Source organism: Streptomyces sp. NTD91, from assembly GCF_059510455.1.
Genome location: NZ_JCAJZW010000018.1, coordinates 1 through 57,525, shown reverse-complemented (window position 1 = coordinate 57,525; position 57,525 = coordinate 1). Strand labels below are relative to the sequence as shown.

Here is a 57,525-nt window from a genome sequence, read left to right as displayed (position 1 = left end):
GCGATCAGCGAGATCCGCCCGCTCCTGGCGGAGCGCGGATTCGCCGTCGGGCACCTGCCCGGCCTGCGACTGCACGCCCTGGAGGACGCTGTTCGCCTACGCCGCGATCAACCTTGCGTGGACAGAAGAGACGCGGCACCGATTGACCGCGCATTGCCTCCGAGGCATTGCTCGGTATTCCCGCGCGGATGCATGTCTCCACATCCCGCGGACCGGTCCCCGCGGCCGGCTCCCGTCGCAGGGCGGGGGAGGCGGGGCTACTGATCAGGCGGTGTCAGCAACCAGGACAACTGGCCCGCGGCGTCATTGTCGTTCACCCTGACCACGGCCGGGGCCTCTCCGGACGGGAGGTCGAAGAGGATCGGCTTGGTGCTGCAGCGCCCGGTGGTGGCCTTGCCCGCAGGGCCGCCCGGGTGGGGCGGTGCGATCGAGCCGGGCACGGACGAGGACCGTACCGGCCAGGCGGCGGCACCATCGGCCAGGACCAACTGCCAGTTTGTCGGGTCGACCTGTGGTGCCGCCCCGAGGACAGGGCCGCAGACCTGCACGCGCACGAGGGCGAACCAGTCGCTCGTCGCGTTCACCCGCCCTGCTGTGTAGCCGGTCACGGTGACCTGCTCGGCCGGATGGCCGTCGGCTCCGAAGTCCGCGCCGAGGGTCAGGGTGCCGCCGAGTATCGTCCCGGAGCCTGCCGACCGGCCGGGGCCGTTGAACCTCCAGCTGACCCTGGGGCCGGCGGTCGAGGGCGACGGCTGATACTCGACGTCGGCCGGTACACCCGTCTCGGCGGCCGGCACGTCGAACGGGATCGTCCCTCCGACGCAGTCGCCGCTGCTGATCAGACCCCGCTGCAGCCCTGTGGGGTACAGCCCGGCGGTGGCACCCCAGGGCGACCGGGCCGCGAGTGGACCGGCCACTGTGCCGTCGGAGAAGGCGAGGCGCCAGGAGGTCCGCTCGGTGTCGACGTGCGCCGTCCCGTTCCTCGGGACGGCCGCCAGACAGAACTCCGCGCTGACGGTAACGATGCGGTCGCCCGCCGGCACCAGGCCCTTGCTGTCGACGATCGGGAGGAGTACGTAGTCGGCCGCCGCGACACGGACCGTGTAACGACTGGCGGAGATCAACTGGGGCGTACCCGGAATCGCCGGCCCGGGCGGCATGGTGCCCAAGCCCGTACCGGCGGGTCTGGCGGCGGTTCTGGGGCCGACGGGCCCGAGCCACCGCACCATGGCACGTACTTCGACGCCGATGTCCGCGTAGTCGATGGCGGCCGCGGACAGGCTTGCCGGGCTCCGGGTCTGCTCGGCCGTGCGGCAGGCGCTCGCCGCCCTGGCGGCGGCGATGACGACCCTGGCCCAGAGCCGCTGCCCCGCTGCGACGGGGACCGGGAAGTACTGCCGCGCTCGCCGGGCCACGGCGTCGAGCGTGTCGCAGACCGGCGGCACAGACGTCGGCCACAGCGCCAGCGCAGCCAGGCCGGAGGCGTTCTCGGTGGTCCGGAGCAGGCCCTCCAGCGTGCTCGTCGCGTCGGAGATCTGCCGGACCACGGCGCCGCCGCCGAACTGGATCCAGGCGCCGACCTGCATCGCCTGGGTGACGGGCGACGCCGCGCGGGCGCCATGGAGGTAGGCCAGCTCGCTCGCGGTGGACGGACTCCGGCCGAGCCGGGCTGGGCGGACGGCCACGGAGCAGACCAGGGCGACCGCGACGACAGCGGTCAGTACGGCGGTCCGCTGCCCGCCGAGCAGCCGCATCGACCGCACCGGCCGCCGCGACGCCGACGCCGCGCTCGGCTGCCGCCGACGGTCGAGGAGTCGCGCACACGCCCGGCGGACGGCCGGGGCCGGCAGTGCGACCACGAGCGCGAGCAGCAGGCTCGGACCGAGCAGACGGCCGATGACCCAGTCGTCGAACCCCCGCGCCGATCCGCCCGGTCGCCATGAACAACCGTGCCGGATCAGGACGTCGGCCGGCCCGAGACAGCCGTCCGCCGAGGCCTGCAGCCGGCCGAGCACGACGCCGACCAGACCGGCGACCCCGGCGGCGACCGCGGCCCGCAGCAGCGGGAGGCGTCCGGAGCGCAGAGCGACCGCTACCGCGGTCACCGTCATGACGGCGGTGCCCCACACGACCTGCCAGGCCATGGCGGCCAGTTCCTCGGCCATGCGGCTGTGCAGCGGGCGGACCGTGGCCACCCCGGCGGCGGTGGCGAGCAGTCCCGTAGCCGTCAGCAGGCCGCCCAACAGGCCGGCCCGCACGGTCCGGCACAGCTCGGACAGCAGGGCGGCGGACGGCTCGGCGGCCGGTTGCCCGGCCGGGCCTGGTAGAGAACGGGGCGCGCGGGAGGAGTCCGGGACGGCGGTCGCGGGCGGGCTCTCGGGTTCCGCCGGCCTGGCCACCGACGGTCGGCCGGCCTTCCGCCACCGCGGGGTCGGCGCACCCGAACGTACCGGCACGGCCCACAGCAGCAGGGGGGACAGCCAAAGCAGCGCCCATGCCCACCACAGGTCGACGAAACCCGTGTCACGGCCCAGGAGGGCCACGAGGACGGACTGGATCCGCAGCATCGGCGGCGGATGGGCGGTCGTCACGCCCAGCATGCTCAGTACGACCGGCTCGTAGTACTGCCAGCCGTGGACCAGCCCGAGGCGATCCCACCAGTCCAGGAGGAAGGCGAGCACCAGCCAGGGCGGCACGAGGCCGGCGACCGCCGCCCCGCGCAGCGAGCGTTGGCTGGTGGCGGTGATCCGCAGTTCGGCGTACTGCGCCGTCCAGGCCAGGGGTATCGCGGGCGCCGCGATCAGCAGCAGGAAAGCTTCCGGATGTTCGGGCAGCCAGGCGCCGTTGGCCAGTCCGGTGTCGATCAGGTCGGCCACGGCCAGACCTGCGCCCAGCCAGAGGCCGGCCAGGGCGCCGGAGGGCGGCCGCCGGCCGACGGCCACCGCGTGCAGCACCGCGCGCCAGCAGACCACCCCGCCGATCCCCGTGACCAGCCCGGACACCGCCAGCCTCTCGATCGGAATCGTCCAGGTCGGCGCCGGGGACAGCGCCACGGTGAGCGCATAGAGCGTCACACCGGCCGCGAGCCCGGTGGTGAACAGCGGCAGCGCGCGAAGCCGGAACAGCGCCGTCGAGTCAGCCAGCGTGCGGCGGCGCAGTGTCCAGGACGGATGGGTGCGCCACAACTCGGCGAAGCCTGTGGCCATCCTCCTTGGAAGGTCGGGTGGTTGACGTGACGTCAGCTCACTTGGATCCGGGGTGGTTTCGGGCTGCGGCGGAATCAGGACCTGCGGTGACACACCCCAGCGGAGCACCGCGGTGCGGTCGGCGTACAGCTCGCGGATCCGCAGGATGTCAGCCCGGACCAGGTAGACCAGCAGGACGATCAGAGCCTCCTGGCCCAACAGATACGGGTTCTCCGCCGCCAGCTGCCAGCCCTCCGGAGACCTGTCGGTCACCATCCCGTACAGCGCTACGGCCGCCTCGGGAAGCAGCACCGCCCCGATGATGACGCGCCACATCGCCACGGTCGCGTAGGTGACCGCGATGTCGCCGTTGGCGATGTGCGCCAACTCGTGCAGCACCACGCTGCGGAACCGCTCGGGCGCGGTGCGGTACCGGACCAGCAGTCCAGCGTGCAGCCGTACGGTCGCCCGCCGTCGGGTGCCGAAGACCACGGCGCCCGCGGTCATGGCGCCGAGGTCGACGATGAACCGGACAGGGGCGGTGACACCGGTCCGGGCCAGCAGCGCGCCCAGTTCATCGCGCAACCGTCCGTCGGCGTCGACCTCCGCCAACGGCACCGACCCACGCCGTCGCGCCTTCAGCCGGGGCAGCACCGCGTACAGTGCGGCCGTGACAGCCGCCAGGGCCGGGAGCACCGCGTACGGAAGCCAGGACAACTGCGGTGTGTGTTGCGCCCAGCAGGCTTCGATCCCCGCGTAGTTGGGCAGGCCCGCGACGATGCCCCGGGCGAAGCCGGCCGACGGGTCGACGCCACCGGCCAGCGCGCAGCCTATCCAGTTGTCCGGCCCTCCGCCGACGGCCACGACGCTGCCGACGCTCATGCTCATCTCGGCGCCTGCGGCCACGAAGAGCAGCAGGAGCAGCAGGAACCGTGCGGTGGTCGCGGCCCCCAGCCCACGTGCGTCGGTGTCGGCCGAAGCCGGGGCCGGCGGACCGTCGGCCGCCGCAGTGCTCATCCGGCGCCGCCGTCCGGGCCGTTGCCGCCGGCGGCGGCGGCTTCGAGGTTCCGTAACCGCTCCTCCACCCGGTACGCGAGCAGTTCCGCCCGGTCGCGTTCCAGACCGCTCTGCAGCCCGAGTTCCAGCACACGCTGCCGGACCTCCGCCAGTTCCGCCGGCCCGAAGTGCGGCAGCGGCGCGACCGGAGCCGGACGCCCGATCCGCTTGCGCAACGCCTCACGGGCCCGGGTGACCGCACCGTCCGCCGCCGAGGTGGCCATCCGATTGGCGACCTGTTGCACGGCGACCCACACCACCGGAGTCGCCAGCGCGACCACTTCCCCCATGCCAAAACCCAGGGGGTCGTCCCGCTTGTCCCCACGCACGAGGCGTCGACCGATCTCTGCCTCGCCGAACCGGGCAAGTCCGGCCAAGAGCGGCAGCTCCTCCGGCGCCACCTGGGCGACCACATCCCGGACCACATCCAGCAGTCGCACTCCCGATCCAGCGGCCGGCGGGCCGGTGACACGGTCCGCCGCGCCCTGCCGAAGGTCGAAGTCGCATGCCTCGTCGGGGTCCACCCGTCCTCCACGTCGTCGCGAAGCCCACCCGAGTCCTGGACGGCAGCGCCAGGGCGTACAGCGTACGGCAGCGACGGAGACCCGTCATGTGCGGCAGTCGCCGGGCCACGATGAACCGGGCAACCGCAGTGCCCGTCGACGAGCAAGCGCGGCCGGGCCCAGACGTCGGAGATCGCTCTCCTCCGCGGCCGGCTGCGAGACAATCGACACGAGCGACACCGACTCCAGGAGGAAGTCGAGCCGCGGCCATGGCGGCCCAAGCACGCTCCATGCGCCGGCGATTCGATGCGCCCGCGCTCGCCGATCGCCTACGAGCACATCAACTTCCCAGGCCGCAACGCCTTCGCCCGCGCCGGCTCGGGTGCCGGCCTGCGGCCCTCCGACGACCCGACCAAAGAAGCCGACGCTCCCGCCGCCTCAACGGCCGGACACGCGTCATGAAGCGGTGATGGCGCAAGCCCGCACGGCCCGTGGACGCCGGCCCCGACCTCGCTCACATCCGGCACGAGCACCGCGTCACGCCGGCGGCCCGGTGAGTCTGGCGGCCACGGCGTCGAGGACCCACTCCAGGCCGGTCGCGAAGGTTGCCTCGGCGTCCACGTCCGTGCCGTCGTACACGGCCTTGGCCAGCGCCGGGAAGCGGCCCGTGGCCAACATCCTGGTCACATGGGGGCCGTAGGCGCGCTGCCAGTCGGGCTTGGACAGGCCCGTGGTGCGCTCGGCCCGCAGGTTCGCGATCTCGCGCCTGATCGCGCCGGTGAAGTAGGCGCTGACAGTCTCCACGGCGCGCATGACGGTGTCGATGTCGGCGAGGCCGTCGAGGGCGGCGAGCGAGGCCTCGGTGACGGCGAGGCCGTTCGGGCCCAGGGTCGGGCGGCCGCCGAGCAGGTCGGCCAGCCATTCGTGACGGAGCGCGGCCTGCCTGGTCCGGTGGGCGAGGACGCGCAGCGCCTCCCGCCAGTCATCCGGTCGCTTCCCGGGGAGAATCTCGGCCTGGACCTCGTCCACCATGAGGTCGAACAGCTCCTCCTTGGTGGAGATGTATCCGTACAGCCGCATCGGGCCGACGTCCAGCCGGCCGGCGACCTTGCGCAAGGACACCGCATCAAGCCCGCCCTCGTCGGCCAGCGCGACGGCGGCGGCTACGATCCGCTCCCGGTCGAGCGGCGCGGGGCGAGTCGGCGGCTCCGGCCGGTCCCACACAGTCATGGTCACACTGTACTCTTGCGATACACCGTATCGTGCCAATATGGTGTATCGGCATGAGACAACGTATCGCCGTGGTCGGGTGCGGCCCTGCCGGCCTTGCATTCGCCCGTGTGCTGCACCGCCATGGCCACCCCGTCACCGTCCTCGAACGGGATCCCGCCCGCGACGCGCGTCCCCCGGGCGGCACGCTGGACCTGCACGAAGGGCTGGGCCAGCGTGCGCTGGACAAGGCGGGGCTGCTGGCGGAGTTCCAGGCGTTGTCCCGCCCCGAGGGACAGGCCATGCGCATCCTGGACACGGACGGCACCGTCCTGCGTGACTGGCGACCCCGTCCGGATGACCGGGCCAATCCCGAGATCGACCGCGGCCAACTCCGTGACCTGCTGCTCGGCCCTCTCGAGGTCCAGTGGCGGCGGGGCGTGACGCAGGTGGTGCCGGGGACCCGGGACGGCGCACTGGTCCAGTTCGCGGACGGGCGAGAGGAGACGTTCGACCTCGTGGTCGGCGCGGACGGCGCCTGGTCCCGGGTCCGCTCGGCGGTCTCGTCGGTGACGCCGCGCTACACCGGCGTCACCTCGGTCGAGACCTCCCTCGACGACGTCGACACCCGCCACCCTGAACTCGCCCGGCTGATCGGGGACGGTTCCGTGGCCGTGTACGGCGTGAACCGCTCCCTCGTCGCTCAGCGCAACAGCGGCGGTCACGTGAAGGTGTACGCCAAGTTCCGCGCGCCGCTGGACTGGCACAAGGGCCTGGACCTGGCCGACGTCGAGGGCGTGCGATCGAGCCTGCAGGCCCTGTTCGACGGCTGGGCCGCTCCCGTCCTCGACCTGATCCGACACGGCACCGCGTTCGTCCACCGTCCCTTCTACGTCCTGCCCGCTTCCCACACCTGGACCCATGTACCCGGGGTGACGCTACTGGGCGACGCCGCCCACCTGATGCCCCCCTTGGGGGCCGGCGCGAACCTCGCGATGCTGGACGGCGCCGAACTCGCCGAGTCCATCGCCACCGGCCCTGAAGATCTGGACGAGGCCGTTCGCGCCTTCGAGGTACGGATGTGGGCACGGGCCGGTAGATGGGCGAAGATCACGACGGCCGGGCTGGAACGCCTAGTGAGCCCGGATCCCGCCGAAGCCCTCGCCCTCTTCGACCAGGTCCAGCCATCCTGACCGCCGAGCCGCGAGAGCGCCGGCACCACCAGCTCGCCACGGCTTCAGGACCAGTACGGCACCGCCGGGGCCCCTCCGGCGCAACCACCGTCGGACGAACACACGGGCGGACGGTCGTACAGCTTGCCAGTGATCCGTCGCCATGACCAGCAAGCCCGATGCTGCACAAGATCTGTCGGTGCAGGCCGCCCGGGTAACGACCGCGTTCGGCCGGAGGGGCCACGGGCGGCCTCGGCCGCGCGGCAGGCCGGGCACAGGACCCGCGCGCCGACCCCATAGCGCTGCGTCAGGCCCTGACAGCGCGGGCAGTAGCCGACCTGATCGGGTGAGCAGCCCAGGACGAGCGCGGCGGTCTCGCGGTCTGTGGTGGGGCCGATGCGTCCGGGCACCTCGGTCATGTGTCCGAATGTACGTCCAGCGCATTGCCGCCGCCGGTCGAGCTGTTCCGTGGTCCGAAGACTTCGGTAAGGGAAAGGGCCTTCATCCCCGTGGTCGGGGGTGAAGGCCCAGGACTCATGAGCGGCGCCAGAACTCAGCGCTTGAACATGTCCTTGATCTTCTCCTTGGCCTGGCGTGCATCGCCCTTGGACTTCTCCGCCTGGCCCTCGGCGACCATCGGGTCGTCGACGACTGCTCGCCCCGTGGCCCTCTTGAGTTTTCCCTTGGCCTGCTCGGCCTTGGCCTTGGCCTTCTCACCAGCCGACATGGCAGACACGCCTCCTGCCGTCCTTGACGATCCGTCCGCGTTTCGGAGTACGGTCCCGGGTGCCCAGCACCGCCCCACACAAACAGGTGACGGGCAGCGCCGCCCGGCCGGCGGACCGCCGGTCCTGCCGGCACGGAGGGAACGACGGGGGCATGGGGAGGGACGTTCGGACCAGGGCACAGCGGGCGCAGAATACTTAGGGTATGAGTGCATATCCGGATATTTGCCCACAAAAGGGTTTTCAGTGGTTGAAGAGCAGGCGTCGAAGGTGCCCGACGCACCAGGAGCAGGACAGGCCGCGGATCTGCCGTATCAGCAGTCCGCGCTCGATGCTGCTCGCGCTGTGGCCCAGGGTGCCGCGCTGCTGGCCGCTGTGCTGGGGGCGTCGGGTCTTTCCGGCTGGATCTTCGACGTCGACCTCCTGAGGAGCGTGCCTACCGGTGCCGCCATGAGTGCGAACACAGCCGTCTCTCTGCTGGCGCTGGGCGTTTCCCTGTTCCTGGTGGCTCGCCTCCATGTCACCCCCTGGGCGGTCACCACCGTTCGCGCGGCCGCGGCGCTCGCCCTGGTCATCGGCGGACTCACCGTCGTGGAGTACGTGACCGGGGTGGGCCTGGGCATCGATGAACTGCTCTTCAAGGACGACGCCCTGCGGGTGGCGTCGGTCGTCCCCGGGCGGATGGCGCCCAACACGGCTGCGGCACTCGTGGTCGGCGCCGTGGCGGCCCTGTGCGCAAGCGCCGCGCGACTGGCCGCCTGGACGAGTCAAGTCCTGGGCCTGGCCGTTCTCACGCTGGGAATGCTGCGGCTGTACGGGTTCGCGTACGCCGTGCCCGAGCTGGAACAGTTCGGCCCGTACAAGGGGATGGCCGTGTACACCGGGGCGGCTCTGGTGCTGTTGGGGATCGCCGCCTTCCTCACCCGGCCGGCCCGGGGTCTGGCCGGACTGCTGATGAACGCGGGCACCACGGGCGCGCTCGGGCGCCGGCTGTTCGCCACCGTCCTGGTGGCACCGCCGCTGCTGGGCGGACTCGTCCTTGCCGGTCAGGACGCGGGACTGTTCGGAACGCGGCTGGGTATCGCGCTGCTGGTGTGCGGGCACGTGGCCGTGTTCACCGCGGTCGTCTTCTCGGCGCTGGCCGTGGGCCGCCGCATCGAGGTGGCGCACGCCCGTGCCGAATGGCAGGTACGGCAGAACGAACTGCTCCAGGCGTTCATCGACCACACGCCTGCGGTGGTGTTCATCAAGGACCTGGAGGGGCGCTTCCTGGCGGTCAACACGACCTTCGAGGAGAGCCTGGGCCTGCCGCGCGAACGCGTGCTGGGCCGACGGGACCGGGATGTCATGCCGGCTGACCTGGGGCGTCGGGCGCGGGCCATCGACCTGGCCGTGCTGGCCGAGGGCGCCCCCGTACAGCGGGAGGAAGTTCTCGACCTGCCGGGAGGTCCACGGGACTTCCTCGCCAGTCTGTTCCCGCTCAGAACCCCGTCCGGCACGCCCTACGCCGTGTGCGGTGTGGTCACGGACATCACCGAACGAGTCGCGGCCCAACGCGAGGTCCGGCGGGCCAACAGGCGCTTCCTCGCGCTGCTGGAATCGGCCCCCGACGCTCTGCTGATCACGGACGGTCAGGGGATGATCGTCATGGCCAACGCGCAGGTACAGAAACTGTTCGGCTACGCACCGTCCGACCTGCTGGGTACCGCGGTCGTCGAACTGGTGCCCGCCGCCCGGCGTGCGAGGCACCGCGCTCTCCTCCGTGCCTACCTGCGGCAGACGGACCCGAAACCGATCGTCCTGGACCGGGGTCTGTACGGGCTGCGCATCGACGGCGGTGAGTTCCCCGTCGAGGTGAGTCTCAGCAGCCTCCGCGCCGACGAGGAGACCAGGGTGTTCCTGACCGTACGGGACATCACCGAACGCAGACAGGCCGAGGCCGAACGCGCCGAGCGCTACGAGGAGCACCGGCGCATCGCCTACACCCTGCAGCACAGCCTCATGGGTGAGCCGGCCCGTCTTTCCTACCTGCCCAGCGCTCACCGCTACCTGGCGTCCGTCCAGGACCCGGGAGTGGGCGGTGACTGGTTCGACATCGTCCCGCTGGACCGGCACCGTACAGGGATCGTCGTGGGCGACGTGATGGGACGGGGGCTGGAGGCGGCGGCCGTCATGGGTCAGATGCGCGCGGCCTCCCACGCGCTGGCCCGCACGGGCGTACCGCCGAGCCGGCTCATGGCCGGGCTGGACGCGTTCGTCGCCGACCTGGCGGACCAGCTCGTCACCTGCGTCTACCTGGTGACGGACCAGAGCGCCCACGAAGTCACCCTGTGCTCCGCCGGGCATCTCCCGGTCATCGTCCTGCCTCCGGATCAGCCGGCCCGTCCGCTGCGGACACCGGTCGGGGTCCCACTGGGCGTCAACGAGCCCTGCGGCGCCGGGGTGCCCTTCCGGCAGACGACCCAGCCGCTGCCGCCGGGCAGCGTTCTCGCGCTGTACACCGACGGACTGGTCGAGAGGCCCGGTACCGACATCGAGGCCCAGATCGACGTTCTCGCCCGCACTCTCGACGTCGAACTCAAGGGCGCTGCCGTGGATCCGCGAAGGCTCGACCAGGCCGCGGACCGTCTGGTCAGGACCCTGATTCCGGACACGGCGGCGCATGACGACGACGTGACGCTGCTCCTCGTCGGGCTGCCCCGGCCGGACGGAAATAGGCTCCAGCGGCTGCCCGCCGGCAAGGGCGCGGACGGCCCTGTCGGCCGATGACGGTAGACATCTGTAAATTTGGTCAAGTAGGTCCTACGGCTGTCCGGCGCGCGACGACCGAGCCCGTGCTCATGAACCTCGCAGGCGAGGCACTATGTCCGACTTGAGTGCGCCGATCGTGGCCACGTTCCTCGTGTACGTGGCCGTCATGATCGGAACAGGCATCTGGGCGTACGGCCGCACTCACACCTTTGCCGACTTCGCCCTGGGCGGCCGCAGGCTCCCCGCTGTCGTCGCCGCGCTGTCCGCCGGGGCCAGCGACATGTCCGGCTGGCTTTTCCTGGCCTTTCCCGGAGCGGTGTACGCGGCCGGTGTGGGGGCCAGCTGGATCGCGGTCGGTCTGGTGGTCGGCACCTATCTCAACTGGCTGTTCGTCGCGCCGAGGCTGCGCACCTACACCGAGCGCGCCGAGAACGCCGTGAGTCTTTCGGCCTACCTGGAGGAGCGGTTCGAGGACCGCACCCGGACGCTCCGGATGGTCTCGGCGGCGGTGACCCTGGTGTTCTTCACCGTCTACGTCGCCAGTGGGCTGGTGGCCGGCGGCCTGTTGTTCGGGCACATCTTCGGTGCAGGGTTCCGGCTCGGAGTGGCCCTGACCGCCCTGCTGATCGTCGTCTACTCGTGCCTGGGCGGCTTCCTGGCCGTGAGCTCGACCCACGTCATGCAGGCCACGTTGATGTTCGTCGCCCTGCTCGTGCTCCCCGTCGTCGGTATCACGGCGCTCGGCGGATTCGGGCCGCTCCGCGACTCCCTCAACAGCAAGACACCCGCCCTGCTGGACATGGGCGCCAAGGTCGACTTCGTCAACGGCCGGTGGTCCGGCGGCGGAGGGTCGCTCGGCGCCGTGGCGATCATCTCGCTTCTTTCCTGGGGCCTCGGCTACTTCGGCCAGCCGCACATCCTGGCCCGCTTCATGGGCATCCGCAGCACCAGGGCCGTTCCGGTAGCCCGGCGTATCGAAACCGGATGGGTCACCGTCGTCCTCGCCGGCGCCACGTTCGTCGGTCTGCTGGGCGTCGCGCGGTCCGGCACGCCGCTCCACGATCCGCAGACGGTGTACATCAACCTGAGCCGCGTATTGTTCAGCCCGTGGGGCGCCGGGGTGATGCTGATCGCCGTCCTCGCCGCGATCATCTCGACCGCCGACAGCCAGCTCCTCGTCTCGTCCGTCGCCCTGACCGAGGACTTCTACCACGCGTTCCTCAACCGGCGAGCCTCGGACAGGACACTGGTCTGGGTGGGCCGTGCCGCCGTCGTCCTGGTGACGCTGGTGGCCTCCTTGATCGCGCTCAGAGGCGGCGGACTGCTGAGCATCGTGGGCTATGCCTGGGCGGGCTTCGGAGCGGCCTTCGGCCCGGTCGTCCTCCTCTCGTTGTACTGGCCGCGCATGACCTGGGCGGGTGCCATGGCCGGGATCGTCGCCGGCGCGGCCACGGTCCTCCTCTGGAAAGAGGTCGGTCCGCTGCTCGGTTCCCCCTGGTCAGGGATCTACGAGATGCTTCCGGGCGTCGTGGTCGCCACGGCCGCCGCGCTGGTCTTCGGCAGATTCGTCGGCCGGCCCCCCAAACGGGCCTTCTGGCGGATGCCGGGGGGCGGGGTGAGCCAGCTGATGCTCACCCCCTTCCTCGCCCATGCGCCGGTCGGTATCGCCGTCCTCGACACGGATCTGCGGTACGTCTGGGTGAACGAACCGCTTGACCACCAGATCCCTCTGAAGCGACGGCTGGGACGGCGGATGGCGGACGTACTGCCGAAAGCCGAGGCGGAGGCCTTCGAGGAGCAGATGCGCCATGTCCTGGAGACCGGCGCTCCGGTGATGGACTGCGAATACCGAGGGGCGGACTATTCGGAGCCCGACCGAAGCCGCGCGATCTCCGCCTCGTTCTTCGCGATGAAGGACCGCCACGACCGGAACGTGGGCGTCTGGTACATGATCATTGACGTCACCGAGCGATGGCGGGCACAGGAACGCCTGGCTCTGCTCAACGACGCCGCCGCCCGCATCGGCAGCACCCTCGACGTGACACGGACCGCGCAGGAACTGGCCGACGGCGCGGTGCCGGCCGTTGCCGACTTCGTCGCCGTCGACCTGCTGGACACGGTGATGAGGGGGGAGGAACCGGCACCCGGGCCCGTCGGGATGGCGCCCGTCATCCGACGTGCGGCACAGCAGTCGGTACGCGAGGGCTGCCCCGAGGCGTCCCTGGCCCTGGGGGAGGCGGTCCGGCGCGCCCCCGAGTCGCCCGTGACCCGCTGTCTGCTGGAGAGCAAAACCCTGGTCGAACGGGTCTTGGACCGCACTGACAGTCCATGGGTGACCGTGGACGAGACGCTGGGCGCCTCGCTCCTCGACTACGACTTCCGCTCGGTGATGGTGGTCCCCGTACGGGCACGGGGCGTCACCCTGGGCGTCGCGACATTCGCCCGTTCCGGGCGACTGGGGCCCTTCGAAGAGGACGACGCACGCCTGGCCGAGGAACTCGTCTCCCGTGCGGCGGTGTGCATCGACAACGCCCGCCGTTTCACCCGCGAACGCACCGCGGCCCGATCCATGCAGCGCTACCTGCTGCCGCAGGACCTCACGGGCGGATCCGCTCTGGAGGCGGCCTCGTGGTACCTCCCGGCGGACGTGCCCAGCGGTGTGGGCGGCGACTGGTTCGACGTGATCCCGCTCTCCGGCGCACGGGTCGCCCTGGTCGTCGGGGACGTGGCCGGGCACGGCATCAACGCCGCTGCGACCATGGGCCGCCTGCGTACCGCCGTGCGCACGCTCGCCAACCTCGATCTCTCCCCGGACGAGCTGCTGGCCCATCTGGACGACCTGGTCATCGGCCTCATGGGAGCGCACACCGATGCCCCGACGACGGCCGAGGGCGAGGCGACGGACACCGCGTTCCTGGGCGCCACCTGCCTGTATGCCGTCTACGACCCGGTCAGCGGGCGGTGCGCGATGGCCCGGGCCGGTCACCTCCCCCCGGTGGTCGTCGCACCCGGCGGCGGCGCGGATGTCCTGGACATGCCCGCCGGACCACCACTGGGCCTCGGCTACCTCCCCTTCCAGGCCATCGAGACCGAGTTGGCCGAAGGCAGCCTCATCGCCCTCTACACGGACGGCCTCATCGAGTCCGTCGACCGGGACATCGACATCGGGCTCTCCCGGCTGAGCGATGCCCTCGCGGCGCCCCGGCCGACCCTGGAGGAGACCGGCCGCAGGGTGATCGACACTCTCCTGACCGGTCCACCGCCGGACGACGCGGCCCTGCTCCTCGCCCGGACCCGCGTCCTGGCCCCGGACCAGGTCGCCTCCTGGGACCTGCCCAGTGATCCGGCCGCCGTCGCGCACGCCCGCGCCCTCGCCACCCGGCAGCTGACCGAATGGGGCATCCCAGATCTGACATTCACCACGGAACTCATCGTCAGCGAACTGGTCACCAACGCCATCCGTCATGCGACCGGACCAGTCGGTCTGCGCCTGATCAGGGATCAGGGCCTGATCTGCGAGGTCTCCGACGCCAGCAGCACCTCGCCACGCCTGCGTCATGCGCGGACCACCGACGAGGGCGGGCGGGGCCTGCTCATCGTCGCCCAGCTCGCCCACCGATGGGGGACCCGTTACACCACGACCGGCAAGATCATCTGGACGGAACAGGCCATCCCGGCCCACTCGATCGCCTAGCTAGGGCGTGTTTCGAAAGTAGCGTCGTCCGCCCGGAGGGCGGGGTCCGCGGCGTCTGGTGCGGTGCATCGCAACGTCCTCGTACCGGGCGTACGTGGACGATCCCGACAACGCGGCGAGGTGCCGTGCCAGGCGTCTCGGACCAGACGGGACTTTCGAAACACGCCCTGGTGCCGCGGCAGGCAACGTTTGCCCGTCAAGGAGCGGCGTCCGGTGCGTGCTCTCGGCGTGCCGGGTGCAAGCCCTCGTACTGGATGTACTCGGGTTCGTGCCCGGTGCGGCGAGTGGGGGCACCTCCCACGCCCTTGAGGCAGTGGGGGAGCGTCCCGGGCGTCGCGACGGGGCGAACGTTGCCTCTTGCGGCACTAGCCACGTCGACGTCGATGCCGGCGAAGGGAGGTCGAAGCACGGCTCCGCTCTTGTCGATCGACGCGGATTTCGCGACCCTTGCAGGAGGGGCAACGGGGAGACTGCCTACCGTCGAGGTGGTAGACGGGTGCCATCTGGTCATGCGCGTCCACCACCATGTCGATGTCGTACGTGCCGTCCCAGCCGTGTCCGCAGTCGAGGCAGAGAAACGAGCAAGGGATGCAACGGGCGTGCTCTGCATCCATGGCCGACCTCCTCGAGGCGGTCCGTCTGCTGAGGTTCCGCACCTGGTTTGCGCAGTCACTCGTCTGCTGGGCCATGATGCGAGCTGGGGCAGCACCGAAGCGCAGGCCTACATTCTTTCAAGGGGTGATCCCTGGTTAATCACACCCCCATCCGGCATCCGCCAGTCCCATTCTTTGCACTACGCAAAGTCCAGGTCAAGGAGGTCGATAGGTCGGAATTGGTCCTCCTCTTCATCGGCCTGGCGGCCTATTCGTGGCTCTGCCGGCGGCACATGTGCACGGCGCACCGGGTCGGCCGGTAACGCACCACGAATCGAAAATGGTGCTGGATGTGTCGTGGCAGCGCCTACGACTTGTCGTGTGCAGCGAGACGGGCGAGGTAGGCGTTGTAGGCCACGAGTTGGGCATCGTGGTCCCGGTCGGCCTGACGGTCGATCGGTGCGGCGGTGCGGCGGTCGGTGGCAGCCCACTGGGTCAGCAGGGCGAGCAGCACCAGGACGGTGGGAACCTCGCTGAAGGCCCAGGCGATCCCGCCGCCGCTGTTCTGATCGGCCAGCGGACTCAGGTGCCAGGCAGCCGGAGGGTGGGCGAAGAACGTGACGATCAGGCTGCTGGACATCATCACCGCGATGCCGAAGAAGGCGTGGAAGGGCATACCGATGAACAGTTCCAGCATCCTGAGTACGTGCGAAGGACGGCGGGGCGCAGGGTCGACGCCGAGGATGGGCCAGAAAAGCAGCAGGCCCGTGATCAGGAAGTGCGCCAGCATCCACTCGTGCCGAGCCAGCTGCCCATGAAGAAGTCGAACAACGGAGTGAAGTAGAGCCCGTAAAGGCTGGCGATGAACCGCGGCAGTGTGAAGAGCGGAGAGGAGACCACCCGTGCCAGGCGGCTGTGCAGTAGCCGTTTGAGCATTTCTCGGGGGCCGGTGCGGCCTCGCCGTGCTGTGGGCAGCGCCCGCAGGGCGAGGGTGACGGGAGCACCGAGCAGGAGCAGGATCGGCGAGAGCATGGACAGCACCATGTGCTGCACCATGTGGACGCTGAACATCTCCATGCCGTACCCGTTCAGACCTGTGCAGGTGACCAGCGCGATGGTCACCACGCCTGTCGACCACAGGAGGGTCCGAGCCGGCGCCCAGTGGTCACCGCGTCGTCGCAGCCGCCACACGCCCAGGCCGTAGACGGCCAGAGCGAGCAGGCAGACGATCGGTTCGACCGGGAGCGGTTGTGGATGCCAGGTGAGCAGTGCCTTCAGCAGATCGCCCAGCCACTGGACGAGGGCTCGGCGCACGAGGCGGCCCGTGTCCAGTGATGGCAGTCGGACGGCGCGCCACACCGCGACCTCGCAGCGCCGCAGCACCCAGCCCGTGATGACGGCAGCGGCGATGTGCGCGGTGACCATGGGCACTGTGAACATCGAGCTCAACATCATGACATGGGTTCCGTGTCCGGACATGCCGGCCGTCCCGGTCATACTCTGTGTGACGTGGCTGACGCGAGGACGGCACGTGTGGGATCGATGTGCGCCTGCCGAAGGAGCCGTGCCGCACTGTCCGGCGTCAGATGCACCGACTCCGCGCCGCACAGGAGATGTCCGGCCACACTCACCACACGGCTCGAGTGGTCGTTCAGAGCGGAGGTCGCCGAGCCCTGCCCCAGTGCGAACACCAGGTGCAGAGCTACCTCCCCGCCCAGGAGAGCAAGCACGATGCCGGGCAGGGAATGCTCACGTCCGGCCAAGAGGCTCACGAGGCACAGCACCGATGTTCCGCCGACTGCCAGCGACCACAGGGGGATCGCGCCACCCGAGGCCAGCAGGTGCCCGCCCGCGGACAGCGCCGCGCACACCGCAGAGAACAAGGCAGCTCTCAGCAGTCTCAGGTCAGCGGCAGCCCGTACCGGGAAGTTCATGGCAGGCGCCATGATTCCAGGTCGGCCGAAACGGGCGAACGCCGGGGCCTTGTCCGCTTTGCGAAGTGAGAGAGCTGAGAGCCTGTTGCGGTGGCAGGAGCGGTCATCGGGGCAGCAGCCGTGGCAGCCGTCAGGTGCGGCTGCGGGTCCGGACGTGGAAGATGAGAAGTCCCACGGCGCTGAACGCGGCGGCCCAGGCGAGCCCGAGTGCGAGGTGCCCCCACAGGGCGGTGTGGTCCAGGGAGCCGCCGACGGCGAACTGCATGGGGCCGAAGGACGGGAACCACTGCAGAACAGGCTTGTTGGCGAGAGGGTTGCCCAGGGGGTTCTGCAGGAAGGTGTCCATCAGCCCGCCCATGATGATCAGGAAGAAGCCTTCCAGATCCCGTTTGACCAGGACGCCGAGGAGGAGGCCGAGGGCGCCGTAGGTGAGGGCGATGACCGTGAATCCGGCCAGCACAGCGAACCACCCGTCCGCGGGGGGCCGCCAGAAGAACAGGATGGCGAGCGCGGTGTAGAGGCCGATCGTCGTGGCGACGGCGGCGATGGCGAGCGTCTTGGCGCCGATGAGGGTGTGCTGCCGGTAGCCGGCGAAGACGAGCCGTCGGTCGAAGACGAGGGCCTTGCGTACGGCGTCGAAGACGACGAACCCGGCGATCATCGTGACGGAGTTGAGTCCCGCGGAGATCAGGGTGAGGTGGGCGCCGTCGACGTGCAGCACCTCGCCGGTCGAGTACAGCTTGAAGTCGAGCGCCTGACCAGAGGCCATGGCGTCCATCACCAGGTACCAGACGGGTACGAAGACGACGAGCAGGATTCCGGCGAGGCGGTTTCGGGTCTGGTCGCGTACCGAGAAGCGCAGTGCGGTGGGGAACTGGCGGTACCGCGGCCGGGTTGGTGAAATGTCAGGCGCCGACATGGTGGCCCTCCCGGGAAGAGGCGCGTGGCGTGAGGCGGCCGTCGGTGAGGTCGGCCAGCACGTCGAACCGGTCCTGCTCGAAGACGAGATGTGTGATGATCACGACCGCCTTGCCCCGGGCGCGAAGGTCTTCGACCAGGTCCCAGAACCGTAGATACGTCTCCCAGTCGAAGCCCTGGTACGGCTCGTCGAGGAGCAGGACGTCCGGGTCGTGGAGGAGGGCGAGTGTCAGGTTGAGCTTCTGACGGGTGCCGCCGGACAGCTGTCCGGCGGACGACTGTGCGTAACGCTCGTAGCCGAGGAGGCGGACCAGCTCATGGCCTCGGTCGGTGTCGGACAGGCGGCGGGCAGCGGCGAAGTAGCGCAGATGCTGTTCGACGGTGAGCGCCCCATTGAGGACCGGGTCCTGAGGGCAGTATCCGAGCGTGCCGGGAAGGATCACCTTGCCGCGGTCGGCAGGCAGAGTGCCGGCCAGGATCTTCAGCAGAGTTGACTTGCCGGCGCCGTTCTCTCCGACGACGGCTACGAGTTGGCCGGGGGTCACCGTCAGATCGGCTCCGCGCAGAACGGAGTGCCTGCTGCCGTAGGACTTGTGGATGTCAGTTGCCTGCAGGACGGGTGAGGGTACGAGTGTCGAGCCGGGCGCCATGCGGCGGCCTCCCTAGGGAGTGTCTCCTTGTGGTTGTGGTGGTTCCGCATTCAGCCCGCCCGCGTAGATGCTGAGCATCTCCGGCGCCCACCGGGTCATGCCGTCGGCCGACAGGGGATCCAGGCCGAGTACTTCGGTCAGGCGGTCGCGCAGCAGGAACAGGGCCAGGTCATTGGCGAGGAGCAGCGCGGCCCGGACTGCCGGGTCCCGCCCGGGAGCAGCCAGTCCGGCTGTGGCCAGGCCGTCCAGCGCGGCCCTGCTCAGGTCGTACAGCTGCCGGAACAGCACCCGCCCGGCGTCGGTGTCCGACAGCAGGAGCCGACGCAGATAGCCAGGCAGGGGGGAGCCGTCGGGGAGGTGCCGGGCGAGCGCCTCGCTCAGCGAACTCGCCCCCGCCGCGGGATCGAGCACCTTCGTGCTGCCCTCGCCCGTCAGTTCGCCGAACATCGCCTCGAAGACGTCCACAACGTGCTGGTCGACTTCCCGGCGCAGCTCCTCCTTCGACCCGAAGTGGTGCAGGACCAGACCGGGCGACACGCCCGCGGCAGACGCGATCTGCCGCACAGTGACCACCTCCGGCCCGTGCTCGGCGAACAGGCGCAGGGCCTCGTCACGGATGACCGCTCGAGCGGTCCGGTCGCCAAAGGCTGAACGCATGTGCAGCATAATAAACAATCGTTCAGTCGGAGTCCAGGGCGGAACGCGACCGGTCGTTCCCGTCTCGTCGTGCAAGGCCCCCGTCGTCCGAACGGGCGTAGGGGTGTGAGTCGCCACGGGAGTAGGTGGCCTGTCTCGGGCCTCTCTTCGTCGTTGTCTCCGCGACCCGCCGAGAAGGGCGATCGCCCGTCACTCCGTCGTGGGCCGTGTCGGTGGACAAGCGGGAGAGAGTCGTCATGATGATGACGGCTGCGGCGACCGTGGCGAGGAAGCGCCCGGGCGTCTGCGCCTCACCTGGCCTTCTGGGTGTCGGCATGCCGGACTTGGCCGTCGAACATCCGGGGCCCGCAACTCACCGACCGCTGCGGGCAGGTCCCGCCGTTGAGCATCCGGAATCCATCGCTGCGCGTGCCTCGCCGGCTCGAACGTCCGACACCTTGCCGCCGGGTCGAGATGGGGGACGAGCCGCGCGCTCAAGCGAGGAGAGTTCTCGCGGTGCGGACGCTCGGAAGGCGTCCTCGGAGTCGCCGAGGAATTGCTGCCACACGGCTTCGGTTACGGCCGAAAGAGCCTCTCCGTTGCCTCCCCTTTTCATCGCGGGATCCAACCCGCGGAGGGATGGGGCGGGCCAGTCGGCGGCCAGTGTTGCCCTGCCGGGATGTAAGGCCTCACTCCATGGCGCCGTGCGACTTCCGACGGCCGACTCGGCCCCCGGTGCAAGTCTTGCATGATGCAAAGGAGGATTCCAGCACGTTGGACAGATCGAGTACGGTTGCAGGCCGTGGGCTGAGGCGGGGTCATGCTGGTGTGGAATCGCCGCCGCCGTCCAGTCGCACGAACGGGATGGCCCTTCCGGCCTCCCTGAACCCGGCCTCACTGCCGTCCGAGGGCAAGCCCAGGAGGAGGCACAGGTGGCGAGCCGTGCGGGGGTGTCGGCGGGCGTAGCGCGCCATGATCTCGGCGCCGTCCTCCGGTGTGAGGAAGTGTGCTGTGACGGCATGGTGGCGGTTGCGCACCTGGATCAGGGTCTTCGGCTGCGCGTGGAGGTTGCGGTACCAGGCCGCCTTCGGCCCGAAGCCCGAAGCGACGGTCCAGCTGCCGTTCGTCCGTTCCACCACTTCGAGGACCACTCGCCGGTCGAGTCCGGTGACGCGGCCTGTGTGGTGCAGCAAGAGCAGCCGCTCGCCGAAGATCCATCCCAGCCCTCCACGGAAGAGGAGAATCGGCAATCGTGCTGTGAACCTCTTCCAGCCCGAGGGGAGTCGGGGTGGCTCGTGCACGGTCTTCCTGCGGAGCATCTTCGCCTTCCAGAGAGTCGGACATGTCGGCTCTCGGCTCTCTTGGGTAAAGGCCGAGGGGGAGGTAGCCCCCGCGAGGCAACCTTTGCATAGTCTAAAGGGGGGAGGGCGTCTGTGCCGAGAGCAATCGGGCGGCTCTCGAGTGCTGTGGGCCTGCTGGAGGACGTCATGATCGTGCACAGACGGGGAATCGGTTCCGTGATGCTGTCCTGGTTGCCAATGGCGGCGATGGCAACGGTGGCCACGGCCGATGTCGTTGCCGGTCCGGGGGTGGGGCTCCTGCCGTTGGTGTCGCTCGGGCCGGCGTTCTCGGGCCTCATCGGTGGATGGCGGCGTACCGCGCTGATCGGTGGGGCAGCCCTTTTGCTCTGTGTGTGCCTCGGCCTGTATGACGGCCTCTTCGAAGAGCGCCGGGGATTCACGGCGATGGCATCCGTGGCGGGGGTCACAGGCGCGGGGATCGTCGCAGCCGTCATGCGCTCGCGCCGTGAGGCGGAGCTGGCCAGCGTGAAGTCGATCGCCGAGGTTGCCCAGCGGGTCCTTCTCCGGCCGGTGCCGCGGACCGCGGGGCAGCTCCAGGCGGCGGTGTCGTACACCTCGGCGGTCGCGGAAGCGCGCATCGGCGGCGATCTGTACGAGGTGGTGGCCTCACCACACGGGATCCGGGTGATCGTGGGGGACGTCCAGGGCAAGGGTCTGGCCGCGGTGGAGACGGCCGCCGTGGTGTTGGGTGCCTTCCGTGAGGCGGCCCATGACGAGCCCGACCTGGTCGGGCTGGGAGAACGGCTGGAGCGGAGCGTGGCCCGGGAACTGGAGGGGGAGAAGTTCGTGACCGCGGTGCTCGCCGAGTTCGGACTGGGGCACGAGGTCGTGTTCCTCAATCACGGACATCCCGCTCCGATGGTCGTCCGTGGGGACGGAGACGTCGACTTCCCGGAGCCGCCTTCCTACGCCCTCCCGTTGGGCCTGGGCGCTCACGGGAGCGAAGGCCCCAAGCCGTACCGCGTGGGTTTCGCGCCCGGCGATCAGCTCCTGCTGTACACGGACGGAGTCACCGAGGCCAGGGACCCGCACGGCTCCTTCTATCCCCTTGGTGATCGGGCGGAGCTGTTGCATCAGCCCGACGCGGACAGAGCCCTGGAGGCTCTGCGAGAGGACCTGGTACGGCATGCGGGCGGGCCCCTCCACGATGACGCCGCGATGCTGCTGCTTCGGTACCACGGTCATGCCGACGGAAATGCGGTTCGCATTGGGTGAGAGCCCGGGTGCGGTGCATATCGCGGCCTGAGGCTGCGTAGTGGTCGGATCGCGTTGCGCCTGCCGGGTGCCCTGTGTATCTGCTGGTCCGCTGTGGTGAAGGAGCGGCGCCCTGGCCGCAATCAGCCGTGAATCCTTCCCTGGTCACAGGTGGCCGATTCTGGCAGGACCATGCCCCCGCAGGACCGCCATCTCGGACATGGCTGACCGACAGTGCCGCCGCGGCAGCGGGCGGCCTGGCGGCAGTGGGGCTGATCACAGAGCTCGGCGGGGGAGATCAGGGCGCTGCAGCCGACCGTGGTTCGGTCCGTGTCGCCCGCTTCCTGGGCAGCAGTTCCGTTCCAGCCACAGTAGTTGCCCCGGCCGTCCTGTGAGCCGATTCCGATCAATTCGATGCGGGGGTGCTGCAAAACAGAATCGCGCCTCCCGGCCTTTCGGCTGGGCACTGCGCTCACCGGTGGGCAGGTGTCGCCGGTGCTTCAGTCATCCTTGGCCTACGTAAAGATTGGGTGAGGCCGTCTTGTCCTCTGCGGGACTCCGTATGCCCCGCACCTGCCCTCGGTCCCAGTGCAACGGAGACCGAGGGCGCGGATCGACGAGGTCACCTTTCGTGCAGTCGTGCCGCTGCCACCCGCCCCGGTCGCATGATGCGTATATTGCGACCCTCGCAGGCGGGGCAGCGGGGTGCCTGTAGCGGTGAAGCCACCAGCCTGCCGTCGAGGTGGTAGGTGGCGACGAGCTGCCCGTTGCCGTCCACAGTGACGTCGATGTCGTATGTGCTCTCCCAGCCGTGTCCGCAGTTGAGACACGCGAACGAGTAGGCCCGCTGGACGTGCTCCGTGCCCACAGGTTCACCTCCCTGGAACGGTTCGTCCTTCGAGAGTCCTCTACCCATTCTTGCATCACGCAACATGGTTTGGGCGGGCCTGACCTGTGATGTCTGCGGAGGCTATGCGGATGAGTGCACGGCGCGCAGTGCACTCTGGTGGCTGAGCCAGCCCACGGGCTTGCCCTGTTCGCCGTCGAGGACGGGGACTCCGGTGCCGGCGGCCGACAGCAGGGTGTGCAGAGCCTGTGCGAGTGGCTGATCGGTCGTGACCGGAGCCGGTGGCTCGGCGAGCTGTTCCACTGTCGACGGCGCGGCGTCCGGTTGTTCCGCGAGGGCTTCGGCCACTGCCTGGGCCGTGACGACACCGACGTACTCGCCGGTGTCGTCGACGACCGGGAGCGCTCCGTGGCCGGAGAGGCTCAGCAGGTCGGCGGCATCCGCCAGGGCTGTGGTCGAGGACAGGGGAGAGGGCAGCGGTTCCATGACTGCGCCGACGTGCTGGGTGCCGATCCGCGCGCCCGGTGCCGGGCCCTCCAGGTCGATACCGCGGCGCCGCAGCTTGAGCGTGTAGATGGTGTCCCGCGACAGCAGGTGGCTCACCGCGGTGGCCAGGACGATGGCCAGCATCAGCGGCAGGATGATCGAGTATTCGCCGGTCAGCTCGAAGAGGATCACCACGGCGGTGATCGGTGCCCGCGCGCCGCCGGCGAAGGTGGCACCCATGCCGATCAGGGCGTACGCGCCGACCGCGCCGGCGGTGCCGGGCATCAGGTGATGGACGCCGATGCCGTATCCGGAGCCGAGCATCGCGCCGATGAAGAGGCTGGGCGCGAAGACGCCGCCCGAGCCGCCGATGCCAATGGTCAGGCTGGTCGCCAGCATCTTGCCGACCAGCAGAAGGAGCAGGAATCCGATCGCGTAGCGGCCTTCGGTCGCCTTCTGCAGGACCGGGTAGCCGACTCCGTACATTTCCGGGAGGGCCAGGAGCACCAGGCCGAGGGCGAGTCCGCCGACGGCCGGGCGCAGCCACTCCGGGCCGCGCCAGACCCAGTCGCAGGCGTCCTCGATCAGGTAGAGAACGTGGGTGAAGCCCATGCCGACCACGGCGGCGATGACGCCGAGCAGTGCGAACAGGCCGTACTGCGCCAGATTGTCGACGTGGAAGTCCGGCAGGTTGAGGAAAGGCGTGTTGCCGAAGGCGGCTCGCCCTATGACGCTGGCGGTGACGCTGGCCAGCACGGTCGCGCCGAACGCCTCGGCCGAGAAGGTGCCCAGGATCAGTTCCATGGCGAAGAAGACGCCGGCCAGGGGCGCGTTGAAGGTGGCGGCGATGCCGCCCGCTGCCCCGCACGCGACCAGAAGCTTCATCCGTCCCTCGGTCACCTTGGTGAGGCGGCCGAGGGTGGAGCCGAGCGCGGAGCCGATCTGGACGATCGGGCCCTCGCGGCCCACCGAACCGCCCGCGCCGATGCACAGGGCGGAGGCGAGCGTCTTGACGACGGCCACCTTGGGGCTGATCCGGCCGCCGCGCTGGGCGACCGCCAGCATCACCTCGGGCACGCCGTGCCCGCGGGCCTCCTTGGCGAACCGGTTGACCAGCGGGCCGTACAGCAGGCCGCCGATCACCGGGACGAGCAGCACGAAGTACGGGCCCAGCCAGGGCACGTGTGGATTGCTCGCGCCGGGAGAGGCCGCATAGTCGGCATGGCCGGACAGCAGACGGGTGAAGGTCTTGATGCACCAGCGGAAGACGACCGAGCCCGCGCCCGCTCCCGCACCGACCACCACGGCCAGTGCCATGACACCCCACGAGGCGTTGCGCAGACCCGCGAGCCCTCGTGCGGGTGTGGCGCCGCTCGTTGCGGATACGGAACCTTGCTTACTGACCGTCGCTGCCGGAGTGGCACTCATCGATTCCCCTTTCTTACTTTTGCAGTATGCAAAAGAGGGCGAGGAGATGCGAGTGTTGTCCGCCTGCCGGGACGGTGACGTCTGAGACGTGAGATCCAGCGGCTGCATGCTGTAACGAAGCCCTTGCCATCCGTTGCTATGAACTGCAGCTCTGCCAAGAGTGCAAGGCCAACCCATGGCAGGTTCGACTGCTTCCCACCTACCTGGTGTCAGGCGCCAGGGGTCCTCAGGGTGAGCATCATGCCGCCTCGGCGCGTGCCCCGATCCGTCAGGGTGGCGTCAGGGGTGCGTCAAAAACCTGTGCCGGGTGGGCGGGGCTGCCGTACGAGCCGGGAAGGTGGGTGTGCGGTGATGAGGGTCGCCGTCCGCGGAGCCGGGATCGCGGGACTCGCCTTGGCCGGCCGCCTGCGCAATGTGCTCGGCTGGGAGGTCCTGGTCCTGGAGAAGGCTTCACAACCTCATATCGATGGGCACGTGATCGATTTTTGCGGGCCGGGACACGACGCGGCCGAGGCCATGAGCACTGCCGTGGCTGGAAGAGCTCAGCCCCCCCGGTCAGTGGTGCTGCTTGGTAGGGCCCTGTACGCCGACTTCGTGCCGGACTTTGTCTTTGCCTGGACTCTGGGCGTGGTCTTCCAGTACTTCACGATCGTGCCGGTGCGCGATGTCGGCCGAGCCGAAGGGATCCGGGCCGCGATCAAGGCCGACACCCTCGCGATCCTCGCCTTCCAGGTGGGCCTCTTTCTCGGCATGTGGGTGTACCAGGACGTCGTCTTCCCTCCTGGCCTGCCGAAGACGTCGGCTGCGTACTGGATGTCGATGCAGGTGTCGATGGTGATCGGCTTCTTCACCGCTTGGCCGGTGAATGTTCGGCTGGTCAGGGCAGGTCTGAAGGACGGATGTGAGCCCATACCGACGCCGCATATCCCGGTTCGCCCACCCAGGCGAAGACTCCGCTCAGCCGTTTGGGGCCGAAGCGCGGGGAGACTTCTGACACTGCACGCACTAGGGCGTGTTTCGAAAGTAGCGTCGTCCGCCCGGACCAGACGGGACTTTCGAAACACGCCCTAGATCCAGCCGCCACTGAGAGCGGTGCGGACCACCGAGGAGTCGGTTCCCATGAAGTCAGTGTTCCGAACCAAGCGGGAGTGTCGGTACGAGTACGTGAAGGGCGGCGCCCAGGAAACGCAGGCCGCTGCGCGATGTAGCAAGGCAACGGCCGCTTGGACGCTCAAAGGGCAGTGCTCCCGACTGCACAGGGGAAGTCCTCTCAGCGTGGTTCGGACGGGTCGCGCCTTTCCCCGCAGGACGCCGGATGCGGGGGGTTCGTCCGGCACAGGCCCCTCCGCTCGCACCAGCCCCGACCTCTTGGCTGCCACTGAAGCGCCGGTCTTCTCTCCAGACGCGTGCGGTGGCGAGACTCGATGAGGAGGCGCAAGAAAAGGAAGGGGGAGGAGCGAGTCCGTCTCGAGCTGTGCGACCTCTGTGCGGCGACCTTCCCCGAAGACGAGTCCGTCCAGGGGTACGTGCCCGACTCCTCGTCCGTGAGTCCTCGGAACGACTGGTTCGACGGCCTGCGGCTCATCACTGCATGCACGCCGCAGCATTTCGCTGTGCTGCGCCAGGCCTACCTGCATCGACCCTTCGCACAGGAGGAACTCTGGGCGGCGAAGATCACGCGCGCCCTGACCGGCGGCACGCCCGTCCTCACCTTCGAGGAGCTGGGATGCCGGACTGGTCTGCACGAGCCGGAGATCAGGCGCGCCATCGCCTGGCACAACGAGCACGGTGGGTGGCGGACAGCGCGATGACGAGGTCCTTCTCACGTGGGCATGGTCCGGTGCCGTCACAGCCCTCCGCGCCGCTACGGCGCAGGCGCTGACCATGGGATTTCTCGAGGGCGCCGACAGCTTCGAGAGACGGCACCGCTGGGTGGGCCTGCCGCTCGCCGTCGCGCAGATTAGGAGGACTTAAGATCGAGCCGGCGGAGCCGGCCCAGGGCGAAGTCGGTCGGTTCCCGGTCGGCCCGGGGCCGGATGAGATCTGCGGGAAACGCCGTGGCGGACGCTTGCCCTGACACATGTGAGAGTCGGGGGGCGTCGCGGACGTTGAGGACCATGCGCCAACCCCCTTCGGCGGCCAGTCGACGGGTGACTGCAGCACCGATCCCGGAGGCGGCGCCGGTGATGAGCGCCGTGCCTCGGAAGGCACTGGCACCACTTGCGGTGTGCGCGTGTTTTTGCGGGGCGGACCCCGCTGTTGTGGTCGGGGCTTCGGCACACAAGGGGCCGTGGGGCTCGGGGGACCTCGCTGCGCTGGCGGACCTTTGAGCGGGGCTGAACCGCGACCGCTCTGAATCCCGGCGGGCTGAGCGTTCAGTGGGATGTCCCGACCATCTGATGTTGAAACGGCCGTCCGGAGGGCCCGACGGTGACGGGCAGAGCCGGCAATGGGTCCTGTGAACGCCCGCAGCTTCTTGTATGGGCCTACTCGAAGGTCGAAGCCGTGTGGACCGTGCAGAGCCCTCCCGAGGCAAAGGCCCCGGCGACTACGAGATCGACGCATGCCGCCGCGCGCCACCGCTCGCTGCACACCGCAAGCCCGGCCATTGTGGCGGTGTGCAGGACATCGGGCAGAACCGCCCATGCGGCCGGCAACACTCCGGCGGCCGTTGCGAGCCCCTGGACGACGTGGCGGACTCCCAGCACGCGTACGACAGCGTCGGCGGTGGCGTCGGCCGGTGTGCGCGGACAGCGGCGCAGTACCGCGTCCGGGGCAGCGGTCAGGACGGTTCCCCAGGCGATACGCGCGACGGCCATGGCGACCACGGGGGACCGCCTCATCGTGGGCTGCCCGAAGGGGAAGCGGGTGGACTGGCCGGCTCGCTCGGAATGGTTGAGTTGCCCGGAACGGTGCTGCTGTGCACGACCTCGGACGTCACGGCGTCGATCTGGTTGATGTACGTCTGTCCCCCCTGGACGGTCGCGATCGTGACCGACCAGACCGTCCGCCCCTGGTAGCCGTTCTCCAGGCTGACGTCGGTGACCTTGCCGAAGTCCGGTTGCTTCACCTTGTCCACCGCGTCCTCCGGTAGGACTTTTGCCGACGCGACGAGCGCGGCGATGCGTGACTTCTGGTCCGGTGACTGACGGGCCGGTACCGAGGCGTTCAGGAAACGTCCGTGGATGGCGTCCACGCGTACATCGTGCACCGTGCCGTTCTTCTCAGCGACCCGGGTCAGCCAGACAGGACCGGGAGTTGAGACGTTGGTGACACGAACTGAAAGCAACGTGGTGCCGGGCACCTCGGACAGCGCGGTGAGCACTGCCCGGTCGTACCGTGTCTCGACCTGTGGCAGGGCCGAGGGCCGGTGTTCCGGTGGCGGGCCTTCGCAGGCAGTGCCGACCACCAGCAACGCCCCTGTCACCAGGAAAGCGGCCATGGTCGACGCAGTCCTGGTGGGGTACCTTCTCGTGCGGGTCATGCGTGCCTCCTGGTCTCGGTCCTCGGCTCGGACTCCGGACGTGAGTGCGTCGGTCCGGGCGGAGGAAGCAGGCAGGGTGGTACGTCAGCCTCCGTCATCCCCGCCCGGCCCCGGGAAGAGGTCGCGGCGGTGAGCAGCGGGGCGATGGCCGGCACGAGGGCGAGTCCGACCATCAGCCCGTACCGGGGCGGTCCGGGCTTGGTGATGCCGGAGGTGATGAGCAGGGCCGTGGCGGCGGCAGGGGCGTGGTGCGTTCCGAGCACGTGGAGCACGAAGAGGGTGAGGCCCACGGCGAGAGCCTGAGCGCCGATCTGCGGAGCGGTGTCGTGGTGCTGCTCGGCGACGGAGGAGTGGCTCCACAGGCCGAAGGCGGCCAGGCACGTCAGACTGATGGCGATCGCCGCGGTATGGCCGGTCACGGCGCTGCGGAGCCGGGCGGTCACCGATTCCGGGTGGGCGAGCAGCAGGTACGCCGTCGGGCCCAGTGTCGTGGTCGGCGCGACCCAGCCGATGAGGTTGCCGATGGCACCGGTCCCTGCGAGCAGCAGGGCGGACAGGACGAACAATCGCAGGCCACCGAGCAGGCGGATCGGCGCGCTGCTCAAGGGACCGGACCGGCGCGCTGCTTGCTCCTGGTACGCGTTCACGCGAACCTGGCCGAGGCGCCGACGAAGATGGCTGGAAGATCTCCGGTGTTCATGTTGGGCCTCCTCTGGATCGGGGTGTCCGGGTATCCGCACGCCGCAGGCGTCAAGCAGGGGACGGCTGCTGAGCAGCCGAGCCGGCCGCGTCCGCGATGGTCATTCCGCGGCGCAGCCGCCAGTCCACTGCCTGGGCGATAGGCGGCAGCAGTGTGCTCGCGGGTTGCCGGCTGTCGGGGCCGGCGGCAGGAGTAGGGGGATGACCACCCGGTCACTTCTCGCGGCCGGACAGCAACTCGGCGAGCTGCGTCAAGGAGTTGCGCACGCTTTCCGGCAGGGGTACCTCACCCAGTGCGGCCAGGGCAGCGGCGTGCTGGCGGTCCGCCTCTTCGTGTGCTCGTGCACGGCCGCCGGCCTCCTGGATCAGCGCTGCCTGCAGCCCGAGATCCTGCTCGTCGTACTGTTCCCTACCGTCCGAGGCAGGCGCCCGGAGTCCCGCAGCGCCCGCGAGTGCGGCGTCGGCGGAAAGCATCGCGGCGAGCCGGTTCGACGCCGCCCGCCGGCGCTGAGGGCCGCCACCACGGGCAGCGTCTTCTTGCGCCGCCACAGGTCGGACCACCTCGGCTTGCCGGTGATCCGAGGATCGCCCCAGATGCCGAGAAGGTCATCCACGGCTTGGAAGGCAAGACCCAGATGGTGGCCGTACCGCCCGAGCGCATCGGCTTGGCATCGGAAGCGCCGCCCAGGACGGCGCCGACAGACGCGGCGCAGGAGAGCAAGGCGCCGGTCCTGTCACCGGTCATGGCCAGCTATTCACCCAGTGTCACCTTCTGGCGACGCTCGAAGGCGAGATCAACGGTCTGCCCGTCAACCAGTCTGCGGACCGCGATCGCCAGCCGTTGGGCGGCACATGCGGCCTCGTCGTTCCCGATCTCCAGCAGGATCTCGTCGGCCAGCGCCAGAAGTGCGTCTTCGGCAAGCACCGCCTGGGCGGTGCCGAACACCTTCCACACGGTCGGCCGGTGCCGACGCCGCTCGTCACCGTCCATGACGTCGTCGTGGACGAGCGAGAAGTTGTGGACCAACTCCACGGCGGCCGCACCGGGCAGCCAGACCTGTACGGGGGCCTCGAAAGCCTCTCCCGAGAGCATGGCCAGGGCCGGGCGCAGGCCTTTGCCCGCGTCCTGGTCGGCCCGGCGCCCCCTCGGCTCTGGGTCCTGCGTCGTCTGATCGCCGTAGCGGAGAGTTGACGCTGGAAGTCCATAACGGTCTCTCCCGTCCGGCGATACGACGGCTCGCACGCACCCGGGGTCTCGCAGTACCCCTGCTCGGCGCGCTGACGCCCTGCGCCGGTAGGCTCGCCGTCAGATCCCCGCGTCCCACTCGCTCGTGGGCTGAAGGACTGCCTCCACCAGCGCACGGGTGCGCAGTTCGGTGACCGTCCGGTACTCCGGGTCGGCGACCATGCGGCTGAACGCCGTACGGCTCGGGTAACGGACCAGAACCACTGCGTCCCATGCTTGACCGGCCTCGGCGACCAGCGCGGTTCCGCCCGTGCCGGCGTAGAGAACCTCCGCTCCGTAGCGGGGCAGGAACGTCTCCTGCAGGCGTCGTGCGTACTCCTGGTACAGAGCCCTGCCGCCCGGCGCGAACCGCAGCAGATTCATCATGACCACGGGCCCACCGGGGTCTTCGGCCAGCATCGCCTTCAGATCGCCGCCAGCGGGATCGATCGCCACGGAAGTCTCCTTCACGGATGCGCGGATGGCGGTACTCCGGCCATTGGGCCGACGGGCTCAGCATACCGGCTGGTATGTCCCGGCCGGCAAGTCCTTCCGCCACTGGACTCGACGATGCTGCCGGCGTGCAGGCTTCAAAAGCCGCGCGCCGGGGCACTCCCGCACGCCGTACCGGCTGAGCGGAGGGAAGCGACGTATGAACCAACGGCATGTCTTCGGCGATGTCTTCACCCTGGAGACGGCTATCGCATCCTTCGTCTTCGTGGCGGTCCTCGCACTGCTGACCATCGCCGTCATCCGGCGCCGGGCCGGAACCGGCAGGAAGCCGTCTCAGACAGCGGAACACAACCGATTGGAGACCTCCTACCTCGGCATGCTTGCCGCCGTCGCCGTCTTCCTCGTCGTCTACACCGCCCTGGCCAACCACCGAGAGCTCCAGACGCAGGCGGGCCAGCCGACCGCCCGCGTCGACGTGACCGGGTTCCAGTGGTGCTGGAAGTTCAGCTATCCGGGCGCCGCCGCACAGCGCACCGTCTCCGTACAGGGGAACTGCCGAAACAAGCAGTTCCCCACCCTCGTCGTGCCCACCGGTACAACCATCAAGATCCGGGTCACCTCGAGGGACGTCATCCACTCGATGTGGATCCCGGCCCTGCGCTACAAGATGGACGCCTTTCCGAACCACCAGAACACGTTCACCCTGACGTTCGACCGGGCCGGGCGATGGCGCGGCAGGTGCGCGGAGTTCTGCGGCCAGCGCCACAAGTCGATGGACTTCTGGGTGAAGGCCGTGTCACCCGACGAGTACCGCAAGTGGCTCAGCACGCAGGCGGCCGGTACCGCTCCCGGGGCCGCCGCATGACCACCGATCAGCAGGCCACCGCCCAAGCCCCCGGCCATACCCGAGCCGGCAGTCGCCTGACGTCCCTGACCTCGACCGATCACAAGCGCATCGGGCTGCTGACCATCGCGACTTCCCTCGTCCTCATGTCGCTGGTCGGAGTAATCGCCCTGTTGATGCGCAGCCAGCTCGCCCTGCCCGACGAGACGTTCCTGGACGCGCACGTCTACAACCAGCTCTTCACCATCCACGGCTCGGGCATGATCTACATGGTCATGACGCCATTCGCTCTTGGTCTCGGCGTCTACCTGGTGCCGCTGCAGATCGGCGCGCCGGGCATCGCCATGCCGCGCACCACGCTGATGGGTTACTGGCTCTACGTGTGCGGCGCCGTGACGATGCTGTCCGGCTTCGCGGCCTCCGAGGGAGCCGCCTCCAGTGGCTGGTTCTCCTACCCGCCCCTGGCCGACAGCCAGCACTCGCCCTCCGTCGGCACGGATCTGTGGATCGTCGGCGTGTTCCTCGCGGTCACCGGCACCATCCTCATCGGCTGGACCGTGCTCTGGACGGTGCTGCGCAAACGGGCGCCGGGCATGACGATGATGCGGATGCCCGTCTTCTCCTGGTCCATGGTGGCCACCTGCCTGATGGTCGTCGGCTCCTTTCCGGCACTGCTCGCCGCCCTGGTGATGCTCGCGGTGGGCCGGGTCGATCCCGCGGTCTTCGCGTCCAACGTGTGGAACATCGGCTACCAGCACATCTTCTGGTTCTACGGCCATCCGGTCGTCTACGTGATGTTCTTCCCCTACCTGGCCGCGGTGGGCGAAGTACTCGCCGTCTTCTCCGGCCGCCGCTTCTTTGGCTACAAGGGGACCGTTCTGGCGCTGCTGACCTTCGCCGCGCTGTCGATGAGCGTCTGGGGCCACCACATGTTCGCCACCGGTCAGGCTGCGAACGACTACTACTCCCTGACCTCGATCTGCCTGCTCATCCCGGCCGGGATCGAGTACTTCTCGCTGATCGGCACCATCCTGGGCGGGCGGCTGGTCTTCCGTGCTCCGATGCTCTTCGCCCTGGCGTTCATCCCGCAGTTTCTGATCGGCGGCCTCACCGGGATCATGGTCGGTACACCGGTGATCGACTACCACGTCACCGACAGCTACTTCGTCGTGGCCCACCTGCACTACGTCCTGTTCGCCGGCAGCGCCTTCGGCCTGTTCGCGGCGGTCTACTACTGGTTCCCCAAGGCCACCGGCGTCTTCCTCCGGGAGGGCCTGGGCAAGCTGCACTTCTGGCTGCTCGTCGTGGGTACGAACCTGACCTTCCTGCCCATGTTCGGGCTGGGCTACCTCGGCATGCCGCGCAGGGTCTACACCTACGACGCGGTGGACGGGTTCGGGTGGCTGAACCTGCTGTCCAGCTGCGGTGCCGGTGTGCTGGCGATAGGGATGCTGGTATTCATGTTCAACGTCCTGGAGTCGCTGCGCAGCAAGCGGCCCGCCGGCGACGACCCGTGGGGCGGTCAGACCCTGGAATGGGCCACATCGTCGCCTCCACCGGAGGTCAACTTCACCCCCGGGCACCCGCTGCCCCCGATCACCAGCTACGCCCCGCTGCTCGACCTGAAGAAACAGAGGCGGGGGGGCGCCGAGGACACCTCCGCAGCCGGCGAGGGATGCCACCCATGATCAAGAAATATCCGGGTTGGGCCGTGATGGCGGCCTGGGGACTCTTCAACGGCATTCTTGCGGCTGTCCTCGCCGTCTACCACGGCCACATCATCCCCCTCATGCTGTACGTCGGCGCGGTCGTCCTGCTCGAGCTCGCCGCCGTGCCGGTCCTGGTCTCCGCTCGACGCAATCCCCAGGGACAGGTGCACCAGACTCTCGGGGTGCGGGGCGCCGTAGCGCTCCCGCTCATGGCCGTCGGCCTCACTCTGGCCCTGCTCACCCTCGCGTACGGACCCTGGATGCTGTCCCTGGCGGTTCCGCTGCTCCTGGTGGCGTTCGCCGTGGGGGTGCACCGCGGGGCCTGGCGGAAGGGAGGTTCGTCATGACCGGTATGGGCGTCCTGAACCCGGTGACCCTCACCATGACCTCTTCAGGGCTGCTCGTGGCAGCCGGGGCCCCCACCCTGATCCACTTCACGCGCGCATGGGCCGGGTGGCGGACCATCTCCCTGCCTGCCGCGGTGGCCCTGCCCCTGTTCGTCGTCCTGCACGCGGCTGTCGTCCTGACCGAGCCGTTCGTGCCCTCAGGGCTGGCCCGGCTCGCCGTCGAGGCGCTCTTGCTGTGCGCATCGACGCTGTACTGGCTGCCCGTCCTCGGCACACGACACCGGCTCAGCGATCCGGCGCGTTCCGTGTACCTCTACCTGTCGATGCCGCTGCTGGACCTGCCCGCAGTGGTGATGGTTGCGCTGGGCCACACAGCAGGAGGACTGGCCATGGTCGCGGCCATGCTGCCGATCGGCCTGGCGGCTCTCGGTATCACCTGGCGCTGGATCACCCAGGAGGAACGCCTGGCGGAAGCCGGCGCCGAGTGACCGACCGCATCTACTCGCCCGACTCCTCCTCGGCCTTCTGCGCCTCGGCGGGATCGGCCGTCACGGCGGCGACCTGACGACGTGCCTCCTCCGTGAGCGGCATCTCGACACGTTCGGCGTAGTACCAACGACTGAGGCCTCGCCTGAGGTACCGCCCGATGGGCATGTACCAACGGCCGGGTTTCTGCAGTGGCAGGGGAGTGTCCCGGACGACCAGGGCGATGCGTTCGTCCTTCGACAGGGGTTCATGAGCCCTCGCGTACGTGCCGTCGCCAGACAGCCGTACCTCCGAGGTGGGCTCTCCCTTCACAAGGCGCGCTCGGTCCTTGGCCTGCAGGCCGAGGCACAGTCGCTTGGTGAGCACGAATCCGAGGACCGGCAGGACGAAGAGGCTGACTCGCAACGTCCAGGTGTAGACCTCGAACGGGACACTGAAGACCCTCTCCAGCACGTCCTGGCTGCCGTCCAGCAGCAGCACGCCGAAAAAGGTGATGCCGGCAACTCCCAGGCCGGTACGGGTGGGCTGGTTCCGGGGCCGGTCGCAGAGGTGGTACTCCTTGCCGCTGCCGGTGACCCACCGTTCGAAGAAGGGATACACGTACAGCATCCCGAACAGGAGCATCGGGAGCAGTACGGCGGGGATGAGGACGTCCCAGACGACGGTGTGTCCAAGGAAGTTGGTCTCCCACCTCGGCATCAGGCGCAGAGAACCCTCGAGCCAGCCCAGGTACCAGTCCGGCTGGGCGTCGATGGACGCCTGGTCGGCGCGGTAGGGGCCGAAGTCCCAGATGGGGTTGATCTGCATCAGGGCGGACATGACGGCGAGAACCCCGAACAGGATGAAGAAGAGCCCCACCGACTTCGTCGTGTACTGCGGGTAGAGCGGTTTTCCGATCACGTTCTGGTTGGTGCGCTCCGTTCCGGCCCACTGGGTGTGCTTGAGATAGATGACCAGCCCAAGGTGGACCGCGATCAGCGCGATCATCAGCCCTGGGATGAGCAGGATGTGCGCCGCGTACATCCGGGGAATGATCTCGTGGCCCGGGTACTGGCCGCCGAAGATGAAGAACTGCAGGTAGGTGCCCACGATCGGAATGGAGAGCACGATGCCTTCCGCGGTACGCAGTCCCGTGCCGGAGAGCAGGTCGTCGGGGAGGGAGTAGCCGCAGAAGCCTTCCAGGATGGCCATCCAGAAGAGGGTCACGCCGATCGTCCAGTTGACCTCGCGCGGCCTGCGGAACGCCCCGGTGAAGAAGATCCGCAGCATGTGCACGCCGATCGAGGCGACGAAGATCAGTGCCGCCCAGTGGTGCATCTGCCGCATCAGGAGTCCGCCGCGGACGTCGAAGCTGATGTGCAAGGCGGAGGTGTAAGCCCCGGAGGCCATTTGCCCCAGCAGAGGTTCGTAGGAACCGTTGTAGGGGCGCTCTTTCATGCTGGGGTGGAAGAAGAACGTGAGGAACGTTCCGGTGAGCACCAGTACCACGAAGCTGTAGAGCGCGATCTCGCCGAGGAGGAAGGACCAGTGGTCGGGAAAGGCCTTGCGCAGGAATTTCTTCCCCGCCTCGGACAGGGGCACACGCCGGTCCACTGCGGTCACGAGCCGCTCGCCCCGGGTGGGCTGCGGTTCCGGGTGCAGTAGCTTCCGCAGGAGTGACAAGAAGAGTTCACCTCCGGTGGCCTGCGAGCGGGCCGGACCCGCCGAGAAAAGGCCGGGACGAGCGGCTCCCGGCCGCGGACGAGGGTCCCCTGGCCCGGCGGCCTTGAAACCGCCCCTGTGGTGCGTCACAGGCGGGCCGCCTGCCGCAGACAGGCCCGGTCCGGTCGCTCACCTGCCGATCACTGCTCAGTGCTGGTATCCGTCGCAGGACCGGGGGAGGAGCTTGAGCGAGTTGCCCGCTTGGAGTGCACGTAGAGCTGACGCCGGTCGCCGACGTCCAGTCGACGCGGCAGGGGGAGTTCGTAGTGCACGGGCCGGTTGTGGTCGGCCAGCTGCCGCTTCGGGTTGTAGACCTGATTGAACTTCCACAGCATGCGGGCGAAGTTCGTCTGCCCGTGCAGGAGGTTGCGTCCGAGGACCTGCGCGGCGCCCAGGGCGGTGCGCCAGCCCAGGTGCTTGCGATTGATCACGGCCTGGGTGCGGACCAGTTCCCAGTAGAACTCGTCCAGGGGCAGTGTGGTCGGTACGACGGCGTGCTGAATGTCGAACAGGCGGTAGTCCCGCGTCGTCAGCCGGCGCGACTCGGTATGCCAGATTTCGGTGCCCGGATAGGGGGTCATCACCGTGAGGTGCACGATCTCCGGCACGGAGAGGGCGAACTCGCGGACGACGCGGAAGCGCTCGGCGTCCCAGGCCGGATCCACGATCAGGTTGATGGCGACGTTGATCCCCAGCTTGCGGGCCGTCTCCAGTGCGCGGAAGTTCTCGTCGGGGCTGACCCGCTTGCGGAACAGGTCCAGCCCCTCGGCGTCGATCGCTTCCATACCGAGGAACATGTACTGCAGGCCCAGGCGCGTCCAGCGTTCGAAGACGTCGGTATTGCGCAGCAGCACGTCGCTTCGGGTCTCAAGGTAGTACTGCTTGCGGACGCGCCGTCGTTCCACCTCGGCGGCGATGGCGTCCCCGTGCTCCGGGCGGATGAAGGCGACGTCATCGACGATGAAGACGTTCGGCTCCCTGATGCTCGCCAACTCTTCGGCGGCGGCCTCGGGGGACGCCTTGCGGTAGCTGCGGCCGTAGAAGGTCCACGCGGAGCAAAAGGAGCAGTCCCAGGGGCAGCCGCGGGTGAACTCGATGGATGCGCACGGGTCCAGCTCGCCGATGAAGTAGCGGTTGCGGTGGCTCATCAGGTCCCGCGCCGGACGGGGGCTGTCGATCGAGTGCAGCATGCTCGGGGTCGGCCCGCGCCCGCTCGTGGTGACGACGCCGGGTGCGCAGTCCACACCACCGTCACGTACGGCTTCCAGAAGCGGTGCGATGGCCGTCTCACCCTCGCCGCGCACCACCGCGTCCACCGCTCCCTCCGCCTGCTCAAGGACGTCCTCGGCGACGAAGGAGACGCTGTGGCCGCCGAAGAAGACGAAACAGCTCGGAACCATCCTTTTGATGGCACGCGCCAGATCGATGGCCTCCGGGATGTTCGCCAGGTAGTTGAGCGAGAACCCCACCGCCTCGGGCCGAAAGGAGGCGACAGTCCTGCGAAGGTCACCGTGCTTGCGCACCTGGAGGTCCACGGCCCGCACGTCGTGCCCCGCGTCGCGGGCGGCGGCGGCCACGCGTTCCAGGCCGAGCGGTTCCAGCTTCAGGAAGATCTCCGAGTACATCAGGGCACTGGGGTGTACGAGCAGCAGACGCATGGGTCACCTCGGGCGCGGTGGGGAGCCCCTGAGTCACCTGGCCTTGGAGACGCGAAACAACGGTCCGCCACTCGGGCGAGCAGCAACAGAAAATTCACGGCCGACCGGGTGAAGTTTGCATAGGCCAAAGGAGCGGGGAAACCCAGCCGATGCCCAGGAAGCCAGTCCAACGCAGAGGCTCACATGACTCTCCTCACCATCCTTCGTCCTGCGGTCGAGACCGAGGCGGGCGGCGCACTCACGTCCGAGCAGATCGATGAGCTCGTGGGCCGTGTCAGCCGGCAGGCGTCGGGTCCTGCGCGGCGGGCCGTCCGTGAGGAGGCCGTCCGCGCTCTGATTCCCTTGGCACGCCGGATCGCGGCCAAGTACCGCAACGTCTGGGCCGAGGACCCGGACGACCTCTTCCAGGTGGCGTGTGTGGGCCTGGTCAAGGCCGTCGACGGCTACGATCCGGCCCAGGGCCACGCCTTCCTGTCCTACGCTGTGCCGACGATCACCGGGGAGGTGAAGCGCCACCTCAGGGACCGAGTGGGCCTCGTGCGATTGCCGCGTACAGTGCAGGAGGCCAGGCAGCACGTCCGGCGGGTAAGCCACGATCTCGAACAGGCCTCCGGTGGGCGTCCTCCTGCCGTCGCGGAGATCGCCGAGGCCTGCGGTCTCTCCGAGGGCGTGGTGGTGGAGGCCATCCGCTCGCAAGGAGCGCTACAGCCCCGGTCACTTGACGCACCTCTGGACGGCGCGGAGGGGGCGCTGCCCGCGTACGCCGAGATGATGGGCGATCGTGACCCCGGCATCGAAGCCGTCGCCGAACGAGCAGACATCATCCGGGCCCTGCTCGAGTTCCCCGAGCGGGAACGCCGCATCTTGCTGCTGCGCTTCTTCCACGACCAGACCCAGCAGCAGATCGCGGCCACCGTGGGTGTCTCACAGATGCATGTGTCCCGGCTGCTCACTCGATGCCTGGCACGCCTGCGGGAGGTGCTCGGGCACTTGGCACCTCAAACTCCGGCGCAGCGACAACCGGGTCCCGAAGCCATTGAGACCCCCCACCTCGGCACAGCACCGGACGACCCTGCCGCGTCTCTTGCCGGGAACAGCACCATGGCCGTGCCTGGGTCTCCTGCGCAGGGAGAGGAGCCCGGCCGACAAGGCAGCGGTGCCGAACGGGAGGCCGTCCAGCGCCTGGGCCGTCGGCCGGGCGGCCGAGGCGCACCCCCCTGTCCCTTCCGACGGCGCCCGGCCGACCCGAGGCCACGAAGTCCTCGCACCTGCCGAAGGGACGGCAATCGACCGACCCACGCCTCTGTGTGGCGGTTACGAAGGAGCCGCTCCTGGTGCGGTCCGCACCTCAAGTGCTTCGGCATGGACCCGACATCACCGGTGTGCTGGAGGTGTCCGGCCTGGCGGCGGCCCATCACCTGGACCTGTCCGCCCACTGCGCGCCTTCGGTCTCGGCGCACGCGTTCTGCGCCGTGCGCCGACTGCGGCACCTGGAGTACTTCCACGACCACGTGCGGCTCGAGCGTCTGCTGTTCGACGGCACGCTGTCATCCGACGGCGGTGCCCTGCGCCCGGACACCTCGCGGCCCGGCCTCGGCCTGGAGGTCAAGTGGCCGGACGCCGAGCGCTACCGCGTGTACGGGACAGGAACCACATGACGAGGCTCGTGAAGGAGAGTTGAGACCGATGGCGAAGCCGCCCCGCCGGACGACGGGCGGGGTCCCGGTCAGGACACGCCCCGAGATCCCCGGGAGGCCACGAGCTGCCAAAGCTGCTCCCGCACGACGACTCGGCCTGGCTGACGAAAAACGCTACGCTTTCCAGTCCGCGCATGAACTCGCCGAGGAACTGGTGGTGTGGCCCACGGTCCGCAAACGTTGTGCGGACGGTGAGGAACTCGTCGGCCCGGTCCTCGCCCAAGAGAGCGAACCGAAGTGGGCTTTCAACGAGTTGGAGCACATCTCGCCGGGCAGTCAGAAGTTCACCCGGTGCAGCAACACAGTCGCCGGTCTCAACCGCACGCACCTGAGCTACGAGCAGCACCAGATCTGGCCCCGCCTGCCGGACCGGCTCACGGCACGTGACGTCGCACAGATGGTTCGGCAGTGGGAAAGCGCCTGGAGGATGACGCCGACGCGACCCCACTCGCATCTGCCCACGCACCCGGCGGTACTGCGCGCGGCGGGCATGGCCGCGGCGATGGTGGACCGGGCACGAGACGCTTTGATCCGGCGGTGATGTGGCGTAGCCGGTCGCACACGGCCTCCACCGGTTCCGCTGTGAGAATGTGTCGAAGCCGCCGACATGTCCGGGCCATGGCACGAGACACCTGGACTTGGGACAGCCCGACGGCTTCGGCGATCTCGTGCTGGGTGTAATCCTGGTAGAAGCGCAGGTACAGAATGCGACGCTCGAGTTCGGTGAGCTGTCGGACGGCGGCTACAAGGGCCACCACGTCCACCACGTGGTCGATGTTCCGGTCCGCGAAGCCGGCCTGGCCGGGCGCGGGGAGGTCCTCAGGAATGCCGTCCGAGGCGTCAAGGGAGACAAGGCGGCATTCCTGTACGGCACGCAGAGTCTCCGCGATCAGTACGACGTCCAGGCCGGTGTGCGCCGCGACCTGTTCCACGACGGGCGGCACGCCTCCGTATCGCTGCTCCAACTCTTCGATGGCCTGGAATACCGGACCGCGTGCCTGCTGCAGGGACCTAGGGAGCCTGATCGTCGGAACCCGGTCCCGCAAGTGCCGTTTCATCTCGCCGACGATGGTCGGCAGTGCGTAGGAGAGGAAGGCGTGCCCTCGCGACGGGACGAATCCGTCAACCGCCTTCATGAGGCCGAGTGAGGCGACTTGGACCAGGTCGTCGAAGTCCTCCCCGTGTCCTCGGAAGCGGCGCGCCAAGCGCCGCGCCAGCGGCAGCAGGGCTCGGATCACCCCCTCGCGGAGAGCTTGGCGGCGTGGGCCCGCAGGGCAGTCGGCAAGGTCGCGCATCATGGCGTCGATCCACTCCGAGGAATGATCGCCGGTCGGGACGTGGTCCGGGCGCGCCGGGCGGGCGCCAGGTTGCCTCTGCATGGGCTCTACCGAGTCCTTTGCGGGTGCGCCGACGGGCGATACGACGTGGATCGATCTTGTGAAGGACTGGAACGGCTTTCGGCTGATCCGCTTTCACGATCTCGTTCTAGGTGACCGATTGCGCCGCTGGCGAAACCACCGTCACCCGGCTGGCTGAGGCGGGATGGCGTATGGCACCTCCGTGCGGCTGTTGCACTCGTGCAGCCGCTCTGATGTCCCCAACCTCTCAGGGCAATACACCTAGCGCAGGGTCATGGACCACCCTGTGCCGAGCGCCGCCAGTCCCATCGTGAACCAGAGCGCGTAGTCGCCAACAGTGCCGTCATGCAGGCTCTTCAGCACGCCCACCGGGACGAGCAGGATGCGGCGGAGTCCTCCCGCGAAGCGCTGCCACCACAGGGACGCGGCCGCCAACGCCATCGCTCCCGCGCACGAGACGACGGCCCCGAGCCAGGCTTTGTCACCTGGTCCGGTATGTGCCGGTGCCGGGGAAGCCGGCGGCAGGCGTCCGCCGAGGACGAGGGCGGCGGTGCGGCGTGAATCGGTGAACGAGTGGGCCACGTGGGTGAACCAGGCGGCGACCCCGGGCACCAGGGACAAGGCGTACCCGGCGGCGGCCAGCGCGGCGGGCGGTGCCAGCATGAGGATGCGGTGCATGAGACTGTTCCAGTCCTCATTGGGCTGGGACCCGGGCTCGCCTTCGTCGGGTTCGGTCGGCTCGTGAGTCAGGGCCGGGTCCTGCACCGGGCCCCAACCCAGGAAGATGCGGACGGTCGCCCGCAGGAATACCGCACCCGTTCCCATAGCCCCGCACATGAGGACCACGGTCAACCAGCCCTCACCGGCTGAGCCCGCCACGAGTGCCGTACCCAGAAAAGGGCCGAACGGGGGCAGCAGGGCGAGGCCCAGTCCGCAGCAGGCCAAGAGCAGTCCCGGCACCACGCCGCGGCGTACTCGCCCGCGCCCGTGCAGCAGCAACTCGTCGCTGGCACCGAGCCATCGGATGGCTCCGGCGATCAAGAGGAAAAGGGCCGCCTTCAGCGCACCGTCCGCGGTGAGCAGGACCGTCGCACCGGCCAAACCTTCCGGCGTGAGCAGCGCGATGCCGGCGAGCATCGTGCCCCCGGCCGCCACCGTGGCGAACGCCAGCTGCCTTTTGAGATCGGCCTGCAGGAGGGCCATGGCGGCGCCGATCAGGACGGACGCCACGGCCATGCCGAGCAGAGCGACGCGCACCGCCTGCTGATGAGGTGCCAGCGCTTCCGAGAATCCGTCCCAGTAGATTCGGGCGAGTACATGGAAGGGCAGATCGCTCATGACGCCCGCGAAGAGGGCGCCCACCGGCGCGGGGGCGACGGTGTAGGCGTCCGCCAGCCAGAAGTGGAACGGAACCGTGCCCGCCTTCACCAGCAGGCCGGCGGTGATCAGTGTGAAGCCGACGATCGTCGGCCCGCCGGGCGGCCGCCCGCGCAGCACCTCGGCGATCTGAGCGAGGTTCAGGGCACCTGTGCGGCCGTAGATCAGGGCGATCCCGAGCAGCATGGTGAGCGTGCCGATCGTGTTCAGCACCGCGAAGTTCACGGCGCCCTGCACCACGCCCGGTTTCTCGACCCGGTAGCCGCACAGGGCGTAGGCGGACACGCTCATCAGCTCCAGCCAGACGAAGATATTGAACAGGTCGGCCGAGAGCGAGAAGCCGACCATGCCGGCGAGCAGCGTGAGGACGAGCGCGTGGTAGAGGTGCCCGACCTCCTCGAAATACCGCCATGAGAACACCAGGCTGGCCACGGTGACGAACCCCGCCAGGGCGGCCAGCGTGGCGCTGGACGGCTCGACGACGAACGCGATGCCGATCGCGACGCCCCGGACGGGGTGCCAGCCGCCGAACCAGTAGATGAGCGGTTCGTTCTGCGTGGTGACGAGCAGGACGACGGCCATCACCGTGACGGCGACGGCCGCAAGGATGGCGACCACGTCGGGGCCGCGTCGGGGAACCCAGCGGGCCGTGGCTGCCAGAAGCGCGGCCGTGACCAGCGGCACGGCCACGGTGAGAGGGGCCAGCACGTCCGGGTCAGCCATGGATGCTCGTGAGTTCGTCGGGGTCGAGCGTGCCGCTGTCCCGGTGGCTCTGCTGGGCGAGGGCCAGCATCAGCGCGAGCACGACGACGCTCACCACAACGTCGGTGAGCGTGAGTGCCTGGACGATCGGGTCGGCCATCGGCTTGCCGGGCTGGGCGCCCTGCGCGATGGGCGGCCGGCCGTTGCGTACGAAGCCCAAGGCCACCAGCGTCAGGTAGGTCGCGGACTGCATCACGGTCAGACTCACCGCCGCGTGGATGTAGTTGCGGCTGCTGACGACTCCGTACAGGCCGGCCATGAAAAGCACGCCTGCGACGACGTACGGATAGACGGTCACTCGGCCTCCCGGGTGGAGTGGGGCGGCAGGACGGTGGCGATGTACTCCTCCAGGAACTCGTGAAAGATCAGTACGCCCGCGGCCGCGACCTCGAGCGCCGTGGACCAGTTGAGCAGGGCGATGGTGCCTCCGGAGGCGACGCTTCCCGGGGTTCCCGCAGGGAGGAAGCCGGCCAGGAAGGCCTGTCCGGCCACCAGAGCCGCCAGCCCGACGGCGATGTACGCCGCGGCGCCCGAGCCCTCGGCCGCGTCGACCAGAGTCGTCGGGCTCAGGTCGCGGTGGCTGCGGTAGCTCCCTGCGATCCAGACGAGCAGGGCGGCATAGGCACAGATCATGCCACCCTGGAAACCGCCGCCGGGTGTGACATAGCCGTAAGCGACGGTCCACAGCCCGAGCAGCAGGACGACCGGTACGACAAGCACGCCCGACTGCCGTACGGGCGCACTCTCCATCCGGTCCTCGGGCCGCTCGTCGGGCTCGTCCCGGGTACTGCGCAGGAGCAGCGCGGTGCCCATCACACTGCTGAAGAGGATGAGTTCCTCGCCGAGCGTGTCGAAGCCCCGGTAGTCGAAGACGACGGCCGAGGGGATGTTGGTGACGTGACGCTGTCGTACGGCGTGGTTCAGGATGTATGCGGCGTAGGGTCGCGGGGCGGATCCGAACGCGGGCAGTCCGGTGAGGCCCCGGAGCAGGAATCCGGTCACCAACACAGCAAGGGCGGCGAAGAGCACCAGTCGCAGCTGCCGGTTCATCTGCGATCCTCTCCGCGCCGACCCTGACGACGGGTGCGCTGGATCGTGGTCAGAAGCAGCATCGAGTAGGCGACGGTGGAGACGACGGCGACGGAGATCGCGACGTCGGGGGCCTGGAGCACGACGAACAGCACCACCAGGGCAAGGCCGTACAGGCCGTTCACCACCGTCTGACGCAAAGGATCACGACAGGCCACCACGGCCACACCCAGGATGGCAACGAGCGTCAGCACGACGGCTTGCAGCACAGTCACTCTGTCGCCTCCGGCGCCCCGCCGTCCGATCCGTCCGTGCTTTCGCGACCGCCCGGTGCGGGCGGCCCCGTGTCACCCAGGACCCGTCGGTGTGCCGCCCGGCCGGTCGCATGGGTGAGCACGGGGTTGAGCAGCATGAGGAGAGCGATCGCTGTGAGTGCCTGGACGGTGCCCGATGGCGAGGAGAAGCCGGTGATCGCGACGGACACGCCGATCAGGAGGGGGCCGACCGTCGTCCCCGCGGCGGCGAAGTGGAGCCGGTCGAAGACGTCCCGCATCCACCACGCCCCCAGGCAGCAGGCCAGTTGCGCGACAACACCGGAGGCCAGGGTCACGTCCGCCAGGACGTGGGCGGCGCTCACGGGTTGCGGTCCAGGAAGCGGGCGAAGAGAAGTCCGCCGACCCAGCTCAGCGGAGCGGTGATGAGCGCGACGCCGGTGGCCGCGGAGCTCTGTGTGCCGACGGCCACGCAGACCAGCGCGAGTGTGATCACGGCTCCTGCGAGCTCCAGGGCCACGAGCCCGTCGATCGCCCGCTCCCGCATGGCGACCACCAGCAGCGGCAGCAGACCGACGAGGAGCGCGCTCCCAGCGATCAGGTACTCCTCTTTCACAGCGGCTCCTCAGACGCCTGGAGAGGGCTCAGGTCATGCAGCAGAGCCCGACCGTCGCGCGGGTCGATGTCGACCACGTACGCGTTCGGGGAGTAGGTCGCGATGACGGCGAGGAGCGCCGCTGTTCCTGCCCTGTCGGCCGCCCCGAGAGCGGCGAGGTCCACCTGCTTCCGCACGAACCGGCCGACCGGCCCGCGCCGCCCCCCTGCGATGCCTGCGGCCAGCACCCGCATGACGAGCCCGAAGTCGAACACGGTCTGCCAGGCCGCACGGGGAAGAGCGGTCGCTGCTCGCCACCGCGGACGTCTCATAACCAGTCCGCGAGACACCACCATGTGTGAGGCAGCCGTGGCGACACCAGCCGCGACCGCACCCCAGAGAACTGTTGCCCAGTCGACTTGCCCGCTGAAGGCGAACCACAGCGCATACAAAAGACACCACGCACCCAGGCCCGCGCCTGTCCGTCGTGCGACGGTTGATCGGCGGAGGGCCGGACGCTTCACCGTGCTTCCGAGGACGCCGTCATGTGCCGGTGGGTACCCGAGGGAACACCTTCATACGCGGTCGGTCACCCGTATGGTCGTGGACACGAGGGTCGACACAAGACAGTGGCCGGCACGTGACGGGGGGCACGTGCCGGCCGATCCGCTGCGGATGTCAGGTTCGGCTGCGAGAGGCCATCGCCGTGGTCATCAACCCCAGGATCACCGCAACGGCGCCCGTGATCGTGTTGCTGACGATTGTCCCGGTCGTGGCCGACGCGTGCTGCACGGCCCAAGGACTGATGATCGTCCACGCGCCGATACCGGCCGCGACCCAGCCCATACCGAACGTCCGCTCGTAGACCGAGCCGAAGCCCAGCGCAAGGACCGCCAGGGCGATTCCGGTGACCAGATTGCTGACCGCCAGGGGGTTGCCGTTGAAACCGACCACCCACGGAGAGATAGCCAGATACAGGCCAGTGAGCAGGGTCAGTCCCTCGGCCGCCTGCAGCTGAGGTCGTGCAGACACCTCCGCGTAGTGGGCCCGCATCGCCATGAGATCCGGGTGTTCTTCGATGCGAGTGTGCGTGGCCACGAAGGCCACCTCCTTTCTCGTCGAGTTCGGACGTTTCATCCCCTTCTGTGTATCCGTGCAGGCGCGTGCGATTCACTGGCACAGTGCAAATCTTCTGATTCTTTTCCGACGGTCCCAGAGCGCTGCCCTGACCCTCTGTGGTCGGGAGAGGGAGCCTGGCGCGGTAGAAAGGACGTATGGCGGAGATGGAAACCCCGGTCGGGGACGTGGATGACGTGGACGCGGTCACGCGAGCGGTGCTGACCGCTTCCCGATTGCTGGTGGCTGTCTCCGCTCGCTCGCTCGCCGAGGTCGAAGAGCGGGTCACCCTGCCGCAGTTCCGGATGCTGGTCGTGCTGGCGAGCCGTGGAGCCACGAAGCTGGTCGACCTGGCGGAGCTGCTGCATGTGGCACCGTCGACGGCCATGCGCATGGTGGACCGGTTGATCGCGGCCGGTCTCGCCGAGCGACAGCACAATCCCGCCAATCGTCGGGAGACCATGCTGAAGCTCACGGAGGAGGGGCGGCGAACGGTCGAGACGGCCACCGCCCGCCGTCGGGCCGAGATCGCGGCGATCGTCCAACGCCTGAGGCCGACGCAGCGATTGGCACTCGTCGAAGCGCTCCATGCTTTCAATGAGGCCGGCGGAGAGCCCCCCGCGTCAGCCGGAGGTGGAGAGCAGCACCCGCTCGGCTGGGCGCTGGAGCTGCCAGGAGGACGAGAGGCCTGACCAGGAGTGTGCCGCAGGGCGTGTGATGTACCTCATCTTCCCTCGGGCCGCTTTCTTGCACAGGCCAAACGATGGGGGTGCAACCTTCCGGTCGACCCGTGTCGGGCGTCGGCTCGCTTCTGGAAGGCACCGGTCGCAGGGCTCGGCCATGTTCACGCTCGCGCGACCATCTCGGTAAGGACGGGTGGCTACGGACGAATCGTCACCCGATCTTGCGTAGTGCAACATGCTCCTCGGCTGTGCCAGGGCGGTTGCTCTGGTGTCTCGGTCGCCCGTGTCGGTCATTGCCTGGGCGCAAGCCGCCCCCGGGCCCTACGCTTGCATTGTGCAAAGCGTTGTCTGTAACTGTCACCCGTGCTGCAAGAGCGGCACCGGCGTGCAGAGGGGCGTCGCGCGGGGAGAGGAAGCTCGATGGCTGCCGCCGTCGGCTCCGCCGTGGCGGGCAGGAAGCGGGCGGATCGGATGGACGGGGAAAGCGGAAGAGACGATCAGTCGGCCGGCATGCTGGTCAAAGTCTCCGCTGTCTACGAGGGGAACATGCGTGACATCGCGCGAGCGCGTGAACTGGCTCGGTCGTTCCTCCAGCGGGTGACGTCCGTCCATGGCCTTCCGGTTTCGGACCGAGCGATGGGCATGGTGCAACTGGTCGTGAGCGAGCTAGTGACGAACGCCTTCAAGTACGCCCCCGGGCCATGCCTGCTGGAACTGGAGCTGGGGGAGGGACAGATACGGATCACCGTTTGGGACAGTGAGCAGGTGTTGCCGGTGACCAGGACTCCCGAGCTGGGCCGGGTCGGTCAGCACGGCCTGGAGATTGTCATGGCGGTGAGCCGGAGGTTCGAAGTGCACCGTGAGCCGATCGGGAAGCGCACGGTGGCTACGGTGACCCTCACGGACAGCCCCGGAGAAGCGCCCGCCGGTCATCAGCCGTGACGGTCCCAGAGGTCGGGAAGGCCAGACGCCCGGCTCAGGAGGTTGTGCCGCGGGCCTGTAGACGCACCAGGGCGGCCACGCCACTCGTTCATGCAAGGGGTCGAAGTGATCTACAGCCTGTGCCGAACGGGTGCATCATCGGGCATGCGCCGGCGGAGCCACCTTCGTGGAGACGGGTCCGAGCGGAGCAACGGTCGGAGCGGACCGAGCCAGCCCGTCTGGGATGACATCACCGGACCGCTGTGCGGCACCGTGACCCGGTCCCTTCTGACGACGGGGCGTGCCAGCCGGCAGGCCGGGGAGAGCAGTCAAACGCACGATGTACGACGTCGGCGCCTGGTCTGGCGGTTCATGCCGACCGCTGACCTGGCCCTTGCTGCTGCGTCACGCCGCCGGTCCGCTCCGCGATGATGCCGCCACCTGGTTGGTGACGTCCAAAGATTTTGCTTGATGCAAAAGAACGGGGAACATAGGCCCCGCTGCCGGGATCCGGCAACCGATGCCGCCGCCGCCGCCGTCCGGTCCGGGGAGGGCGGAAGAACCATGCGGATGGCAGCATGGCGGTCCTTGAGGACAAGAAAGGCTGTAGGAGAGTGGTCTCTGTACGTCGAAGGCTCCAGGCCTCATCGCCGGCCGAGCCCCATCTCGCCTCCTATGTGCGTACCGCGGTGTGGGGGCCCGCCGAATTCGTCGGCCTTCCGCCTCGCTGGTTGGTGGGGGAGGGGCTCCTCGTCGGCGTCCTCGGTGCCGCGGCGATCGCCGGTGTTGCCTTCTTCGGAGCCTGGACGGGCAGACCCTTGCTGGCCGACGGTGAGGCGGGCCTGGTGTGCGTGGCAGCTCTGGGCGTCTACCTCACCTGCGTGGGGGCCGGACGCGCCCTGGTCGGCATCACTGCGGTGCTGGCAGCGAGTCTTGCGGTCCAGATCCCACAGACTGCCGCCGGGATGGTGTTGGCGGAACGGGGCCGGGTCGAGTCCGTGGTGGTGTCGTCGGTTCAGGCGGGCCGCGCTGTCGACGGTGGGCGTGGCCGGTACTTCTGCGCGGTGACCGATGCCCATGGCGTCCCGCTCAAGATTCGCATCTGGCGTGGATGCGAGCGGACGACCCAGCCCGGTGACGCTCTTTCCGTCGTCTACGACCCCAGGGGAACAGTGCCCCCGCGAGGCGCGCAGGGAGTGCCTGGGTCACTGCGTGACGTGGCCTCTTGGGCCGCGGCTCTCGTCGGGGTGAGTGTGGTGGCCGTCGTTCGCTCGTTCCGCATGTCCGGCTACGCAGAGCCTTCAGTCCCTCACGGTGCAGGGGGAGGTGACCGCAGTTGTACCAGCCCGTTGTGACGGGTCGGCGCGGTGAAGTCAGAAGGCGGCCAGGGCCTCTGAAGCCGGCGACGGCATGGATCGGCTGGTGTGGAGCTGCCTGGTGACCTCGGTCAGGTCGGCGATGAACATGCCAGCGAGCTCGGTCGTGAATCCGGTGCGTACCACCAGGCGCAGAACGGAGACATCGTCGCAAGGAGCGGGAAAAGTGTAGGCGGGCAGGTGCCAGCCTCGTGCCCGCATGGCCAGTGCCACGTCGAAGACCGTGAACCCTGCTGTTCCGGGCGTCAGGCGGAAAGCAAGAGCGGGGAGGTCGGAACCATCGGTGATCAACTCGTATGGCGGAATGCTCCGGATCCGCGCCGCGAGCGCGCGGGCCGTCGTACGGCTCTGGGCCGCAAGCTCCCTCATCCCCTCGAAGCCGTACCGCAGGAAGCTGTAGTACTGCGCGACGACGTGCGCCCCCGGGCGGGAGAAGTTGAGGGTGTAGCTCGGGGAACGGCCGCCGAGGTAGTCGACCTCGAAGACCAGGTCGTCAGGGAGGGCCTGGGCGTCACGCCACAGAGCCCAGCCCAGGCCGGGGAAGACGTGTCCATATTTGTGACCTGAGGTGTTGATGGAGGCGACGCGTTCCAGCTGGAAGTCCCACATGAGGTCAGGTTCGAGGAAGGGGGCGACCAGGGCGCCCGATGCGCCGTCGACATGCACGGGGATGTCGGTACCCGTGGCGACCTGAAATCCGTCCAGAGCCAGGCAGATGTCCGCGACGGGTTCGTAGGAGCCGTCGAATGTAGACCCGAGGACGGCCACAACGCCGATGGTGTTGTCGTCGCAGTAGGAGGTGAGCGCGTCGGGAGTGAGGTGGTAGCGGCCCGGTTTCAAGGGAACGTAGCGCGGTTCCACCTCGAAGTAGTTGGCGAACTTCTTCCAGCAGACCTGGACGTTGGCACCCATGACGAGATTCGGGCGTCCGGCGTCCTTGCCCTGCGAGCTCTGGCGGTCCTGCCATCGGCGCTTGAGCGCCAGACCACCGAGCATGGCCGCCTCGCTGGAGCCGGTGGTGGAGCAGCCGCGTACCTGCCCCGGGTGCGGCGCGTGCCAGAGTCGGGCGAGCATCCGCACACAGCGCTCTTCCATCGCGGCGATCTGTGGGTACTCGGCGCGGTCGGCAAGGTTCTTCTCCGCGGTGTCCGCCATCAGCTGCCGAGCCTGCGGCTCCATCCACGAGGTCACGAAGGTGGCGAGGTTGAGCCGGGCGTTCCCGTCGAGCATCAACTCGTCGTGTACGCGGCGGTAGACCAGGTCGGGGGAGGACACCGAGTCGGGCAGCTCGTCGATCGGGAGAAGGAGGTCGTCGGCGGGCGGACGGCCGATTCCGGAGGCAACGGCCACGGTGTCGGGGCCTGTTGAGGGCATGACGTCGGTATGTGGCGTGGGCATGAGTGTCTCGATGCCTTTCTGGTCCGTGCGGCCCGTGTGCATCTTCGACGCTAAGTCTCATCGCAGCCCCGCATCTGCGGCGATTACACCGATCCAGCGACCGATTTGCGCACTGATGAACCGGATTTTCCCTTGTGCATACTGCTCGCAGCCTCTGCGTCGCTGACAGTGCGATAACAATCTTTCTGCTGGCTAATAATTAGTCAGTGCAAAGCCCTAGGGTTCATCGCATGAACACGGGTGTAAAGGTCGGCATGGTCAGCACTTGTGCGGCGCTGCTCGTCGCCGGGGGGATCGGCGCCTACAGCATCGTCCATGCCCAGACGTCCAGCGCGGCGCAAGGCGAAGGGACGGCAGGAAGTGGTTTCGACCCGTCAGCGGTGTCGACGTCACCACCGTCGGACGCTAAGGCGGTGAAGCAAACCCAAGCGTTCCTGGACGACTGGTCCGACCAGCGCCTACACACTGCGGCCGGGCGAACGGACGCCCCGGACGCGGCCTCCCGTGCGATGCGGGGATACCGGCAGGGCCTACATCTGAAGAGGCTCACTTTCAGTCATGTGCAGGCGATGGGGTCGTCTGCCGTCACGTCGGGTGCCGCCAAAGTCACCTTCGACGTCACGGCAGAGGTGGCCGGCGGGACTTGGAGATATGCGAGTGCGGTGGCAGTGTTGCAGAGCCGGAACGGCCAGGTGGCGGTGCACTGGAACAACTCGGTTCTCTATCCCGGCCTCGGCGAGCACCAGTCGCTGAGCGCCGGCAAGCTTCCGGTCGACGCCGACGCGGCCAAAGTGGTCGCGAACGACGGCAAGACGGAGCTGTCCCTCTTCCCCTCCCTGCGGGACATCGCAGCCGCCATCCGCCGGAACGCAAAGGCCGCTGGTGGGAGCGGCGGTACGGGCGTCGCGGTTGTCGGCTCCGGTGGCGCTGAGGGCAGGACTCTGCATGTCTTCACCAAGGGCCGGGCCCCGGTCATCAAGACGACGATCGACGCTTCCCTTCAGGCCGTGGCCGAGCAGGCCGTCAAGGACCGCCACCTTCAGGAGAAGCCGGCCGGAGCGGTGGCACTTGACTGGAGGACCGGTCACATCCTCGCCGTGGCGCACACGGGGGCGGACGGAGACATCGCCATCGACGGTATCAAGTCGCCGGGATCCACCATGAAGATCATCACTTCGGCAGCACTGTTCGACCAGGCCGGTCTCACCGCGAACAGCGTCGCCCCCTGTACCGACTCAGTCGTGGCCAACAGTCAGGTGTTCCACAACGACCCCGGTGTGCGGGCGAATCCCGACGCCACGCTCGCCCAAGCCTTCACCGTGTCGTGCAACACCTCCTTCATCAAGGAAGGATTCCGCCACCTCGTCCACGACGGGAACGCCTCCGCCCTGCACGACGAGGCCGCGAACGTCTTCGGCATGGGCAGCTGGTCCATCGGCGGCGGGGTCGCCACCACCGACCCGAGCATCCCGCCCGACGTGCACGGCGGCGATCAGGCAGCCCAGTTCATAGGACAGGGCAAGGTCACCGCCACGCCCTTGTTCATGGCGTCCGTGGCGGCAACGGTGCGCAACGTCGGCTTCAAGCAGCCGATCATCCTTCCAGACCAACATCAGGTGACCGCACCCCGGCAGATCGCCAGACGGACAGCCGGATACCTCCAGACGATGATGCGTGACGTGGCCACCAGCGGCACCGCGGCACCACGCCTCGGCGGACTGACAGGTGTCGGCGCCAAGACCGGTACCGCCGAGGAAGGGGACCACACGAACGGGTGGCTGACCGCGTACAACTCCCGTATCGCCACGGCAGCGCTCGTCGAGGGCGGCCGGTCCGGTGTGGACTCCGCGGGGTACGTCGTCCGGCGGCTGCTGACCCAACACTGACAGCCCGCTACTGTTGACCCCCCGACCGGACTGAGCGACTGGGGGCGGGGCCGCGGACGGGGACCATTGCCGGCAACAGGCGCACGATGCGAGCTGGCCCCCTGATCGCCGGGCATGGCGCCGCCCCTACGAGCGGCCGCGGCGCTTGGCGGCCCACCCGGCTCAGCTATGAAACGAAGACCGACTGATCAGACCCTGACCGCCCACGTGGCAGCCCAGTTCACTCTGCTTCCCGTGAGGGCGGTCGCATCGGCTGGAGAGGAGATCGTGCCGTTCACCACGGGACGCGGCTGCGGGTTCTGCCCGACCTGGTAGGCCGTACGAATAGCGGCGGAGCGTCTGATTGTCAGGACGCGAGGCGATGGCGCACGGCGTCCAGTGCTCGGTCGACGGGACCGAGGACCGGTGCCGCGAGCTTGTTCGTGGCCTCGTTGTTGACCCAGCGGTGCGGCCGGGTTGGCGCGTAGGCTTCGGTGAGCTTGACCTCGGCGCCCAGCATACGCAGCCGTGCGCCGCTGACGGCCTTTCGCAGTGCGGCGAACTCCTCGCGTTCCTCCCGTGCAGCGTGCTCGGAAACCGCACGCCGGACCTCGTTCAGACGTCGCAGATATCCGGGCCCTCCCGGCCCGGTGCGCCAGAGCGCGATCAGAAGTTCTTTGGCCTGCTTCTCCTCGTCTCGACGGCGGGCTGCCAGTTCCCGGCCGTGTTGGAGGGCGCGGCGCGCGGCGGGATGGACGTGCGCCTCCTCAGCGGCCTCGTGTACGGCGAGCAGACGCATCAGGCGGTCGAAGTTTTGGCGGCGCCACGGGCCGGGCAGCGCGGCCCGGAGGAAGCCGAGCTTGATCTGGCGGTGCTGGCGGGTGAGCACGTCGACGACGTTTTCGCCGCCCACAGCCCGCATCATCCGCATTGACCAGGTAGAAGCGGTCGTCGCGGCCTCGGCCGTGGTTTTACCGGCGAGTAGTGACCTGCTCGCCGTCGTGAGCTTGGTCAGGGTTCCCATGGTCCGTCCCTCCTCTCACTCGCATCTCGGTGACCGCGAGTACCCCTGCATCGCCACGCCTACTCGCGCACGGGCCGCCGCCCGACGATGCGGCCCTTCTCCTTGCCCGCGTCGTAGGCCGGTCCCGGGCCGGATTGGACTTTCCCGGCAATCCGGCCGTCGTCCCGCAAGTCCGCACACGCCGCCGAGCAACTGACGGGGTGGGGTGTACCCGACCTGCCGTTCACGACGAGGCTCATCGCCGGCGATCTGGTCACCAATGCCGATCCGCCATGCGACCGGACTGGTCTGTCCTTCCCTGATCCGGGACTGCAGCCACATCTGCGACGTCTCCGACACAAGCCGTACGTCACCGGCGTCTGCGGCATGTCCAGACCACTGACGAGGGAAGGCGGTGCTGCTGATCGTCGCCCGGCGCCCACCAGGGGGCACCTGCTGCAGGACCATCGGCGAGATCATTGGACAGAGCGAGCAGTACCGGCCGACATGGCCGCCTCGCCAATGGCCGGCGCCACCGATGCAGGTCTGTGCTGCTCGGTCGCACAGCTGTCCCCGGAAGCGACGGGTGGCCTAGCTGCACTCGTCGAACCCCCTTCCGTACTTTTGCAGTATGCAAAAATACTCGAGGGGACGCGCGTGTTCTCCGCTTGCTGGAACAGGGAAGCTCGATGGACGGGATCCGGTCACGGCGTCTCCCGCTCGTGCGATGCGTGCCCCACCCCAGCTGTACCAGGGGTGCGAGTGCGGCGGCGGGGTGGTGCCTTCAGCGGCCCGCCTGCACGGATGGTCCGGCGGCAGCCGTCCTTGCATTGCAGGGATCTTCCCGAACGTCCTCGGGCAAGGCTCCGATCCGGGTCTCTTCGCCGACGGGGCTTCCCTGTACGCCGCCGTCCACGCTACGTCAGGCGTCCGCAGGCGCGGCGTTGGCGGTCGTCAAAGCCGCCCGGGCCGTTGGGCCGCAGGCCTTCTTGACGTGTAGCTTTGCATAGCGCAAAAAGGAGAGGGTGCCGGCCATACCGGCCGAGCGAGGGAAGGTGGTGCGCGCCGATGAGGGTCGTCGTCTGCGGAGCCGGGATCGCTGGCCTCGCCCTGGCCGGCCGCCTGCACAACATGCTCGGCTGGGAGGTGATGATCCTGGAGCGGGCGGCACAGCCCCGCACCGAAGGGCACGTGATCGACTTTTTCGGGCCCGGATACGACGCAGCCGAGGCCATGGGCATGCTGCCGTGGCTCGAAGAGCTCAGTCAGCCGGTCACCGGTGCTGCCCTGGTGGACGACCAAGGGCGGTGCCGTGCCGAGCTGAGGTATGACCGCTTCGCCCGTTCCGTGAACGGGCGCGTGCTGACCGTCATGCGGCCGGACCTCGAACTCGTGTTGCGGGAGCGACTGTCGCTGGCGGTCGCTCTGCGCTTCGGGGTGGGCCCCGCCCACATCGAACCCACGGCGGACGGTGTCCGCATCACTCTCACCAACGGCGAGAGCATCGACGCAGACCTCCTCGTCGGTGCGGACGGCATCCACTCGACCGTGCGCGCGCTCGTCTTCGGTGAGGAGGCGCGGTACGTCCACCACCTCGGCCACCACACCGCGGCCTTCACCTTCGACGACCCCGAGACGCACGCGGAAATCGGGGACCGGTACTGCGTCGCCGAGACTCCGGGACGGCGTATGACCCTGCTCGCACTGGGCGACGGCAGGGTCGCCGTGTCTGCCGTGCACCGCGCCCCCGGCGCGGTTCCTCCCGGGGACGCGCGGGCGGCACTGCGTCGTGAGTACGGCGCGTCGGGCTGGCTCGTACCCCGGGTCCTGGCCAACTGCCCGGCCACCGAGCGGATGTACTACGACCAAGTTGCCCAGGTGGACCTGCCGTGTTGGAGCCGCGGACGCGTCGTACTGGTCGGCGACGCCTGTCAGGCGGTGTCCCGGTTCGGTGGGCAGGGGGCTTCCCTGGCCGTCGGTGGCGCCTATGTCCTGGCCGACCGGCTTGCCCGCACCCCCCACGTCGAGGACGCGCTGCACGGCTATGAACGGCTGTGGCGTCCGGTCATCACGCACACGCAGCGTGCCGCTCGGCGTGCCGCCCGCTGGTCCGTACCCGAATCACCACTCGTGCTGCGGATGCGCCGCACCGTCGTGCGGTTTGCCGGTCTGCCCGGCGCCCATCGGTTCGCCTGCATCCCGCTCACAGGGAGGCAGGGGCCGCCCTTGAGCCGTCTCGCCTCGATTCCGTCGTGGGTGACCGAAGCCCGCGGCGTCGCTCTCGGCGGCGCCGGCCGACGGAGGTCATGAAACGTCTCGGGCGTCTCCCACCCCGCAGCTCAGAAAGGTCTTCATGCCGTCCACCACAAGCCCCAGCGCCATCACCGCTCACCTCCGCGATGCCGTCGAATCCGCCGATTGGCAGCCCTTGACCGAGTTCTTCCACCCCGACGTGTCATGGCGGCCTGGCGAAGGGGGCGACGAAGGCTGCCACGGACGCGGCCACGTCCTCGATCGCTGCACGCGTCTGCACGCCGACGGCGAGTGCGTGACGGTCGATGAGAGCTTCGCCTACCCGGCGGCCGTGGTCCTCGGCCTGCGCAACCTGAGCACCGGGCCGACAACTGGTCCGCAGACCACCGTGTACCAGGTCTATGACATCGCCAGCGGCTTGATCACCCGCATCACCGGATACTCCAACCGCTCCGAGGCCCTCGAAGCTGCCTGTGCCCGCACCACCGCTGGACCCTGAGGAAGGCCAACCGCGCTGAACGCCAGCTGCGCGCACCCCCTGAGGCGTCAGCCCCCCTGAGCGGGGGGAGCGTGCAGGGACTGCGCGATCCGGCTGGTGGATTCCTGAGCGGTGGCCAGATCACGGGGGTAGCTGCGCATCGCCACCAGCCCGAGCAGCCCGGCGCCGACCAGTGCGACGAGGAAGAACAGCAGCGTGTGCTCCAGGCCTGCGCCGCTGTCGCCGCCGTGTCCGGCGAAGACGGTGGTGGAGAAGTAGCCGAACAGGGTCGGGGCGACGGCTTCGCACAGGGTCCGCAGCATGGTCCGTACGCCTTCGCCCGTCCCCCAGAGGAACGGGGGCAGGATGTCGAGCCGAGCGGCGTCCAGGGGTGGGTTCGCCGCCCCGATCAACAGCGTGCCGGCGATCAGCAGGGGCAGGGCCACCCCGAGGAAGGTGACGTAGAGGGCCGGCGCGAGGACGAAGGGGACGGTCAGCATGCAGACGGTCGGCACCAGGGCTCGGGCATTCACCCTGCCTCCGCGTAGCAGCCGGTCGGCGACGCGCCCGCCGGTCAGAACCCCGGCCAGCGCTCCGATGCCCACGACGAGGACGAGGGACGTGGCCACGGAGGTGCTGAGGCCGAAGTGGTGGGTGGTGTAGAGGGTGGCGAACGAGCGCAGCCCGGTGAAGTAGAAGTAGCCGAGCGAGGACGCCAGGATCAGGACCAGGTTGGTGCGCACGCGCAGGACGTAGCGGATCGACCACCACTTGGACGCTGTGCGTGGGTCCGAGACCAGGACGAGGGCTTCGTGCGGTTCGACCTGTGCGCGCCGCACGGCATCGGCGGCCATGTCGTCGTCCCGGCGGCGGGACCCGGTCGGACCTGCACTCTCCCGGGAACGCTCCGGGGAATTGGCCTCGAGCGCACCGTGCTCGTCCGGAAGGTGCTCCCGGCCGTGCTCCGGACGGGACTGCCCGCCGCGCTCGGGTTCCGGAAGACGGTGCAGGAACCAGACGACAGCGCCGGCCGGGATCACCAGCCACCAGAAGGCGAACCGCCAGGTGAGGTAGGAACCGATGGAACCCGACAGGGCGAAGCCCAGGCCGGTTCCGGCCAGTTCGCCGGCCAGGACGAGCCCGCACATCCGGGCCCGGTCCCTGACGGGGAAGGAGTCGCCCATCAGCGAGGCGATCGTGGGCCCGGAAGTGGCGCTGACGGCTCCCAGCGCCGCACGGGAGGACAACAGCCACGCATACGAGGTGCTCATGCCCGCAAGGAGCATCGCCATGGCCCACAGGCCTACGCTGACGGCGAGCAGCCGGGTGCGGCATGCGCGGTCGGTGATCAGTCCGACAGGGATGGTGAACACCGCACTGGACAGCCCGACCACGGAGACGAGCAGCCCGATTTCGGTGTTGTCGATGTCGAAGGTGTGCTTCAGTTGTGCAGCCATGGCCGACACGGTGCCCTTGTCCGCGCCGTCCACCGCCAAGGTGGCGGCCAGGGTGAGGACCACTCTGGCCCGGGCAGGGCCGCCGAGAGTCCGGAGCCCTCGCCTGATGAGTGCCCGGGCGGGCGCCGGCGCCTTCATCCGCCCCTCGCCTGCGGTGCTTCTCTCTCGTCCTGCCGGGCCGGGCCGGGGTTCTCGCCCTGGTCGACGTCGCCGCTCAGCAGCGGCGAACGGGACAGCACCATCACCGCGGCCGCCGCGGCGGCCGGCACAGCCAGGGCGACGAATGGGCCGCCCCGTACACGCTCGTGGAACACCAGCGTTCCCCAGAGCATGGCGACCACCGGATCGGCCGTGGTCAGGCCGGGTTGGGTGGCCGGCGGGGGGCCTGCGTGCATCGCCGACTGCAGCAGGAACATCGCGCACCCGCCGACGGCGATCGTGTTCCACGGCTGCCGGCTGGTGAACAGGGCGGCCAGGCCGTGGGAGAAGACGTCTAGGACGGCCATGAGCGATACCGGCCCGCTTGCGGACCGGGACGGCGGGAGGGGGACCAGGAACGCCACTCTCACTGGGTGGCCGATTTGTCGCGCGTCACACCGGAACCCCGCCGAATACCGGTGGCGAGCGCTGGTTCGTCGCGCCTCGACACCGCACACCCCACGAACTCGCTGTGTCCGCGCACGTCCACCGCGATGACACGGGCATGCGCGCCGAGGGCGGCAAGGGTGCGACGGAGGGAGCGGACCGAGCGGCCGGCCCGTGGCCGAGGACGAGCGGACGCGCGTCTCCCGGTCCGTGTGGAGCGGTCCCACCCCCACCCGGTCGTGACGCCTCCCATGATCCTCGTCACCCACGGTGAGGCGGCATGCACACGGTGGGGCGGCATGCGCGTCGCTCGCCGAGCCCACGAGCGGCAGCCAGTGCGCAGGACTCATCC

At 69.0% G+C, this 57,525-nt stretch carries 44 protein-coding genes and 5 pseudogenes; 18 read left to right on the top strand and 31 right to left on the bottom strand.

Annotated features, from left to right (window positions below; all coding sequences use genetic code 11):
- Positions 1-257 precede the first annotated feature (257 nt).
- The 3 genes from AC5WRT_RS19890 to AC5WRT_RS19880 all read right to left on the bottom strand — a co-directional run bounded on the left by AC5WRT_RS19890 (position 258) and on the right by AC5WRT_RS19880 (position 5,974).
- Complete coding sequence (locus AC5WRT_RS19890; RefSeq protein ID WP_496094017.1) at positions 258-4,202, bottom strand: M48 family metalloprotease; 3,945 nt, start codon at positions 4,200-4,202, stop codon at positions 258-260.
- Positions 4,199-4,765 carry a hypothetical protein gene (locus AC5WRT_RS19885; RefSeq protein ID WP_496094016.1) on the bottom strand — a complete coding sequence of 189 codons (567 nt, stop codon included), beginning with the start codon at positions 4,763-4,765 and terminating at the stop codon, positions 4,199-4,201. Before AC5WRT_RS19885 ends, AC5WRT_RS19890 begins: the two co-directional genes overlap by 4 nt.
- A gap of 516 nt (positions 4,766-5,281) precedes the next feature.
- The gene (locus AC5WRT_RS19880) at positions 5,282-5,974 is read right to left on the bottom strand and encodes a TetR/AcrR family transcriptional regulator (protein WP_496094015.1); all 693 of its coding nucleotides are present in this window, start codon (positions 5,972-5,974) and stop codon (positions 5,282-5,284) included.
- A gap of 53 nt (positions 5,975-6,027) precedes the next feature.
- Between AC5WRT_RS19880 and AC5WRT_RS19875 the strand changes: the two genes are divergently transcribed.
- Positions 6,028-7,146, top strand: a complete 1,119-nt coding sequence (locus AC5WRT_RS19875) for an FAD-dependent oxidoreductase (RefSeq protein ID WP_496094014.1) — start codon at positions 6,028-6,030, stop codon at positions 7,144-7,146.
- A 532-nt stretch (positions 7,147-7,678) separates the two neighbouring features.
- Here AC5WRT_RS19875 and AC5WRT_RS19870 read toward each other — a convergent pair.
- The gene (locus tag AC5WRT_RS19870; RefSeq protein WP_496094013.1) at positions 7,679-7,852 is read right to left on the bottom strand and encodes a CsbD family protein; all 174 of its coding nucleotides are present in this window, start codon (positions 7,850-7,852) and stop codon (positions 7,679-7,681) included.
- Positions 7,853-8,096: 244 nt separating this feature from the next.
- On the opposite strand from AC5WRT_RS19870, the gene AC5WRT_RS19865 reads away from it, so the two are divergent.
- Positions 8,097-10,619 (top strand): SpoIIE family protein phosphatase, encoded by a 2,523-nt coding sequence (locus AC5WRT_RS19865; RefSeq protein WP_496100460.1) that lies wholly within the window; start codon positions 8,097-8,099, stop codon positions 10,617-10,619.
- Between the two features lie 94 nt (positions 10,620-10,713).
- On the top strand, positions 10,714-14,295 hold the full coding sequence (putP, locus tag AC5WRT_RS19860) for a sodium/proline symporter PutP (RefSeq protein WP_496094011.1): 3,582 nt from the start codon (positions 10,714-10,716) through the stop codon (positions 14,293-14,295).
- A 960-nt stretch (positions 14,296-15,255) separates the two neighbouring features.
- Here putP and AC5WRT_RS19855 read toward each other — a convergent pair.
- The 6 genes and pseudogenes from AC5WRT_RS19855 to AC5WRT_RS19830 form a co-directional block, all read right to left on the bottom strand.
- A pseudogene (locus tag AC5WRT_RS19855) lies at positions 15,256-16,313 on the bottom strand (cytochrome c oxidase assembly protein).
- Between the two features lie 68 nt (positions 16,314-16,381).
- Positions 16,382-16,822, bottom strand: a complete 441-nt coding sequence (locus AC5WRT_RS19850; protein ID WP_496100459.1) for a hypothetical protein — start codon at positions 16,820-16,822, stop codon at positions 16,382-16,384.
- Between the two features lie 130 nt (positions 16,823-16,952).
- Positions 16,953-17,741 carry an ABC transporter permease gene (locus AC5WRT_RS19845; protein WP_496094010.1) on the bottom strand — a complete coding sequence of 263 codons (789 nt, stop codon included), beginning with the start codon at positions 17,739-17,741 and terminating at the stop codon, positions 16,953-16,955.
- A complete protein-coding gene (locus tag AC5WRT_RS19840) occupies positions 17,728-18,390 on the bottom strand; it encodes an ABC transporter ATP-binding protein (protein WP_496100458.1) in 663 nt (220 codons plus the stop codon). Before AC5WRT_RS19840 ends, AC5WRT_RS19845 begins: the two co-directional genes overlap by 14 nt.
- Before the next feature lie 12 nt (positions 18,391-18,402).
- A complete protein-coding gene (locus AC5WRT_RS19835; RefSeq protein ID WP_496094008.1) occupies positions 18,403-19,047 on the bottom strand; it encodes a TetR/AcrR family transcriptional regulator in 645 nt (214 codons plus the stop codon).
- Between the two features lie 797 nt (positions 19,048-19,844).
- Entirely contained in the window at positions 19,845-20,345 is a 501-nt protein-coding gene (locus AC5WRT_RS19830; protein ID WP_496100457.1) for a nitroreductase family deazaflavin-dependent oxidoreductase, read from the bottom strand.
- Positions 20,346-20,513: 168 nt separating this feature from the next.
- Between AC5WRT_RS19830 and AC5WRT_RS19825 the strand changes: the two genes are divergently transcribed.
- A complete protein-coding gene (locus AC5WRT_RS19825) occupies positions 20,514-21,602 on the top strand; it encodes a PP2C family protein-serine/threonine phosphatase (RefSeq protein ID WP_496094006.1) in 1,089 nt (362 codons plus the stop codon).
- Positions 21,603-22,551: 949 nt separating this feature from the next.
- On the opposite strand, the gene AC5WRT_RS19820 is transcribed toward AC5WRT_RS19825, so the two are convergent.
- Positions 22,552-24,231, bottom strand: a complete 1,680-nt coding sequence (locus AC5WRT_RS19820; protein WP_496094005.1) for a chloride channel protein — start codon at positions 24,229-24,231, stop codon at positions 22,552-22,554.
- 462 nt (positions 24,232-24,693) lie between these two features.
- On the opposite strand from AC5WRT_RS19820, the gene AC5WRT_RS19815 reads away from it, so the two are divergent.
- Positions 24,694-25,413 (top strand): DUF4396 domain-containing protein, encoded by a 720-nt coding sequence (locus AC5WRT_RS19815; protein ID WP_496094004.1) that lies wholly within the window; start codon positions 24,694-24,696, stop codon positions 25,411-25,413.
- 353 nt (positions 25,414-25,766) lie between these two features.
- Positions 25,767-26,153 carry a hypothetical protein gene (locus tag AC5WRT_RS19810; RefSeq protein ID WP_496094003.1) on the top strand — a complete coding sequence of 129 codons (387 nt, stop codon included), beginning with the start codon at positions 25,767-25,769 and terminating at the stop codon, positions 26,151-26,153.
- 675 nt (positions 26,154-26,828) lie between these two features.
- Here the strand turns inward: AC5WRT_RS19810 and AC5WRT_RS19805 are convergent.
- The 5 genes and pseudogenes from AC5WRT_RS19805 to AC5WRT_RS19785 form a co-directional block, all read right to left on the bottom strand.
- The gene (locus tag AC5WRT_RS19805) at positions 26,829-27,170 is read right to left on the bottom strand and encodes a hypothetical protein (RefSeq protein WP_496094002.1); all 342 of its coding nucleotides are present in this window, start codon (positions 27,168-27,170) and stop codon (positions 26,829-26,831) included.
- Positions 27,171-27,181: 11 nt separating this feature from the next.
- Positions 27,182-27,784, bottom strand: coding sequence for a hypothetical protein (locus AC5WRT_RS19800; protein ID WP_496100456.1), 603 nt, complete (start codon positions 27,782-27,784; stop codon positions 27,182-27,184).
- Positions 27,785-27,822: 38 nt separating this feature from the next.
- Positions 27,823-28,431 (bottom strand): HPP family protein, encoded by a 609-nt coding sequence (locus AC5WRT_RS19795; protein ID WP_496100455.1) that lies wholly within the window; start codon positions 28,429-28,431, stop codon positions 27,823-27,825.
- Positions 28,432-28,738: 307 nt separating this feature from the next.
- Positions 28,739-29,678 (bottom strand): annotated as a pseudogene (locus tag AC5WRT_RS19790) (polyprenyl synthetase family protein); the annotation flags it as partial.
- A 153-nt stretch (positions 29,679-29,831) separates the two neighbouring features.
- Positions 29,832-30,206, bottom strand: a complete 375-nt coding sequence (locus AC5WRT_RS19785) for a DUF1330 domain-containing protein (protein WP_496093999.1) — start codon at positions 30,204-30,206, stop codon at positions 29,832-29,834.
- A 196-nt stretch (positions 30,207-30,402) separates the two neighbouring features.
- Here AC5WRT_RS19785 and coxB point away from each other — a divergent pair, with 196 nt between their 5' ends.
- From coxB to AC5WRT_RS19765, 4 genes are read left to right on the top strand one after another with little or no spacing between them, the layout of a single operon-like run.
- Complete coding sequence (coxB, locus tag AC5WRT_RS19780) at positions 30,403-31,068, top strand: cytochrome c oxidase subunit II (protein WP_496093998.1); 666 nt, start codon at positions 30,403-30,405, stop codon at positions 31,066-31,068.
- A complete protein-coding gene (locus tag AC5WRT_RS19775; RefSeq protein WP_496093997.1) occupies positions 31,065-32,735 on the top strand; it encodes a cytochrome c oxidase subunit I in 1,671 nt (556 codons plus the stop codon). Before coxB ends, AC5WRT_RS19775 begins: the two co-directional genes overlap by 4 nt.
- The gene (locus AC5WRT_RS19770) at positions 32,732-33,103 is read left to right on the top strand and encodes a hypothetical protein (RefSeq protein ID WP_496093996.1); all 372 of its coding nucleotides are present in this window, start codon (positions 32,732-32,734) and stop codon (positions 33,101-33,103) included. The genes AC5WRT_RS19775 and AC5WRT_RS19770 overlap by 4 nt, the downstream gene beginning before the upstream one ends.
- Positions 33,100-33,591 (top strand): hypothetical protein, encoded by a 492-nt coding sequence (locus tag AC5WRT_RS19765; protein WP_496093995.1) that lies wholly within the window; start codon positions 33,100-33,102, stop codon positions 33,589-33,591. Before AC5WRT_RS19770 ends, AC5WRT_RS19765 begins: the two co-directional genes overlap by 4 nt.
- Positions 33,592-33,601: 10 nt before the next feature.
- Here the strand turns inward: AC5WRT_RS19765 and qcrB are convergent, their stop codons facing one another.
- Together qcrB and hpnR are read right to left on the bottom strand one after the other, a co-directional pair.
- Positions 33,602-35,242 (bottom strand): cytochrome bc1 complex cytochrome b subunit, encoded by a 1,641-nt coding sequence (gene qcrB, locus AC5WRT_RS19760; RefSeq protein ID WP_496094092.1) that lies wholly within the window; start codon positions 35,240-35,242, stop codon positions 33,602-33,604.
- Positions 35,243-35,430: 188 nt separating this feature from the next.
- Entirely contained in the window at positions 35,431-36,948 is a 1,518-nt protein-coding gene (hpnR, locus tag AC5WRT_RS19755) for a hopanoid C-3 methylase HpnR (protein ID WP_496093994.1), read from the bottom strand.
- A gap of 183 nt (positions 36,949-37,131) precedes the next feature.
- Between hpnR and AC5WRT_RS19750 the strand changes: the two are divergent.
- From AC5WRT_RS19750 to AC5WRT_RS19740, 3 genes and pseudogenes are all read left to right on the top strand, one after another.
- Positions 37,132-37,869 (top strand): annotated as a pseudogene (locus AC5WRT_RS19750) (sigma-70 family RNA polymerase sigma factor); the annotation flags it as partial.
- Positions 37,870-38,321: 452 nt separating this feature from the next.
- Positions 38,322-38,606, top strand: a pseudogene (locus AC5WRT_RS19745) (enolase C-terminal domain-like protein); the annotation flags it as partial.
- Between the two features lie 28 nt (positions 38,607-38,634).
- A complete protein-coding gene (locus AC5WRT_RS19740) occupies positions 38,635-39,186 on the top strand; it encodes a hemerythrin domain-containing protein (protein WP_496094099.1) in 552 nt (183 codons plus the stop codon).
- A 106-nt stretch (positions 39,187-39,292) separates the two neighbouring features.
- Here the strand turns inward: AC5WRT_RS19740 and AC5WRT_RS19735 are convergent.
- The 9 genes and pseudogenes from AC5WRT_RS19735 to AC5WRT_RS19695 form a co-directional block, all read right to left on the bottom strand.
- Positions 39,293-39,940: pseudogene (locus AC5WRT_RS19735) on the bottom strand (sigma-70 family RNA polymerase sigma factor); the annotation flags it as partial.
- Between the two features lie 324 nt (positions 39,941-40,264).
- Positions 40,265-42,103 carry a complex I subunit 5 family protein gene (locus AC5WRT_RS19730; RefSeq protein WP_496093993.1) on the bottom strand — a complete coding sequence of 613 codons (1,839 nt, stop codon included), beginning with the start codon at positions 42,101-42,103 and terminating at the stop codon, positions 40,265-40,267.
- A complete protein-coding gene (locus tag AC5WRT_RS19725) occupies positions 42,096-42,440 on the bottom strand; it encodes a sodium:proton antiporter (RefSeq protein ID WP_496093992.1) in 345 nt (114 codons plus the stop codon). Before AC5WRT_RS19725 ends, AC5WRT_RS19730 begins: the two co-directional genes overlap by 8 nt.
- A complete protein-coding gene (locus tag AC5WRT_RS19720) occupies positions 42,437-43,192 on the bottom strand; it encodes an MnhB domain-containing protein (protein WP_496093991.1) in 756 nt (251 codons plus the stop codon). Before AC5WRT_RS19720 ends, AC5WRT_RS19725 begins: the two co-directional genes overlap by 4 nt.
- Positions 43,189-43,440, bottom strand: a complete 252-nt coding sequence (locus AC5WRT_RS19715) for a hydrogenase subunit MbhD domain-containing protein (protein ID WP_496093990.1) — start codon at positions 43,438-43,440, stop codon at positions 43,189-43,191. Before AC5WRT_RS19715 ends, AC5WRT_RS19720 begins: the two co-directional genes overlap by 4 nt.
- A 2-nt stretch (positions 43,441-43,442) precedes the next feature.
- Complete coding sequence (locus AC5WRT_RS19710) at positions 43,443-43,808, bottom strand: cation:proton antiporter (RefSeq protein WP_496093989.1); 366 nt, start codon at positions 43,806-43,808, stop codon at positions 43,443-43,445.
- Positions 43,805-44,059, bottom strand: coding sequence for a monovalent cation/H+ antiporter complex subunit F (locus tag AC5WRT_RS19705; protein WP_496093988.1), 255 nt, complete (start codon positions 44,057-44,059; stop codon positions 43,805-43,807). The genes AC5WRT_RS19710 and AC5WRT_RS19705 overlap by 4 nt, the downstream gene beginning before the upstream one ends.
- Positions 44,056-44,370, bottom strand: a complete 315-nt coding sequence (locus AC5WRT_RS19700; RefSeq protein WP_496093987.1) for a hypothetical protein — start codon at positions 44,368-44,370, stop codon at positions 44,056-44,058. The genes AC5WRT_RS19705 and AC5WRT_RS19700 overlap by 4 nt, the downstream gene beginning before the upstream one ends.
- 346 nt (positions 44,371-44,716) lie before the next feature.
- Entirely contained in the window at positions 44,717-45,175 is a 459-nt protein-coding gene (locus tag AC5WRT_RS19695; RefSeq protein ID WP_496100454.1) for an SPW repeat protein, read from the bottom strand.
- A gap of 137 nt (positions 45,176-45,312) precedes the next feature.
- Here AC5WRT_RS19695 and AC5WRT_RS19690 point away from each other — a divergent pair, with 137 nt between their 5' ends.
- Positions 45,313-45,846 (top strand): MarR family winged helix-turn-helix transcriptional regulator, encoded by a 534-nt coding sequence (locus tag AC5WRT_RS19690; protein ID WP_496093985.1) that lies wholly within the window; start codon positions 45,313-45,315, stop codon positions 45,844-45,846.
- A 462-nt stretch (positions 45,847-46,308) separates the two neighbouring features.
- Complete coding sequence (locus AC5WRT_RS19685) at positions 46,309-46,779, top strand: ATP-binding protein (protein ID WP_496094091.1); 471 nt, start codon at positions 46,309-46,311, stop codon at positions 46,777-46,779.
- Between the two features lie 1,352 nt (positions 46,780-48,131).
- On the opposite strand, the gene gad is transcribed toward AC5WRT_RS19685, so the two are convergent.
- Positions 48,132-49,508, bottom strand: coding sequence for a glutamate decarboxylase (gad, locus tag AC5WRT_RS19680; RefSeq protein ID WP_496093984.1), 1,377 nt, complete (start codon positions 49,506-49,508; stop codon positions 48,132-48,134).
- A gap of 254 nt (positions 49,509-49,762) precedes the next feature.
- On the opposite strand from gad, the gene AC5WRT_RS19675 reads away from it, so the two are divergent.
- Positions 49,763-51,418, top strand: coding sequence for a penicillin-binding transpeptidase domain-containing protein (locus AC5WRT_RS19675; protein ID WP_496093983.1), 1,656 nt, complete (start codon positions 49,763-49,765; stop codon positions 51,416-51,418).
- Between the two features lie 346 nt (positions 51,419-51,764).
- Here the strand turns inward: AC5WRT_RS19675 and AC5WRT_RS19670 are convergent, their stop codons facing one another.
- The gene (locus tag AC5WRT_RS19670; protein WP_496093982.1) at positions 51,765-52,421 is read right to left on the bottom strand and encodes a hemerythrin domain-containing protein; all 657 of its coding nucleotides are present in this window, start codon (positions 52,419-52,421) and stop codon (positions 51,765-51,767) included.
- Positions 52,422-53,468: 1,047 nt separating this feature from the next.
- Between AC5WRT_RS19670 and AC5WRT_RS19665 the strand changes: the two genes are divergently transcribed.
- Both AC5WRT_RS19665 and AC5WRT_RS19660 read left to right on the top strand, forming a co-directional pair.
- A complete protein-coding gene (locus AC5WRT_RS19665; protein ID WP_496093981.1) occupies positions 53,469-54,710 on the top strand; it encodes an FAD-dependent monooxygenase in 1,242 nt (413 codons plus the stop codon).
- Positions 54,711-54,753: 43 nt separating this feature from the next.
- Positions 54,754-55,152, top strand: a complete 399-nt coding sequence (locus tag AC5WRT_RS19660) for a nuclear transport factor 2 family protein (protein WP_496093980.1) — start codon at positions 54,754-54,756, stop codon at positions 55,150-55,152.
- Positions 55,153-55,199: 47 nt separating this feature from the next.
- Here the strand turns inward: AC5WRT_RS19660 and AC5WRT_RS19655 are convergent, their stop codons facing one another.
- On the bottom strand, positions 55,200-56,726 hold the full coding sequence (locus AC5WRT_RS19655; protein WP_496100453.1) for an MFS transporter: 1,527 nt from the start codon (positions 56,724-56,726) through the stop codon (positions 55,200-55,202).
- On the bottom strand, positions 56,723-57,094 hold the full coding sequence (locus tag AC5WRT_RS19650; protein ID WP_496093978.1) for a hypothetical protein: 372 nt from the start codon (positions 57,092-57,094) through the stop codon (positions 56,723-56,725). The genes AC5WRT_RS19655 and AC5WRT_RS19650 overlap by 4 nt, the downstream gene beginning before the upstream one ends.
- Positions 57,095-57,525 lie beyond the last annotated feature (431 nt).

Bases quoted from the DNA above. Each gene is read 5' to 3' on its own strand.
- AC5WRT_RS19880 (WP_496094015.1), bottom strand. From the start codon at position 5,974: ATGACTGTGTGGGACCGGCCGGAGCCGCCGACTCGCCCCGCGCCGCTC.
- AC5WRT_RS19815 (WP_496094004.1), top strand. From the start codon at position 24,694: ATGAGGGTCGCCGTCCGCGGAGCCGGGATCGCGGGACTCGCCTTGGCC.
- AC5WRT_RS19655 (WP_496100453.1), bottom strand. From the start codon at position 56,726: ATGAAGGCGCCGGCGCCCGCCCGGGCACTCATCAGGCGAGGGCTCCGG.
- AC5WRT_RS19835 (WP_496094008.1), bottom strand. From the start codon at position 19,047: ATGCGTTCAGCCTTTGGCGACCGGACCGCTCGAGCGGTCATCCGTGAC.
- AC5WRT_RS19765 (WP_496093995.1), top strand. From the start codon at position 33,100: ATGACCGGTATGGGCGTCCTGAACCCGGTGACCCTCACCATGACCTCT.
- AC5WRT_RS19650 (WP_496093978.1), bottom strand. From the start codon at position 57,094: ATGGCCGTCCTAGACGTCTTCTCCCACGGCCTGGCCGCCCTGTTCACC.
- hpnR (WP_496093994.1), bottom strand. From the start codon at position 36,948: ATGCGTCTGCTGCTCGTACACCCCAGTGCCCTGATGTACTCGGAGATC.
- AC5WRT_RS19700 (WP_496093987.1), bottom strand. From the start codon at position 44,370: ATGAGACGTCCGCGGTGGCGAGCAGCGACCGCTCTTCCCCGTGCGGCC.
- coxB (WP_496093998.1), top strand. From the start codon at position 30,403: ATGAACCAACGGCATGTCTTCGGCGATGTCTTCACCCTGGAGACGGCT.
- AC5WRT_RS19730 (WP_496093993.1), bottom strand. From the start codon at position 42,103: ATGGCTGACCCGGACGTGCTGGCCCCTCTCACCGTGGCCGTGCCGCTG.
- AC5WRT_RS19830 (WP_496100457.1), bottom strand. From the start codon at position 20,345: ATGCTCCGCAGGAAGACCGTGCACGAGCCACCCCGACTCCCCTCGGGC.
- AC5WRT_RS19675 (WP_496093983.1), top strand. From the start codon at position 49,763: ATGAACACGGGTGTAAAGGTCGGCATGGTCAGCACTTGTGCGGCGCTG.
- AC5WRT_RS19800 (WP_496100456.1), bottom strand. From the start codon at position 27,784: ATGGCCGCTTTCCTGGTGACAGGGGCGTTGCTGGTGGTCGGCACTGCC.
- AC5WRT_RS19740 (WP_496094099.1), top strand. From the start codon at position 38,635: ATGGCGAAGCCGCCCCGCCGGACGACGGGCGGGGTCCCGGTCAGGACA.
- AC5WRT_RS19870 (WP_496094013.1), bottom strand. From the start codon at position 7,852: ATGTCGGCTGGTGAGAAGGCCAAGGCCAAGGCCGAGCAGGCCAAGGGA.
- AC5WRT_RS19690 (WP_496093985.1), top strand. From the start codon at position 45,313: ATGGCGGAGATGGAAACCCCGGTCGGGGACGTGGATGACGTGGACGCG.
- AC5WRT_RS19695 (WP_496100454.1), bottom strand. From the start codon at position 45,175: ATGAAACGTCCGAACTCGACGAGAAAGGAGGTGGCCTTCGTGGCCACG.
- AC5WRT_RS19840 (WP_496100458.1), bottom strand. From the start codon at position 18,390: ATGGCGCCCGGCTCGACACTCGTACCCTCACCCGTCCTGCAGGCAACT.
- AC5WRT_RS19825 (WP_496094006.1), top strand. From the start codon at position 20,514: ATGATCGTGCACAGACGGGGAATCGGTTCCGTGATGCTGTCCTGGTTG.
- AC5WRT_RS19820 (WP_496094005.1), bottom strand. From the start codon at position 24,231: ATGGCACTGGCCGTGGTGGTCGGTGCGGGAGCGGGCGCGGGCTCGGTC.
- gad (WP_496093984.1), bottom strand. From the start codon at position 49,508: ATGCCCTCAACAGGCCCCGACACCGTGGCCGTTGCCTCCGGAATCGGC.
- AC5WRT_RS19685 (WP_496094091.1), top strand. From the start codon at position 46,309: ATGGACGGGGAAAGCGGAAGAGACGATCAGTCGGCCGGCATGCTGGTC.
- AC5WRT_RS19845 (WP_496094010.1), bottom strand. From the start codon at position 17,741: ATGTCGGCGCCTGACATTTCACCAACCCGGCCGCGGTACCGCCAGTTC.
- AC5WRT_RS19665 (WP_496093981.1), top strand. From the start codon at position 53,469: ATGAGGGTCGTCGTCTGCGGAGCCGGGATCGCTGGCCTCGCCCTGGCC.
- AC5WRT_RS19770 (WP_496093996.1), top strand. From the start codon at position 32,732: ATGATCAAGAAATATCCGGGTTGGGCCGTGATGGCGGCCTGGGGACTC.
- AC5WRT_RS19850 (WP_496100459.1), bottom strand. From the start codon at position 16,822: ATGAACTTCCCGGTACGGGCTGCCGCTGACCTGAGACTGCTGAGAGCT.
- putP (WP_496094011.1), top strand. From the start codon at position 10,714: ATGTCCGACTTGAGTGCGCCGATCGTGGCCACGTTCCTCGTGTACGTG.
- AC5WRT_RS19720 (WP_496093991.1), bottom strand. From the start codon at position 43,192: ATGAACCGGCAGCTGCGACTGGTGCTCTTCGCCGCCCTTGCTGTGTTG.
- AC5WRT_RS19775 (WP_496093997.1), top strand. From the start codon at position 31,065: ATGACCACCGATCAGCAGGCCACCGCCCAAGCCCCCGGCCATACCCGA.
- AC5WRT_RS19875 (WP_496094014.1), top strand. From the start codon at position 6,028: ATGAGACAACGTATCGCCGTGGTCGGGTGCGGCCCTGCCGGCCTTGCA.
- AC5WRT_RS19810 (WP_496094003.1), top strand. From the start codon at position 25,767: ATGAGGAGGCGCAAGAAAAGGAAGGGGGAGGAGCGAGTCCGTCTCGAG.
- AC5WRT_RS19890 (WP_496094017.1), bottom strand. From the start codon at position 4,202: ATGAGCACTGCGGCGGCCGACGGTCCGCCGGCCCCGGCTTCGGCCGAC.
- AC5WRT_RS19660 (WP_496093980.1), top strand. From the start codon at position 54,754: ATGCCGTCCACCACAAGCCCCAGCGCCATCACCGCTCACCTCCGCGAT.
- AC5WRT_RS19670 (WP_496093982.1), bottom strand. From the start codon at position 52,421: ATGGGAACCCTGACCAAGCTCACGACGGCGAGCAGGTCACTACTCGCC.